This is a genomic window from Bradyrhizobium sp. USDA 3397 (assembly GCF_054060965.1).
Map to the genome: position 1 here is coordinate 7477378 of NZ_JBSSDS010000001.1, position 53042 is coordinate 7530419.

61 protein-coding genes and 1 pseudogene (2 of these 62 only partly in view) are annotated in these 53042 nt (G+C 64.6%); 34 read left to right on the forward strand and 28 right to left on the reverse strand.

Going from position 1 to position 53042, the window contains the following annotated elements:
* The 4 genes and pseudogenes from cbbX to ACVWYQ_RS34730 form a co-directional block, all read left to right on the forward strand.
* A protein-coding gene (cbbX, locus tag ACVWYQ_RS34715) for a CbbX protein (protein WP_271542580.1) crosses the window boundary here: on the forward strand, positions 1 to 101 show its 3' end. It extends 832 nt beyond the left edge of the window; only the last 101 of its 933 coding nucleotides appear in the window; the start codon falls outside the window, past its left edge; the stop codon is at positions 99 to 101.
* On the forward strand, positions 98 to 835 hold the full coding sequence (gene rpe, locus ACVWYQ_RS34720) for a ribulose-phosphate 3-epimerase (protein WP_271542578.1): 738 nt from the start codon (positions 98 to 100) through the stop codon (positions 833 to 835). Before cbbX ends, rpe begins: the two co-directional genes overlap by 4 nt.
* A gap of 158 nt (positions 836 to 993) precedes the next feature.
* A pseudogene (locus ACVWYQ_RS34725) lies at positions 994 to 1551 on the forward strand (EAL domain-containing protein); the annotation flags it as partial.
* A gap of 168 nt (positions 1552 to 1719) precedes the next feature.
* The gene (locus ACVWYQ_RS34730) at positions 1720 to 1932 is read left to right on the forward strand and encodes a hypothetical protein (protein WP_271542576.1); all 213 of its coding nucleotides are present in this window, start codon (positions 1720 to 1722) and stop codon (positions 1930 to 1932) included.
* An 18-nt stretch (positions 1933 to 1950) separates the two neighbouring features.
* Here the strand turns inward: ACVWYQ_RS34730 and ACVWYQ_RS34735 are convergent, their stop codons facing one another.
* Positions 1951 to 2787, reverse strand: coding sequence for a universal stress protein (locus ACVWYQ_RS34735; protein ID WP_271542575.1), 837 nt, complete (start codon positions 2785 to 2787; stop codon positions 1951 to 1953).
* A 205-nt stretch (positions 2788 to 2992) separates the two neighbouring features.
* Between ACVWYQ_RS34735 and ACVWYQ_RS34740 the strand changes: the two genes are divergently transcribed.
* Both ACVWYQ_RS34740 and ACVWYQ_RS34745 read left to right on the forward strand, forming a co-directional pair.
* A complete protein-coding gene (locus ACVWYQ_RS34740) occupies positions 2993 to 4540 on the forward strand; it encodes a Do family serine endopeptidase (RefSeq protein ID WP_404652926.1) in 1548 nt (515 codons plus the stop codon).
* Positions 4541 to 4808: 268 nt separating this feature from the next.
* Positions 4809 to 5171: a hypothetical protein gene (locus ACVWYQ_RS34745; protein ID WP_404543056.1), complete on the forward strand. Its 363-nt coding sequence runs from the start codon at positions 4809 to 4811 to the stop codon at positions 5169 to 5171.
* 6 nt (positions 5172 to 5177) lie between these two features.
* Here the strand turns inward: ACVWYQ_RS34745 and ACVWYQ_RS34750 are convergent, their stop codons facing one another.
* Complete coding sequence (locus ACVWYQ_RS34750; RefSeq protein WP_271542570.1) at positions 5178 to 5486, reverse strand: DUF6496 domain-containing protein; 309 nt, start codon at positions 5484 to 5486, stop codon at positions 5178 to 5180.
* A 90-nt stretch (positions 5487 to 5576) separates the two neighbouring features.
* Positions 5577 to 5771: a DUF3072 domain-containing protein gene (locus tag ACVWYQ_RS34755; protein ID WP_057026883.1), complete on the reverse strand. Its 195-nt coding sequence runs from the start codon at positions 5769 to 5771 to the stop codon at positions 5577 to 5579.
* Between the two features lie 115 nt (positions 5772 to 5886).
* On the opposite strand from ACVWYQ_RS34755, the gene ACVWYQ_RS34760 reads away from it, so the two are divergent.
* Positions 5887 to 6108, forward strand: coding sequence for a hypothetical protein (locus tag ACVWYQ_RS34760; protein ID WP_404543054.1), 222 nt, complete (start codon positions 5887 to 5889; stop codon positions 6106 to 6108).
* Positions 6109 to 6205: 97 nt separating this feature from the next.
* Here the strand turns inward: ACVWYQ_RS34760 and ACVWYQ_RS34765 are convergent, their stop codons facing one another.
* Entirely contained in the window at positions 6206 to 6439 is a 234-nt protein-coding gene (locus ACVWYQ_RS34765) for a hypothetical protein (RefSeq protein ID WP_275508731.1), read from the reverse strand.
* Between the two features lie 94 nt (positions 6440 to 6533).
* Complete coding sequence (locus ACVWYQ_RS34770; RefSeq protein WP_404543053.1) at positions 6534 to 6791, reverse strand: hypothetical protein; 258 nt, start codon at positions 6789 to 6791, stop codon at positions 6534 to 6536.
* Between the two features lie 140 nt (positions 6792 to 6931).
* On the opposite strand from ACVWYQ_RS34770, the gene ACVWYQ_RS34775 reads away from it, so the two are divergent.
* Entirely contained in the window at positions 6932 to 7153 is a 222-nt protein-coding gene (locus ACVWYQ_RS34775; RefSeq protein WP_404543052.1) for a hypothetical protein, read from the forward strand.
* Here the strand turns inward: ACVWYQ_RS34775 and ACVWYQ_RS34780 are convergent.
* Both ACVWYQ_RS34780 and ACVWYQ_RS34785 read right to left on the reverse strand, forming a co-directional pair.
* Positions 7150 to 8637 carry an HWE histidine kinase domain-containing protein gene (locus tag ACVWYQ_RS34780; RefSeq protein ID WP_404543050.1) on the reverse strand — a complete coding sequence of 496 codons (1488 nt, stop codon included), beginning with the start codon at positions 8635 to 8637 and terminating at the stop codon, positions 7150 to 7152. The two genes, ACVWYQ_RS34775 and ACVWYQ_RS34780, sit on opposite strands and share 4 nt — an antisense overlap.
* Before the next feature lie 13 nt (positions 8638 to 8650).
* Positions 8651 to 14944, reverse strand: a complete 6294-nt coding sequence (locus ACVWYQ_RS34785) for a HAMP domain-containing protein (RefSeq protein ID WP_456727022.1) — start codon at positions 14942 to 14944, stop codon at positions 8651 to 8653.
* A gap of 284 nt (positions 14945 to 15228) precedes the next feature.
* Between ACVWYQ_RS34785 and ACVWYQ_RS34790 the strand changes: the two genes are divergently transcribed.
* A complete protein-coding gene (locus tag ACVWYQ_RS34790; RefSeq protein WP_271542558.1) occupies positions 15229 to 15522 on the forward strand; it encodes a hypothetical protein in 294 nt (97 codons plus the stop codon).
* Positions 15523 to 15524: 2 nt separating this feature from the next.
* Here the strand turns inward: ACVWYQ_RS34790 and ACVWYQ_RS34795 are convergent, their stop codons facing one another.
* Positions 15525 to 16037 (reverse strand): DUF4142 domain-containing protein, encoded by a 513-nt coding sequence (locus ACVWYQ_RS34795; RefSeq protein ID WP_404543049.1) that lies wholly within the window; start codon positions 16035 to 16037, stop codon positions 15525 to 15527.
* A gap of 95 nt (positions 16038 to 16132) precedes the next feature.
* On the opposite strand from ACVWYQ_RS34795, the gene ACVWYQ_RS34800 reads away from it, so the two are divergent.
* The 3 genes from ACVWYQ_RS34800 to ACVWYQ_RS34810 all read left to right on the forward strand — a co-directional run bounded on the left by ACVWYQ_RS34800 (position 16133) and on the right by ACVWYQ_RS34810 (position 16844).
* Positions 16133 to 16327: a hypothetical protein gene (locus tag ACVWYQ_RS34800; protein ID WP_074447527.1), complete on the forward strand. Its 195-nt coding sequence runs from the start codon at positions 16133 to 16135 to the stop codon at positions 16325 to 16327.
* Between the two features lie 113 nt (positions 16328 to 16440).
* A complete protein-coding gene (locus ACVWYQ_RS34805) occupies positions 16441 to 16569 on the forward strand; it encodes a hypothetical protein (RefSeq protein WP_271542554.1) in 129 nt (42 codons plus the stop codon).
* Between the two features lie 71 nt (positions 16570 to 16640).
* Positions 16641 to 16844 (forward strand): hypothetical protein, encoded by a 204-nt coding sequence (locus ACVWYQ_RS34810; protein WP_036038118.1) that lies wholly within the window; start codon positions 16641 to 16643, stop codon positions 16842 to 16844.
* A gap of 147 nt (positions 16845 to 16991) precedes the next feature.
* Here ACVWYQ_RS34810 and ACVWYQ_RS34815 read toward each other — a convergent pair whose 3' ends face one another.
* Positions 16992 to 17237, reverse strand: a complete 246-nt coding sequence (locus tag ACVWYQ_RS34815; protein ID WP_271542552.1) for a hypothetical protein — start codon at positions 17235 to 17237, stop codon at positions 16992 to 16994.
* Positions 17238 to 17406: 169 nt separating this feature from the next.
* Here ACVWYQ_RS34815 and ACVWYQ_RS34820 point away from each other — a divergent pair, with 169 nt between their 5' ends.
* Positions 17407 to 17574, forward strand: coding sequence for a hypothetical protein (locus tag ACVWYQ_RS34820; protein ID WP_271542546.1), 168 nt, complete (start codon positions 17407 to 17409; stop codon positions 17572 to 17574).
* Positions 17575 to 17671: 97 nt separating this feature from the next.
* On the opposite strand, the gene ACVWYQ_RS34825 is transcribed toward ACVWYQ_RS34820, so the two are convergent.
* The 6 genes from ACVWYQ_RS34825 to ACVWYQ_RS34850 form a co-directional block, all read right to left on the reverse strand.
* Positions 17672 to 18160 carry a DUF3147 family protein gene (locus ACVWYQ_RS34825; RefSeq protein ID WP_157286965.1) on the reverse strand — a complete coding sequence of 163 codons (489 nt, stop codon included), beginning with the start codon at positions 18158 to 18160 and terminating at the stop codon, positions 17672 to 17674.
* On the reverse strand, positions 18160 to 18507 hold the full coding sequence (locus tag ACVWYQ_RS34830) for a DUF3147 family protein (protein ID WP_271542545.1): 348 nt from the start codon (positions 18505 to 18507) through the stop codon (positions 18160 to 18162). Before ACVWYQ_RS34830 ends, ACVWYQ_RS34825 begins: the two co-directional genes overlap by 1 nt.
* Positions 18504 to 19091, reverse strand: a complete 588-nt coding sequence (locus ACVWYQ_RS34835; RefSeq protein WP_271542544.1) for a phosphatase PAP2 family protein — start codon at positions 19089 to 19091, stop codon at positions 18504 to 18506. Before ACVWYQ_RS34835 ends, ACVWYQ_RS34830 begins: the two co-directional genes overlap by 4 nt.
* A 160-nt stretch (positions 19092 to 19251) precedes the next feature.
* Entirely contained in the window at positions 19252 to 19806 is a 555-nt protein-coding gene (locus ACVWYQ_RS34840) for a DUF4142 domain-containing protein (protein ID WP_271542542.1), read from the reverse strand.
* Positions 19807 to 19893: 87 nt separating this feature from the next.
* Positions 19894 to 20121 carry a hypothetical protein gene (locus ACVWYQ_RS34845; RefSeq protein WP_157286961.1) on the reverse strand — a complete coding sequence of 76 codons (228 nt, stop codon included), beginning with the start codon at positions 20119 to 20121 and terminating at the stop codon, positions 19894 to 19896.
* 8 nt (positions 20122 to 20129) lie between these two features.
* The gene (locus tag ACVWYQ_RS34850) at positions 20130 to 21917 is read right to left on the reverse strand and encodes a thiamine pyrophosphate-requiring protein (RefSeq protein WP_404543047.1); all 1788 of its coding nucleotides are present in this window, start codon (positions 21915 to 21917) and stop codon (positions 20130 to 20132) included.
* Positions 21918 to 22063: 146 nt separating this feature from the next.
* Between ACVWYQ_RS34850 and ACVWYQ_RS34855 the strand changes: the two genes are divergently transcribed.
* On the forward strand, positions 22064 to 22438 hold the full coding sequence (locus tag ACVWYQ_RS34855) for a PRC-barrel domain-containing protein (protein ID WP_157287000.1): 375 nt from the start codon (positions 22064 to 22066) through the stop codon (positions 22436 to 22438).
* Positions 22439 to 22462: 24 nt separating this feature from the next.
* Here the strand turns inward: ACVWYQ_RS34855 and ACVWYQ_RS34860 are convergent, their stop codons facing one another.
* A complete protein-coding gene (locus ACVWYQ_RS34860; RefSeq protein ID WP_271542538.1) occupies positions 22463 to 22927 on the reverse strand; it encodes a winged helix-turn-helix transcriptional regulator in 465 nt (154 codons plus the stop codon).
* Positions 22928 to 23099: 172 nt separating this feature from the next.
* On the opposite strand from ACVWYQ_RS34860, the gene ACVWYQ_RS34865 reads away from it, so the two are divergent.
* The 5 genes from ACVWYQ_RS34865 to ACVWYQ_RS34885 all read left to right on the forward strand — a co-directional run bounded on the left by ACVWYQ_RS34865 (position 23100) and on the right by ACVWYQ_RS34885 (position 28186).
* Positions 23100 to 23837 carry an SDR family oxidoreductase gene (locus tag ACVWYQ_RS34865; protein WP_275496905.1) on the forward strand — a complete coding sequence of 246 codons (738 nt, stop codon included), beginning with the start codon at positions 23100 to 23102 and terminating at the stop codon, positions 23835 to 23837.
* A gap of 62 nt (positions 23838 to 23899) precedes the next feature.
* Positions 23900 to 24901 (forward strand): NAD(P)H-dependent flavin oxidoreductase, encoded by a 1002-nt coding sequence (locus ACVWYQ_RS34870; protein WP_404543046.1) that lies wholly within the window; start codon positions 23900 to 23902, stop codon positions 24899 to 24901.
* Positions 24902 to 25010: 109 nt separating this feature from the next.
* Positions 25011 to 25430 carry a hypothetical protein gene (locus ACVWYQ_RS34875; RefSeq protein ID WP_271542532.1) on the forward strand — a complete coding sequence of 140 codons (420 nt, stop codon included), beginning with the start codon at positions 25011 to 25013 and terminating at the stop codon, positions 25428 to 25430.
* Positions 25431 to 25542: 112 nt separating this feature from the next.
* A complete protein-coding gene (locus ACVWYQ_RS34880; RefSeq protein WP_404543045.1) occupies positions 25543 to 27108 on the forward strand; it encodes an alkaline phosphatase D family protein in 1566 nt (521 codons plus the stop codon).
* A gap of 259 nt (positions 27109 to 27367) precedes the next feature.
* Complete coding sequence (locus tag ACVWYQ_RS34885) at positions 27368 to 28186, forward strand: aldo/keto reductase (protein WP_404543043.1); 819 nt, start codon at positions 27368 to 27370, stop codon at positions 28184 to 28186.
* 60 nt (positions 28187 to 28246) lie between these two features.
* On the opposite strand, the gene ACVWYQ_RS34890 is transcribed toward ACVWYQ_RS34885, so the two are convergent.
* Both ACVWYQ_RS34890 and ACVWYQ_RS34895 read right to left on the reverse strand, forming a co-directional pair.
* Positions 28247 to 28486 carry a hypothetical protein gene (locus ACVWYQ_RS34890; protein WP_157286955.1) on the reverse strand — a complete coding sequence of 80 codons (240 nt, stop codon included), beginning with the start codon at positions 28484 to 28486 and terminating at the stop codon, positions 28247 to 28249.
* 102 nt (positions 28487 to 28588) lie between these two features.
* A complete protein-coding gene (locus ACVWYQ_RS34895; RefSeq protein ID WP_404543042.1) occupies positions 28589 to 29041 on the reverse strand; it encodes a hypothetical protein in 453 nt (150 codons plus the stop codon).
* A 159-nt stretch (positions 29042 to 29200) separates the two neighbouring features.
* On the opposite strand from ACVWYQ_RS34895, the gene ACVWYQ_RS34900 reads away from it, so the two are divergent.
* Positions 29201 to 29473, forward strand: a complete 273-nt coding sequence (locus ACVWYQ_RS34900) for a helix-turn-helix domain-containing protein (RefSeq protein ID WP_404543041.1) — start codon at positions 29201 to 29203, stop codon at positions 29471 to 29473.
* A gap of 20 nt (positions 29474 to 29493) precedes the next feature.
* On the opposite strand, the gene ACVWYQ_RS34905 is transcribed toward ACVWYQ_RS34900, so the two are convergent.
* A complete protein-coding gene (locus ACVWYQ_RS34905) occupies positions 29494 to 30726 on the reverse strand; it encodes an aminotransferase-like domain-containing protein (protein ID WP_404543040.1) in 1233 nt (410 codons plus the stop codon).
* A 52-nt stretch (positions 30727 to 30778) separates the two neighbouring features.
* Positions 30779 to 31306, reverse strand: a complete 528-nt coding sequence (locus ACVWYQ_RS34910) for a DUF3124 domain-containing protein (protein ID WP_198399975.1) — start codon at positions 31304 to 31306, stop codon at positions 30779 to 30781.
* Positions 31307 to 31373: 67 nt separating this feature from the next.
* Between ACVWYQ_RS34910 and ACVWYQ_RS34915 the strand changes: the two genes are divergently transcribed.
* From ACVWYQ_RS34915 to ACVWYQ_RS34930, 4 genes are all read left to right on the forward strand, one after another.
* A complete protein-coding gene (locus ACVWYQ_RS34915) occupies positions 31374 to 33104 on the forward strand; it encodes a cation:proton antiporter (protein WP_157286950.1) in 1731 nt (576 codons plus the stop codon).
* 176 nt (positions 33105 to 33280) lie between these two features.
* The gene (ribB, locus tag ACVWYQ_RS34920; protein ID WP_036004011.1) at positions 33281 to 34357 is read left to right on the forward strand and encodes a 3,4-dihydroxy-2-butanone-4-phosphate synthase; all 1077 of its coding nucleotides are present in this window, start codon (positions 33281 to 33283) and stop codon (positions 34355 to 34357) included.
* A gap of 135 nt (positions 34358 to 34492) precedes the next feature.
* The gene (locus tag ACVWYQ_RS34925; RefSeq protein WP_036004014.1) at positions 34493 to 35707 is read left to right on the forward strand and encodes an acyl-CoA dehydrogenase; all 1215 of its coding nucleotides are present in this window, start codon (positions 34493 to 34495) and stop codon (positions 35705 to 35707) included.
* A 163-nt stretch (positions 35708 to 35870) separates the two neighbouring features.
* The gene (locus tag ACVWYQ_RS34930; RefSeq protein WP_404543037.1) at positions 35871 to 36788 is read left to right on the forward strand and encodes an MBL fold metallo-hydrolase; all 918 of its coding nucleotides are present in this window, start codon (positions 35871 to 35873) and stop codon (positions 36786 to 36788) included.
* 70 nt (positions 36789 to 36858) lie between these two features.
* On the opposite strand, the gene ACVWYQ_RS34935 is transcribed toward ACVWYQ_RS34930, so the two are convergent.
* Positions 36859 to 37713, reverse strand: coding sequence for a DUF1499 domain-containing protein (locus ACVWYQ_RS34935; protein ID WP_404543036.1), 855 nt, complete (start codon positions 37711 to 37713; stop codon positions 36859 to 36861).
* Between the two features lie 284 nt (positions 37714 to 37997).
* Entirely contained in the window at positions 37998 to 39626 is a 1629-nt protein-coding gene (locus ACVWYQ_RS34940; RefSeq protein ID WP_271542512.1) for a fatty-acid--CoA ligase, read from the reverse strand.
* Positions 39627 to 39691: 65 nt separating this feature from the next.
* Between ACVWYQ_RS34940 and ACVWYQ_RS34945 the strand changes: the two genes are divergently transcribed.
* Complete coding sequence (locus tag ACVWYQ_RS34945) at positions 39692 to 40789, forward strand: extensin family protein (protein ID WP_271542510.1); 1098 nt, start codon at positions 39692 to 39694, stop codon at positions 40787 to 40789.
* A 36-nt stretch (positions 40790 to 40825) separates the two neighbouring features.
* Here ACVWYQ_RS34945 and ACVWYQ_RS34950 read toward each other — a convergent pair whose 3' ends face one another.
* The gene (locus ACVWYQ_RS34950) at positions 40826 to 41506 is read right to left on the reverse strand and encodes a L,D-transpeptidase (RefSeq protein WP_157284789.1); all 681 of its coding nucleotides are present in this window, start codon (positions 41504 to 41506) and stop codon (positions 40826 to 40828) included.
* Positions 41507 to 41845: 339 nt separating this feature from the next.
* On the opposite strand from ACVWYQ_RS34950, the gene ACVWYQ_RS34955 reads away from it, so the two are divergent.
* Both ACVWYQ_RS34955 and ACVWYQ_RS34960 read left to right on the forward strand, forming a co-directional pair.
* Positions 41846 to 42823, forward strand: a complete 978-nt coding sequence (locus ACVWYQ_RS34955; protein WP_109144626.1) for a magnesium transporter CorA family protein — start codon at positions 41846 to 41848, stop codon at positions 42821 to 42823.
* Between the two features lie 204 nt (positions 42824 to 43027).
* Positions 43028 to 43246 (forward strand): hypothetical protein, encoded by a 219-nt coding sequence (locus tag ACVWYQ_RS34960; protein WP_271542507.1) that lies wholly within the window; start codon positions 43028 to 43030, stop codon positions 43244 to 43246.
* Positions 43247 to 43423: 177 nt separating this feature from the next.
* Here the strand turns inward: ACVWYQ_RS34960 and ACVWYQ_RS34965 are convergent, their stop codons facing one another.
* Entirely contained in the window at positions 43424 to 44176 is a 753-nt protein-coding gene (locus tag ACVWYQ_RS34965) for an SDR family NAD(P)-dependent oxidoreductase (RefSeq protein WP_271542505.1), read from the reverse strand.
* A 26-nt stretch (positions 44177 to 44202) separates the two neighbouring features.
* Complete coding sequence (gene pdxH / locus ACVWYQ_RS34970) at positions 44203 to 44844, reverse strand: pyridoxamine 5'-phosphate oxidase (protein ID WP_271542503.1); 642 nt, start codon at positions 44842 to 44844, stop codon at positions 44203 to 44205.
* Positions 44845 to 44957: 113 nt separating this feature from the next.
* Between pdxH and ACVWYQ_RS34975 the strand changes: the two genes are divergently transcribed.
* Both ACVWYQ_RS34975 and ACVWYQ_RS34980 read left to right on the forward strand, forming a co-directional pair.
* Positions 44958 to 45365 (forward strand): RT0821/Lpp0805 family surface protein, encoded by a 408-nt coding sequence (locus ACVWYQ_RS34975; protein ID WP_036004044.1) that lies wholly within the window; start codon positions 44958 to 44960, stop codon positions 45363 to 45365.
* Between the two features lie 166 nt (positions 45366 to 45531).
* A complete protein-coding gene (locus ACVWYQ_RS34980) occupies positions 45532 to 46488 on the forward strand; it encodes a J domain-containing protein (RefSeq protein ID WP_271542501.1) in 957 nt (318 codons plus the stop codon).
* 317 nt (positions 46489 to 46805) lie between these two features.
* Here ACVWYQ_RS34980 and ACVWYQ_RS34985 read toward each other — a convergent pair whose 3' ends face one another.
* Positions 46806 to 47576, reverse strand: a complete 771-nt coding sequence (locus ACVWYQ_RS34985) for an anti-sigma factor family protein (RefSeq protein WP_157284796.1) — start codon at positions 47574 to 47576, stop codon at positions 46806 to 46808.
* Positions 47577 to 47682: 106 nt separating this feature from the next.
* Positions 47683 to 48171, reverse strand: coding sequence for an RNA polymerase sigma factor (locus tag ACVWYQ_RS34990; RefSeq protein WP_157284797.1), 489 nt, complete (start codon positions 48169 to 48171; stop codon positions 47683 to 47685).
* Positions 48172 to 48341: 170 nt separating this feature from the next.
* On the opposite strand from ACVWYQ_RS34990, the gene fabI reads away from it, so the two are divergent.
* From fabI to ACVWYQ_RS35015, 5 genes are all read left to right on the forward strand, one after another.
* Positions 48342 to 49157, forward strand: coding sequence for an enoyl-ACP reductase FabI (fabI, locus tag ACVWYQ_RS34995; RefSeq protein WP_018648668.1), 816 nt, complete (start codon positions 48342 to 48344; stop codon positions 49155 to 49157).
* A 12-nt stretch (positions 49158 to 49169) separates the two neighbouring features.
* Positions 49170 to 49769, forward strand: a complete 600-nt coding sequence (locus tag ACVWYQ_RS35000; RefSeq protein WP_271542494.1) for a histidine phosphatase family protein — start codon at positions 49170 to 49172, stop codon at positions 49767 to 49769.
* Between the two features lie 205 nt (positions 49770 to 49974).
* Entirely contained in the window at positions 49975 to 51063 is a 1089-nt protein-coding gene (gene aroC / locus ACVWYQ_RS35005; RefSeq protein ID WP_271542492.1) for a chorismate synthase, read from the forward strand.
* Between the two features lie 62 nt (positions 51064 to 51125).
* Positions 51126 to 52316 carry an adenylate/guanylate cyclase domain-containing protein gene (locus ACVWYQ_RS35010; RefSeq protein WP_404543032.1) on the forward strand — a complete coding sequence of 397 codons (1191 nt, stop codon included), beginning with the start codon at positions 51126 to 51128 and terminating at the stop codon, positions 52314 to 52316.
* A gap of 40 nt (positions 52317 to 52356) precedes the next feature.
* Positions 52357 to 52755: a hypothetical protein gene (locus tag ACVWYQ_RS35015; RefSeq protein WP_271542488.1), complete on the forward strand. Its 399-nt coding sequence runs from the start codon at positions 52357 to 52359 to the stop codon at positions 52753 to 52755.
* 53 nt (positions 52756 to 52808) lie between these two features.
* On the opposite strand, the gene clpS is transcribed toward ACVWYQ_RS35015, so the two are convergent.
* Positions 52809 to 53042, reverse strand: the 3' portion of a protein-coding gene (gene clpS, locus ACVWYQ_RS35020; protein WP_036004073.1) for an ATP-dependent Clp protease adapter ClpS. Its footprint extends 72 nt past the window's final position; only the last 234 of its 306 coding nucleotides appear in the window; its start codon lies off the right edge, out of view; its stop codon occupies positions 52809 to 52811.

A 53042-nucleotide genomic window follows, 5' to 3' on the forward strand; every position in this document is an offset into this window, starting at 1 on the left:
GCATGCTCGATGTCGCCGACCTCGAAACCATCGATGCCATGGACGTGCTCGCGAGCCGGGTGTTCAGCGGCGGTGCGGATGCGCGGAGTGCAGTGCCATGACGAAGGAGATCATGATCGCTCCCTCGATCCTCGCCGCGGATTTCGCGCGCCTCGGCGAAGAGGTCGCCGCGATCGACGCCGCTGGGGCCGACTGGATCCATTGCGACGTCATGGACGGACATTTCGTGCCGAACATCAGCTTCGGTGCCGACGTCATCAAGGCGATACGGCCGATGACGAGGAAAGTCTTCGATGTGCATCTGATGATTGCGCCGGCCGATTCCTACCTCGAGACCTTTGCCAAGGCCGGGGCTGATGTGATCACGGTGCATGCGGAAGCCGGCCCGCATCTCGACCGCTCGCTCCAGGCGATCCGAGCGCTCGGCCGCAAGGCTGGCGTCAGCCTTTGTCCGTCGACGCCGGAAGCGGTGATCGAGTATTTGCTCGATCGTATCGATCTCGTGCTGGTGATGACGGTCAATCCGGGTTTTGGCGGCCAATCCTTCATCACATCGCAGATCGACAAGATCAGGCGGATCAGGACCATGATCGGCGAGCGGCCGATCCGGCTGGAGGTCGACGGCGGTATCACGCGCGATAATGCCGCGGCCGTGGCTGCAGCGGGCGCCGACACGCTGGTCGCCGGCTCCGCCGTGTTTCGCGGCAAGGGCGCTGGCGAATATGCCGCTAATATCGCGGCTATTCGAATCGCCGCGGAGATCGGCCGGGCTCCGAGGCTGCAAGATAGTTCCTCGCCCACGAAGCGGGCAGAAGAAAGTGCGCTCATCCGGTAGATTACGGATCAGTTGCGGACCGCTGCTGGGGTCCCAGTGCGCCAAGAGAAGAATCGATGAACGACCGCGCAATGCTAAGCCTCTCAATTTGCGGTTTGGGAACGCTATGAGAGCGCGGATGCAGAACGACGGTAATTGTGGGCATGAAGCCTGCACGCCGCGAGGCGTGCCGCGAGGCGGCATCCTGGCCGCGGCCGTTGCAGGTCGCGGTCAATCTGTCGCCGGTCCAGTTCCAGGTGGGCGATCTCGAGCGCTCGATCCACCAGATTCTGTTGGAGACGGGGCTGACGCCGACGCGGCTCGAGGTCGAGATCACGGAGGGCGTGCTGATCGGCGATTTCACCCGCGCGCTCAACCTGCTGCGGCGGCTGAAGGCGCTCGGCATCCGCATCGCCATGGACGATTTCGGCACCGGCTATTCCTCGCTGTCCTATCTGCAGTCGTTCCCGTTCGACAAGATCAAGATCGACCGCAGTTTCATCTCCAACCTGGAGGCGACGCCGAAATCGGCCGAGATTGTCCGCGCCGTCCTGAGCCTGGCGCACGCGCTGAAGATCCCGGTCATTGCCGAGGGAGTGGAGACGGAAGCCCAGCGTGCTTTCCTGGCGCGCGAGGCCTGCGAGGAGATGCAAGGCTATCTCGTCGGCCGGCCTGATCTGATCGAACGCTATCTCGACTTGGTCGGCGTCGCCGTGGAGCGCCGCCTCTCCGCCTAGCGTTGGGCACACAGTTCCAAACGGACGTTTGGAACTAAAATCCTTACCGGCACTTCTCGAAAATCAACTTGGTTCAGGCGCGTTGTGTGCGCAGCAAATGTTTTGCATAAACGCCATCGGCCTGACGCAAATCAGGGCAATAAGCCCGTGAACGCGAGGGAGGGTCTCATGGAGAACGTACGTCGCTACCGGGCGCTGGCGTCCCTCTGCCGTCAGCAGGCGGCCTACCGGCCGCTCCAGAACTGGGAACTCCTCGGCCAGGCCGAACATTTCGAACATCTCGCCGAAATCGAGCTCAAGGCGCATTTCGACGCGTGCAATGTGCATCGCGAGAAGGACGCCGCCGCGTCGGCGCCGTGGGAGGCTCCCGTCGCGGCGTGACGGCGCCAAGGCGGCTCATCAATGCGACATCAGCGTCGAGACCGTCATGGCTTCCAGCATGGCGCGGGTGACACCCCCGAGAACGCGTTCCTGCAACCGCGAATGGCCGTAGCCGCCCATCACCAGGAGATCGAGACTCTCGTCGGCCGCCAGCGACAGAATGATCGGCTGAATGTCGGCGCGCGTGGCGGTCAGGCTGACCGTGCGGGTGGACAATCCGCGCCGGCCGAGATGTCTGGCCAAGCCGCTCGCTGAAGCTTCGCCGGAGACGTCGTCGGTCTCGTTGACGGTGATGATCACGATCTCTTCGGCGCGCGCCAGGAACGGAGCTGCGTCGCGCATGGCGCGGGCGGCAACGCGACTGCCGTCCCAGCAGATGCCGATCCGCTTCGCCTTGAAGGCTCCCCGGAAGGTGTAGGGCAGGAACAGCACCGGGCCGCCCGCCCGGAACAGGATCTCGCTCGGCACGTCGTTGTCGAACGAGCCCTGCGCCGGATCGGGCTGGAGCACCACGTTGAGATCGTGCAGCCGTGCCATCTCGCCGAGCGAGCCGGCGGCATCCGCGGGGATCGCGCCGAGTGCGTGGCAGGTATAGGAGATGCCGGCGTTCGCCGCCTCGCTCTTGAATACCGCGAGCGCCGCCTCGGCCCGCTCCACGGCGCGCTCGCGCTCCAGCTCGAACACGGCCGCCACCGCCGCGCCGCCTTCCATGACGTAAGCTGTACTGGTGGCGACATAGCCGACCGCGACCGCGTCGAGATGCGCGTTGAGCTTCGCCGCGAGCGAGACCGAGCCCTCGATCGCGGGACGCATGGGACGTTCGGTGGGAATGTGGACGAGAATGTCTTTGTACATGGCGCGCCTCCGCTGAGCATCATCCGATGGTCGCAGTTTCTCCCTGCGCGAAGGCGACGCGTTGAGCTGTATCAAACGTCCGGATTGCCTGCTGCGCCCGCTCATCCATTCTTTGCCGAGATTTAATCGGACGGACGGGACGTCGTAAGGTGGCAGCGACCATGTTGAGGGCAAGGCGACACCTGCTCAACATGGACATTTCGACATGAACGATCGCGTCAATTCCGACATCAACACTTCTCGCAAGATCTTGCGGCCGCGGCGGCTCGCGCTGCTCGGCACCGTGGCCGCGCTGGGCGTGGCCGCCCTGGCCGTTGCGCCAGGCGCCACGCCGTACGGCATCAACTCCTTGATTGCGCCGGCTCAGGCGGCCGAAGCTGCCGCGACGCCGCCCGGCTTCGGCGATCTCGTCAGCAGGGTCAAACCCGCTGTGATCTCGGTGCGGGTCAAAATCGATCAGGACAACGACAAGAGCGCGATGCTGCAGCAGAACCGGATGGATTCGGACGAGGACACGCCGTTCGACCAGTTCTCGCGACAGTTCGGTTTCCGCTTTCCGGGCGGCGCGAACGGCATGCCACGCCAGCGCCACCAGATGATCACGGGCGAAGGCTCCGGCTTTTTCATCTCCGCCGACGGCTATGCCGTGACCAACAATCACGTCGTCGATCGCGCCGAGTCCGTGCAGGTGACGATGGACGACGGCACGACCTACACCGCGAAAGTGGTCGGCACCGATCCGAAGACCGATCTCGCGCTGATCAAGGTCGACGGCAAGAAGGACTTTCCGTTCGTCAAGTTCTCCGACCAGAAGCCGCGCATCGGCGACTGGGTGGTCGCGGTCGGCAATCCCTTCGGTCTTGGCGGCACCGTGACCGCCGGCATCGTCTCGGCCAGCGGCCGCGACATCGGCAACGGTCCCTATGACGACTTCATCCAGATCGACGCGCCGATCAACAAGGGTAATTCCGGCGGCCCGGCCTTCGACATGAACGGCAACGTGATCGGCGTGAACACTGCGATCTTCTCGCCCTCGGGCGGCTCGGTCGGCATCGGCTTCGATATCCCGGCTTCGACCGCCAAGCTCGTCGTCGCGCAATTGAAGGACAAGGGCGCGGTCACCCGGGGCTGGCTCGGCGTGCAGGTGCAGCCGGTGACGTCGGATATTGCCGACAGCCTCGGGCTCAAGGAGGCGCGCGGCGCGATCGTCGACAATCCGCAGGATGGCAGCCCGGCGGCGAAGGCCGGCATCCAGGCGGGCGATGTCATCACCGCCGTCAACGGCACCACGATCAAGGACTCCCGCGACCTCGCCCGCACCATCGCCGGCTTGGCGCCGGGCACGTCCGTGAAGCTCGATGTCTTCCGCAAGGGCGACAGCAAGACGATGACCCTGGTGCTCGGCGAACTGCCGAATGAGCGCCAGGCTAAAGGCAATGGCAATGCCGACGAGGGCAGGGGACAGTCGGGTGCCGGCACGCCGCGCCTCGGCCTCAGCCTGGCGCCCGCAGGTGACGTCCAGGGCGCAGGCCAGAACGGCGTCGTCGTCACCGAGGTTGATCCGCAAGGCCCGGCCGCGCAACGGGGCATCCGGACCGGCGACGTCATCCTCAATGTCGGCGGCAAGGCTGTCAGCAATGTCGGCGAGGTCCGCTCCGAGCTGGCGCAGGCCAAATCGTCGGGCAAGCGCAGCGTGCTGCTTCAGGTCAGAAGCGCGGAGGCCACCCGCTTCGTTGCGGTGCCACTCGCATAGCGCGAACTCGACCCTCACAAATCCAGGAAGGCGGCCTTCGGGCCGCCTTTTGCACACACGTCACGTCCGCACCAGGCCGGTCACATTCTCGTTAACGGCAGGGATGATGACCTGGTGCGTCCGAAAAAGCCGTGTTCGCTGATCACACTCGCAAGACGCCTCAGTGCTCTGCGGCAACGCCGCCGCCGACCGGGTTGCAAGCGTGGAACTTCGAGCCTCCCGGCGCTTTGTGGAACTCGCCGGTGGTTCACAAGTGATCGGTGCCATCATGGATCGACTGAAGCTCTCGCTCAGGAGTGCGCTGCTCGTGGTGCCATTGGTGCTCTCGGGTGAAAACGCGCTCGGGCGCGACGACGGCCGCTACGCGAATTCTCCTCTGAAGCCATGGTTCGACAGTTTGCGCAGCCATCTCGGTCCGTGCTGCTCGGATGCCGACGGTTTCGCCCTCGCCGATCTCGACTGGGAGTCGCACAACGGGCGCTACCGTGTCCGCATCGACGGGCAGTGGATCGACGTGCCGGACGAGGCCGTCATCACCGAGCCGAACCGCGCCGGCCGCACCATGGTGTGGCCGGTCAAGACTGCGTTCGGGATTTCGATCCGCTGCTTTATGCCGGGGAGCATGATCTGAGACCGGTCAGCGCGACCGCTTGGATGATTTGCGCTTCGATGATTTCTTGTTGGATGATTTCTTGGACGACGTCCTCGACGATTTCTTGGACGTCGTCTTGGCGCTCTTGCGCTTTGAAGCCTTCTTCGGGACCTTCTTGCCCTTCTTGCGTGCCTTCGACAGTCCGATCGCGATGGCCTGCTTGCGGTTCTTGACGCGGCCGCCGCGCCCGCCACGGCCGCTCTTCGCGGTGCCCTTCTTGTAACGCCGCATCTCGGTGGCGACATCGCTGCCCGAGCTGCGTGAGTAGCGGCGCTTTTTTGCCTTGCGTGCCATGCATATTCTCCCTCGGCGGGGAGAACCATTCTGCACAGCCATGGTTCCGGGAGCGTGGAACGGCGCAGGCCTAAAGCGCGATGCGATGCTCTAGAAGGAGTTTGCCAGCTCGATCTCCGCTTCCAGCACCTGGATGCGCCGGGCGGCCTCGCTGAAGGACAGATCCCGCGCATATTGGCCGGGCTGGTAGGCCTCTTCGCTGAGCCGCTTCAGCTTGAGGCCCTGCGCCCGCGTCATCTGCTCGCCCAGGAAAAATCTGGCGTCGTATTTACCTTGAACCTGCATCTGGCGTCTCCGTCCTGAAATCGTGACTTGACTATATGTTCTTATTTTGTTCTAACAAGGCATGGACAACAGAATTAATGAAATTCGACGTAAAATCAGAGCCTTGAGGTTTGAGATGGCCGACGTCGAGGCGTCGGTGCGCGACCTCGTCGAGCGCGATCACGACTGCACGGAAAAGGCCCTGGCGCAGATGGACCTGCGCCGGAAGATCAATCTCTTGATCGCCGAATGGAAGGCGGCCGGCGGCAGCGACGTACTGCCGAACGTCCGCGACCGAGTGCGACTTCGTGCCGTGAAGACAGGCGGCAATTCCGCGCGCGCAGTCGAGCGCCGCTGAGATCCTTGGCGCCGGATACTGAAGGCCGAGTGCCGAGCCCAAAGATAGAAGACAAAGGGCTCCGCAATGCGGAGCCCTTCATGATTCCAGGGCGCGCCTATTTGGTGGTGGTCATGCCGCCCTTGTTGGTCATGGTGCCGCCCTGATCGGAGCCGGGACCGGCGCCGCCTTGGCCGGATGGATCAGCGCCCTTGGAGGACTTGGTGTTGGCGCCGGTGGTCTGTGCCGACGATTCATGCTTGGCCTTATGCGATTTGGCCTGGGCGGCAAACGGCGCGGCGGCAAGGCCCGTTGCCAATATTGCGGCGAGAGCGAGCTTGGTCGTCTTCATGCGGGGGAACTCCCTGAGTTAAATTGACGCAGGCAGCAAACCGCGCGTCGCGGCAGGAGTCCCGGCGAAGTATCTTCCGTGCGTCACGCACGCTTCAAGTTTGCTTGTCCTCGACCAGGATGAACACGGTGCCGGTGAGCGTCGCGCCGATCGCGAAGGTCGTCACCAAGGTGAGGGCGAAGACCATCGCGGCCTGGCTTCCGCCATTGTTCAGCAGGTTGGCGACGGCTGGATTGGACAGGACGAGCGTGAGGCTGAAAATGAGGCCAAGCGCTGCGCCCATCATTGCATGTGTCATCAGCTTGATAAGGCCGCTGGCAGAGATCAGCTCAGACGACTTTTTGGTGCGCAAGGGACGGCATCCCGAACTGCCACGCCAACGCGCATGTGATCGCCGGGTTCCGCTCCGCTGAAGGAATTGTTACCGCCCGTTTCATCCGGCGTTCATGCCGGGCTTGCCAAGATGGGCGCCAGCAAAACGGGAACATCGATATGGGTAAGGTGGTCTTTCTTTACCGCTCGCTAGCCTATCGCAACGCAGCCGCGGACATCCTGCGCAAGGCGCGCAAGCTCCCGATTGGCGCGGAGCGGAGCGCAGCTCGCCGCTACGCGAGGGCGCTGCGCGATCTCGCCCGAACGGAAGCCTGGCTCGAAGGGCGCGTCGCGCGCGAACCGCGCACGGCGGAGCGCATGAGCAGCGCAGCGTCAGGTTAACCGGATGCGCGTTGCAATTCGGCGGCGCCGGCGGTGTCGAACTTGCTTGGTGCAGCCGCCGCGGTCTTGCGTGTCAACGGCACCTCAAGACGGCACAGCAGGCCCTCGGCGCGCCAATCGAACTGCGCCTGTCCGCCAAGCTGGGACTCGATGCTCGCAAGCAGGCTTCGCGTGCCGAAGCCGCGCGATTTCGGGGTCTTGACCAGGGGACCGCCAGATTCCTCCCAGCTCAGCGTGAGCAGCTCCTCGTCGACCTGCCAATCGATCGCGAGCCGCCCCGATCGGGTGGATAGCGCGCCGTACTTGGCCGAGTTGGTGAAGAGCTCGTGCAGCGCGAGCGCGAGCGTCTGGGCCGTCGCCGGCAGCAACTGAACTTCGGGCCCTGCCAATTTGATCTGGTCACCCAGCGAATAGGGCGCAAGCTCCTCGTCGATCAGCCTGGAGAGCTCGGCGCCCTGCCAGCTCGACAGCGACAGGATGGTGTGCACGCGCGCCAGCGCATTGATGCGCCCCTCGACGGCGTTGACATAGGCCTTGACCTCGTCGGCCCGGGTGAGGCGCACGATCGATTGCGCCAGCGCCAGCGCGTTCTTCGCGCGATGATCGACTTCCCGCGCCAGCAGGTTCTGCCGCTCCTCGGCGCGCTTGCGCTCGGTGATGTCGACGGTCACGCCGCTGACGCGCACCACGCGCCCGCTCTCGTCCGTGGTTGCGGCCGCCGTGCCGACGCACCAGCGCACCTCGCCGTCGGGCCGCAGGATGCGGAACTCCGTCTCGTACGCGCGCGTACCCTTGTTGAACTCGGCGATCGCCTTGCGCAACTGATCGACGTCATCGGGATGCAGCAGGCCCTGAACGCTGGCCGGAGTGACCTCGAAATCCTCGGGGCTGACGCCGAAGATGCGGTATTGCCCCTCGTCCCACATCCAATCGCCGCTGATCCAGTCCCAGTCCCATGACCCCATCTTGCCGGCCGCGATCGCCATGCTGCGCCGCTGCTCGCTCTCGCGCAGCTTCGCCGTGGACGCCTCCAGTTCCGCGGTGCGGGCGCGGACGCGATCCTCGAGCTCGTGGTTCAGCCGTTCGAGCTCGCGCGTCTTGCGGTAGAGCTCGGCAAACACCTTGATCTTGGCGCGAAGCACCTCCGGCACGACCGGCACTGGCACGTAATCGACCGCGCCCATCTCGTAGCCGCGCAGCCGGTCGATGTCGCTGACCTGGATGGCCGAAATGAAGATCATGGCGGTCTTCTGAAAGCGCGGATGCTCGCGGATCATCGCGGCGAGCTCGAAGCCGTCGAGCTCGGGCATGCAGACGTCGACCAGGATCACCGCGATCTCGGTCTTGAGCAGCACCTCCAGCGCCTCGCGGCCCGAGGAGGCGATCACGAGGTTCTCGCCGAGATCCTTCAGGATCACCTCATAGGCGAGCAGCTTGGCCGGCTGATCGTCGACGAGCAGGATGTTGACCTTTTCCTGGTCCATGCGCGGGTCCAACTCAGCGATGCAGCCACATGCGGATCGCAAGCAGCAATTGGTCGGTGTTGACCGGCTTGGCGAGGTAGTCAGACGCGCCGGCTTCGAGGCACTTCTCGCGGTCGCCCTTCATCGCCTTGGCGGTCAACGCGATGATCGGCAGACGGGCGAAGGCCGGGTTCTCGCGGATCACGCCGATGGTCTGATAGCCATCCATCTGCGGCATCATGATGTCCATCAGCACGATCGCGATCTCCGGATTGGATTCGACCAGCGTCACCGCCTCACTGCCGGTCGTGGCCGTCAGCACCCTCATGCCGCGTCGTTCCAGCACGCTTGAGAGCGCGAAGATATTGCGGGCATCGTCGTCGACGAGCAGGGCGGTCTTGCCGATCAGGTCCTCGTCGGAACTGTTCAGCTTCTCCAGCATGCGCTGCTTCTCGATCGGCAGCTCCGTGATCACGCGGTGCAGGAACAACGCGGTCTCGTCGAGCAGGCGCTCGGGCGATTCCACGCCCTTGACCACGATGCTGCGTGCCATGGTGTGAAGCTCGGCATCCTCCTCGGCGGAAAGCTCGCGGCCGGTGAACACCACGACGGGGATGTTCGACAGCGCCTCGTCGTTGCGGATCTGATCGAGCACCTCGAAGCCGCTCATGTCGGGCAGCCTAAGGTCGAGCACCACGCAATCGCAGGGTTGCTCGCGCAACGTCGTGAGCGCGCCGGCCCCGGTATCCGTGGCCAGGATCTCGATGTCGTCGTGGTGCAGCAGCTCGCGGATCGAGAGCCGCTCGGCCTCGTTGTCCTCGACGATCAAGAGCCGCTTGCGCCGCGGCCGCGCATATTCCTTGATTTGCGTCAGCGCGGCCGAGACGCCCTCGGTCGTCGTCGGCTTGTTGACGAAGGAGAAGGCGCCGCGCGCCAGCGCATGCTGGCGGTCCTCGTCGAGCGTGATGATCTGGACCGGGATGTGGCGGGTGAGCGGATTGTGCTTGAGCTGGCTCAACACGGTCCAGCCCAGCATGTCGGGCAGGAACACGTCGAGGGAGACGGCCGTCGGCTGGTATTGCTTGGCGAGCTCGAGGGCCTCGGCGCCGCGCGCGGCGACCAGGACCTTGAAGCCCTTGTCGCGGGCCAGATCGACCAGCACGCGGGCATAATGCGGGTCGTCCTCGACGATCAGGAGAATGGTGTCGCCGGGCTCGAGGTTGAGGCGGTCGTCGGGCAGCTGCTCGATAACGCGCTGCTGGTCGGGCGCAGCAGGCTGCAGCGCCGGCGGCTGGCCGTATTGCTGTGACGCCGGCGCCCGCGGCGCGAGGGTCGGGCCGGAATATTTCAAGGGCAGATAGAGCGTGAAGGTCGAGCCCTTGCCCGGCGCGCTGCGCAGGTGGATCTCGCCGCCGAGCAGGCTGGCAAGCTCGCGGCTGATCGCAAGGCCGAGGCCGGTGCCGCCATATTTGCGGCTGGTGCCGGCATCGGCCTGCTGGAACGCCTCGAAGATCAGCTTCTGCTTCTCCAGGGGAATGCCGATGCCGGTGTCGGACACTTCGAAGGCGATCACGGCCGGCGCCGAGTTCAGCACCGGATGATCCGTCCCCCAGCCGCCGATTGCGCCGGCGACCTTCAGGCGCACTTCGCCGTCGGCGGTGAACTTGAAGGCGTTGGAGAGCAGATTCTTCAGAACCTGTTGCAGCCGCTTGGAGTCGGTCACGATGCTGCGCGGCAGGTTCGGATCGACGTCGATCTTGAACGACAGGTTGCGGTTGTCCGCCTCGTGCCGGAACGGCCGGCCGACGGTCTCGAGCAGGTTCGCGGTCAGGATTTCCTCGGCGTCGACCGTCACGGTGCCGGACTCGATCTTGGAGAGATCGAGAATGTCGCTGATGAGGTTGAGCAGGTCGGTGCCGGCACCATGGATGGTGCGGGCGAACTCGACCTGCTTGGCCGAGAGGTTGCCATCGGGGTTGTCGCTGAGCTGCTGTCCGAGGATCAGGATCGAGTTCAGCGGCGTACGCAGCTCGTGGCTCATATTGGCGAGGAACTCGGACTTGTACTTCGACGTCAGCGCGAGCTCGGTCGCCTTCTCCTCGAGCGCGCGGCGGGCCTGCTCGATCTCCTGGTTCTTGCGCTCGACCTCGACGTTGCGTTCGGCGAGCTGCTGCGCCTTCTGCTCGAGCTGGTCATTGGTCTGCTGCAATTCGCGTTGCTGGGTCTGCAGCTCGCCGGCGAGCTGCTGCGACTGCTTGAGCAGGCCTTCGGTCTGCATCGTGGCCTCGATCGAATTGAGCACGATGCCGATGGAGTCGGTGAGCTGCTCCAGGAACGTCATCTGCGACGTCGTGAAGGAGATGAGCGAGGCGAGCTCGATCACGGCCTTGACTTGGCCCTCGAACAGCACCGGCAGCACGACGAGGTTTTTCGGCGCGACGCGGAACAGCGCCGAGTTGATCGGCACCACGTCCGACGGAATGTCGGAGACGACGCGCGGCCGCTTGTCGAAGGCGCATTGGCCGATCAGGCCTTCGCCGAACTGCAGCACCGGCTGATAGGGGTAGACGCCGTCGCTGGCGTAGGAGGCGAGCAGCAGGAGCTGCGGATCGTTCTCGTTTTCGACCTGGTAGATCACGCCGGTATGGGCGTTCACCAGCGGCGACAATTCGGTGAGCAGCAGGCGGCCGACGGTGGTGAGGTCGCGCTGGCCCTGGAGCATGTTGGTGAACTTGGCGAGGTTGGTCTTCAGCCAGTCCTGCTCGGTGTTCAGCTCCGTCGTGAGACGGAGGTTGGTGATCATCGTGTTGATGTTGTCCTTCAGCTCCGCCACTTCGCCGCGGGCGTCGACCTGGATCGACCGCGTCAGGTCGCCCTTGGTCACCGCAGTTGCGACTTCCGCGATCGCGCGCACCTGCGAGGTCAGGTTGGCCGCGAGCAGGTTGACGTTGCCGGTGAGATCCTTCCAGGTGCCGGCAGCGCCGGGCACGTTGGCCTGACCGCCGAGCCGGCCTTCGACGCCGACCTCGCGCGCCACCGAGGTCACCTGGTCGGCGAAGGTCGCGAGCGTCTCGGTCATGTTGTTGATGGTGTCGGCGAGCGCCGCGACTTCGCCCTTCGATTTCACCGTGAGGTTCTGCTTCAGATCGCCGTTGGCGACCGCGGTCACCACCTTGACGATGCCGCGCACCTGCTCGGTCAGGTTCGCCGCCATGAAGTTGACGGTGTCGGTGAGGTCCTTCCACGTGCCGGCGACGCCGGGCACTTGGGCCTGGCCGCCCAGCTTTCCTTCCGTGCCCACCTCGCGTGCGACGCGCGTCACTTCGCCGGCGAATGCGTTGAGCTGGTCCACCATGGTGTTGATGGTGTTCTTCAGCTCCAGGATTTCGCCCTTCACATCCACAGTGATCTTGCGCGAGAGGTCGCCGCGCGCGACCGCCGTGGTGACTTCGGCGATGTTGCGGACCTGGGTGGTGAGGTTCGCAGCCAAGAGGTTGACGTTGTCCGTGAGATCCTTCCAGGTGCCGCCGACGCCGGGCACCACGGCCTGACCGCCGAGCCGTCCCTCGGTGCCGACCTCGCGCGCCACGCGCGTGACTTCGGCGGCGAAGGAGCGGAGCTGCTCGACCATGGTGTTCAGCGTGTCCTTCAGGAGAAGGATCTCGCCGCGTACGTCCACCGTGATCTTCTTCGACAGGTCGCCGCCGGCGATGGCGGTTGCGACCTCGGCGATGTTGCGGACCTGCGCTGTCAGGTTGGAGGCCATGAAGTTGACGTTGTCGGTGAGGTCCTTCCAGGTGCCGGCGACGCCGGGCACCTCGGCCTGGCCGCCGAGCTTGCCTTCGGTGCCGACCTCGCGCGCCACGCGCGTGACTTCGCCGGCAAAGCCGTTGAGCTGGTCCACCATGGTGTTGATGGTGTTCTTCAGCTCGAGGATTTCGCCCTTCACGTCGACGGTGATCTTGCGCGAGAGGTCGCCGCGCGCCACCGCGGTCGTCACCTCGGCGATGTTGCGGACCTGGGCGGTGAGGTTACCCGCCATCGAGTTGACGGAGTCCGTCAAGTCCTTCCAGGTGCCGGCGACGCCGGGCACGTTGGCCTGACCGCCGAGGCGGCCTTCGGTGCCGACCTCGCGCGCCACGCGCGTCACCTCGCCCGCGAAGCGGTTGAGCTGGTCGACCATCGTGTTCAGCGTGTCCTTGAGCTGAAGGATCTCGCCGCGCACGTCCACGGTGATCTTGCGCGACAGGTCGCCGCCGGCGATGGCGGTGGCAACTTCCGCGATGTTGCGGACCTGGGCGGTGAGGTTGCCCGCCATCGAGTTCACGGAGTCGGTCAGGTCCTTCCAGGTGCCGGCGACGCCGGGCACGTCGGCCTGGCCGCCGAGCTTGCCGTCGGTGCCGACCTCGCGCGCCACGCGCGTGACTTCGCCGGCGAAGGCGTTGAGCTGGTCGACCATGGTGTTGAGCGTTTCCTTCAGCTGAAGGATCTCGCCCGAGACGTTCACCGTGATCTTCTTGGACAAGTCGCCCTTCGCCACCGCGGTTGCGACCTCGGCGATGTTGCGGACCTGGCCGGTGAGGTTCGAGGCCATCGAGTTGACGCTGTCGGTGAGGTCCTTCCACGTGCCGCCGACGCCGCGCACCACCGCCTGACCGCCAAGCTTGCCTTCGGTGCCGACCTCGCGCGCCACGCGCGTGACTTCGCCGGCGAAGGCGTTGAGCTGGTCCACCATCGTGTTGATGGTGTCCTTCAACTCGAGGATCTCGCCGCGCACGTCCACGGTGATCTTCTTCGAGAGGTCGCCGCCGGCGACTGCGGTGGTCACCTCGGCGATGTTGCGGACCTGCGCGGTCAGGTTCGAGGCCATCGAGTTGACGCTCTCGGTGAGGTCCTTCCAGGTGCCGGCGACGCCGAGCACGTTGGCCTGGCCGCCGAGCCGGCCCTCGGTGCCGACCTCGCGGGCGACGCGCGTGACTTCGCCGGCGAAGGCGTTGAGCTGGTCGACCATGGTGTTGAGCGTCTCCTTCAGCTGAAGGATCTCGCCCGAGACGTTCACCGTGATCTTCTTCGACAAGTCGCCGCTCGCGATGGCGGTCGCGACGTCGGCGATGTTGCGGACCTGCGCGGTCAGGTTGGAGGCCATGAAGTTGACGTTGTCGGTGAGGTCCTTCCAGGTGCCGGCGACGCCGGGCACCTGGGCCTGGCCGCCGAGCTTGCCCTCGGTGCCGACCTCGCGCGCCACGCGCGTGACTTCCGAGGCGAACGAGTTGAGCTGGTCCACCATGGTGTTGATGGTGTCCTTCAGCTCCAGGATCTCGCCGCGCACGTCCACCGTGATCTTGCGCGAGAGGTCGCCGCGCGCCACGGCAGTGGTGACGTTGGCGATGTTGCGGACCTGTGCGGTCAGGTTGCCGCACATCGCGTTGACGGAGTCGGTCAGGTCCTTCCAGGTGCCGGCGACGCCGGGCACGATGGCCTGGCCGCCCAGCTTGCCGTCGGTGCCGACCTCGCGCGCCACGCGAGTCACTTCGGAGGCGAAGGAGCGCAGCTGGTCCACCATCGTATTGATGGCTTCCTTGAGCTGGAGGATCTCGCCGCGGACGTCGACCGTGATCTTCTTGGAGAGGTCGCCGTTGGCGACCGCGATCGTCACCTCGGCGATGTTGCGAACCTGGTTGGTCAGGTTGTTCGCCATCGAGTTGACGCTCTCGGTGAGGTCCTTCCAGACGCCGGTCACCTCCGGCACCTGGGCCTGGCCGCCGAGCTTGCCTTCGGTGCCGACCTCGCGCGCCACGCGCGTCACCTCCGAGGTGAACACGCCGAGCTGCTTGATCATGGTGTTGACGATCGTCGCCGACTGCAAGAACTCGCCGCGGAGCGGACGGCCGTCGACGTCGAGCTTGACGGTCTGCAGCAGGTCGCCTTGGGCGACAGCGGCAACCGCGCGTGTCACCTCGCGGGTTGGCCACAACAGGTCGTCGATCAGCGTGTTGACGGAGCCTTCCATGTCGGCCCAGGAGCCGGAGGCGAGGCCGAATTTCACACGCTGGCGGGTCTTGCCTTCGCGTCCCACCACCTGGCCCACCAGCTCGAGCTGCTGTGCCATGCGCTGGTTGGCGGCGATAATTTCGTTAAAAGTGTCGGCGATCTTGCCGTCGATACCGAGATAGTCGCCGCTCATGCGCACCGAAAAGTCACCGCTGCGCATCGCCTGGAGGGCGAGCAGCAGTTCCGCTCGGGAATCTGACTCGGACGTACCGTTGATTTTTGGCTTTGGGACGCGACGACCGGAGCGTGATGCAGTTCCGGAATCGAGGTCGCTCATACTGTTTCCCCCGCAGGCGTCGGCCGAATCTGAGGCAAGACGCGTTCGACGAAATAAGAGCGTCAGCCAAATTCGAAATCAAGCGCCAACGTACGGCGCAAGGAAATGGAACCCGCTTTGCTCAGCCCAACCGAGTTAACGACGGACCGGCCGGTTTGTTCCACACCTCCTCGAAAGGAAAAAGGCCGCAGGGGCGGGTCGTCAACGCGTCCGTCGTCCGCAGCCCTGCTTCGGAACGGAGCGCCGAGCCTGACGGTTAGCCGGGGCAGACAGGGAGAACGGACATGAAGGCAGCAATTGTCGCCATCGCCATCACGGCGCTTGCCGCGGGGTCGGCTCTGGCGCAGGGCGGTGCGCCAAGCGGGCGCGGCTCCGTGACGGGCGACCCCGCCGCAAGCTCCGCCAACCCGCAGGCGGACACGCCGACCACCGGAGCGGCCACCCGCTCGAATCCAAGCGGAAGCGGCACGTCCTCGTCCGGCGGCAAGGACGACAACGGCGATGCGGGTCGCGATAAGATGCCGGAGAGCGACCGCACCGTGCGGCCGCAGAGCCAGCAACACCGGAACGACAAGTAGAGTTATTTGTCCGCCATGGTGCGCTCGGCGTCCCTGACCTGCGCGCGAAGCAGCGGAAGCTGTTCGCGCGCGAACGCTGCGAGCGCCGCATTGTCGGGCGCCGTCAGATAGCGCTCGAGCAGGCCGATGATCGATTCATACTCGGGAATTTGTGCGGCATAGAAACTTCTGACGTAGGCCGGACCATCCGACATTTCGGGCTCGACGAGGCTCGCGCTCAAGGATGTTGCCCTGCCGACATGCAGTTCCGCGCCGATGGCCTCCTGGACCTCTTTTAGTCGCTTGTCGCGCTTAGCCGCTTCCTCGGCGCGCAGGGCGGCGAGGTTCTTGACCTCGGCGTTGCCCTTGAGGTCGGTGTTCTCGAGCAGCCCCTGTTGAAACCGGCTGAAATTGTAGGCACCGCTGATCACCTCGATCGCGGAGGGCGCCCGTGCGCCGGGCTTTCGTTCGCCAAGGCTGTCGGCAAGCGCCGAGGTGCTGATCAATGCCAGAATGATTGCGGCGACAACTCGCATTGATCTTCAATGACGAACCGCGTGCGAAAGTTCCCCTACCATTACGATCCGGTAAGCGGGTTGCGGCGCAAGAGTTCCGTCCCCACGTCCTTTATATGAAACAGTCTGACGTCTTCAGAGACAACGCCGACAATTGTCTTCAGCTTGCCGAGCGCGCTGACGGACAGCCCGCCCATAAGCGCTATTCGCGCATGGCCGACGCCTGGACGGCACTCGCCAACGAGCAGGATTGGCTCGACGGCGAAATTTCGCCCGTTCCCGTCCATGCAGCTCCAAAGCGGAACGGGTGAGCTCGTCTTTAAAAATCTGCATGTGAGACCGCTCACGGAAGGCGCACAACTGATTTGGGATCATCCGGGAAGGTCGATCGCGGAGGTTTCCAATTGCAGAAGGAGGTTTGACGATGGCTCCACGTCTGGCTCTTCTCTCCCTCATTCTCGCCTTTGGCGTCTCCGTCGCGTTCGCGACGGTGACGACGGTGCGACAGGTGCATCTCGAGAGCGCATCTGCCGTCCATGCCGTGCGCAGCTGATTGCGGCAGCGGAACATTCGACGCCGCAATGCGTAAGCGCTCCGACACATCAGCAGAAGCGAGAGCGCATCATGGCCCATTCCGACCAAGGCATCGTCAAGGACAAGCGTGGGGAGGAGCAGCCCCGCGACAAGGAACGTGCGCAATCCGTGCACAAGGCGGATCCGAAAGGCTCGCCGTCGCGTGAAGCGACGCGCGATCCCAAGCTGAACGACAACATCAAGACGCCGGGTTCCGGCGCCATGCCGGACGGCTCGAGCGACGCCACGGGCTAAGCGCTCACCAGGAACGAATTCGCGCAGGAAGAGTCGCCGGGTTGCTTCCGGTAGTCATGCCCCCGGTGCGCCGGAAGCAATCTCCAAGGACGGCCCTGGCACCCACCGTGCCGGGGTCGTTTGCTTTTGAGGGGGGCTTTCCGTGCGTCATCCGCCGCCGCTCTCCGGATCCCCCTGAGTATGTCCTTCAGGCCCGCGGCCGAATACGCCGAAGCTGCTTGACTTCACGCCGGCAGCGGCATCGACGCCCACAGCGGCCAGTCCGAACTTCAGGAGTTCGCGGACTGCTGCCGCCCGCGTCGGCATGCGGTGCTTGAACCGGAAATCGTCAATGGCGGCCAACTCTTCCGGCGAGAGCATGACCTGGAGGCGCTCGGCGCGAAGGTCGTTCATGGCGATCACGCAAATTGAGTAGGTTGAGTAGCTTACTCAACGAACCAGCTTGATGAGAGTTCCGCGAAAGCCGACGAAGTCCGCAAGTGAGTAGGAAATCAAATGAAATCAATAATTTATTGTAACGCATGCCGCCGTAGGGCATTGTTCCCGGAAGGGAGGAGAAACCATGACGGACGAAGTCAGGTTACCTCGCAAGCTTTCCGAAGAACCCGCAGCGCCCGAGCCGGTGCGGCCAAGCCAGCAGAAGATCATCGATGAGGTCGAGCGCTGGGCCAACAGCCCGGGCCTCCAGCCGCCGCAATCGCGGCCTTCGACGGGAGCGAAAGCGAGCTAGGGCATGATCCGGAAAAGTGCGAAGCGGTTTTCCGCAAAGATCATGCGTAAACAACAATCTAAAGCGCGATGACGATTCATCCAAATCTCATCGCACTTTAAGGCTTTGCGAAGCGAGAGCCCGTTGCCGACGGCGAATGGCCTGATCGACGCGATTTGTGGGAGACACTGCGAAGCTTGCGTCTGAGCCACCAGGCCGACACGGACACGATGGCCCAGACCGTCAGCGCGGCTAAAAAAGCGAGCGCGACGCTTGCCCCGACAATTAAATGGAAGATAGCGGCGAACGCGGCGAGGCCGATGCTGCCGAGCGCGGCGCCGACAGCATCGAGGGCCGCGGCCTTCTGTCCGCGACGCCGCCCGCTCAGGCCGGCCTTCTCCTTGGCGTGACGCTCGTGACTTTCGATCAGCGTCGCGCTGGCGCAGAAGATGGCCGGAAGAGCAAGAAAGAGCCCGCCGACGGACAGGCCGAACTTCGAACCGATAACGCCCGCGAGCACCGTCGCACCGCCGCCGAGCACGAAGCGAATGGCGTACTCGTACCACCGCGTCTGTTTCAGCGCCGATGTCGATAGCTTCACCAGCATCAGGCGGCACCTCCCAGGCCGGCGAGCAGGCCGAAGGCGACAACGAGCCATGCGGCAAAGGCGAGGATCGTGGCTGGAAGCGCGCCGAAACGGAACCTCATCAGGAGGTGGCAGACGACGACGCTGTAGCAGGCGAGCGCGATGGCGCCATAGATCATCGTCCAGCTCTGGGCCGCAGCATATTGCGGGCCGTGCTGGACCACTGCGATGCCGAGGGTGGCCAGCGCCACCGACGGTGCGGCGCCGAGCAGCCCGGCAAAGCTCTTCGGCCGCAGCATGTCACCGACGATCGTGAAGACGGATACGATCAGGCCGCCGGCGACGAAGCGCACGAGATATTCAGTCATGGCTGTCCCCCCGAGCCCTTGCGCTGCCGCTGCCGTGACTTCGCCATCGTGAACGGCCGGAACAGGCGCTCAATGATGATGCCGAGCGTGAAACCTGCCACGACGTCGCTGGCCCAGTGCGCGAGCAGCGCGACGCGCGTCAGGGACAGCGCTACCGCAAAGGAGCGCGCCAGGCTGCGCGGGGCCGGCGGCAACAGGCCTGCGGCCGAGGCAAGGGCGCCCATATGCACGGCGTGACCTGAGGGAAATGCATCGCGCGCTCGCCCCGAAAAGGGAACGCCGCGCCTATGGCCGCTCACCGTCAGCCGGTCCGGCCTCGTCTGATCGAACACGGATTTCAAGACATGTGGCAACACGGCCGTCACCAGCGACACGATCAGGACGTGATCGGCAACGGGACGCTGCTGCGGATGCCGAAGGCGGGTGTAGAGCCATCCCACTGCCGCGAGCGCAACCAGGACATGCTCGTCGGCGCCCCAGGTCATGGCCTGGGCGGCATGCTCGAGCCCCGAGTTGGTATTGTGCGCGATCTCGTTGGCGATCGCCGTATCGATCCGGGTGGGTTTGACTGTTACAAGGGCCATCGGTCCGTCGGCGACTGTTCCTCCATGACAGTTTTGTAAAGCCCTGGAACAAAGAAGGTTCCTGGCTCAACCGGCAGGCACCGCACAGCGGCAGCGCGATGACGTTCTCATCGCGCGCCAGGAAAGGACGCCGGAGGGCCGGCGTCCTTTCAGCAATGCGTTACTTGCTGGATTGGCCGACGCTCGGCGCCCTGCCGAGGTTCTTGGCCATGTCGAGGTGGTGCTTCAACGCCGGGAGCGTTTTGCCGGCCCAATCCTTGAGCTCGGCATTGTCGCCGCCCTTGGCGTAGCGCTCGAACAGCGACACGGCATCTTCATGCGCGCTGACCTGATAGGAATTGTAGTCCGAGCTGAAATCCTTGCCGCTTGCATTCTTGAGTTTGTCGATCTTGCTCTGATGCGAGCTGTCGAGCGCCGTCGGCAGCTTGGCCTGCACCTTGCCATTGCCGACCAGTCCCTTGAGCTCGTTGCTCGTCTTGGTGTGATCGGTGATCATCTGCTGCGCGAAGGCTTTCTCTTCCGCGTTGCCCTTCTGCTGGGCGAGCTTGCTCGATTCGATCTCGAACATGTCGCTGATCGCGACCTGCGTCACGAAGTCCGCGGTCGCAGGCGCAACGCCGAGCGCCGAATTCACGCCGGTCTTTTCGCCGAGCGACTGGGCGAGGGCGGGGCCTGCGAGAACCATGCAGGCAAGAGCGATGATTGTGCGTTTCATGGTCAAATCCTTCCGAAAAGGTCGCGTGGCCGCTTGCCGGCGACGTGCGGCGACCAACACGCCGCGGGGGCCCGAGGTTCCTAACGGCTAATCCGCGCGATTCCGTCCGGTGCGCGGATTGATGGGATCTGTCGGCTTGCGTCGAAGCCGTTCGGGCAGGAACGGTTCGGCCGCCGTGGCGGTCGCGTCGGCCCGTACATCCGCGTGGTGCTGCGCCTGCTCGTGGGAGGTGCGGTTGTCATTGATCCGGCGCTTGACATCGAGACCGTCGACCGGATCGTTGACGCCGTGCCTGATGTCGCGGAAATCACTCATGGCTCGCCTCATTGCTTTCCTGGCAGGATCGATTCCAGCACCTGCCGCGCTGCTCCCTTGATCATCCCGCTCTCGTTCGGGTCGCCCTTCATCAGGGCGAGCGAGAAGTTCTTCGCCTGCTGCAAGGTGATGTGTGGCGGCAGCGGCGGCACCTCGGGATCGGTTTTCACTTCCAGCACGACGGGCATCTCGCTTGTTAGCGCCTGCTCCCAGGCCGAGCCGAGCAGCTGTGGGCTGTCGACGAAGATGCCGCGCAGGCCGATCAGTTCGGCGAAGCGCGAATAGGAGACGTCGGGAATGCGCTGTGACGCCTCGAACTTGGGATCACCGTTGATGATGCGTTGCTCCCAGGTCACCTGATTGAGGTCCTCGTTGTTGAAGACGCAGACGATGAACCGCGGGTCCTTCCAGTCGCGCCAATACTTCGCCGCGGTGATCAGCTCGGCCATGTTGTTCATCTGCATGGCGCCATCGCCGACGAGTGCAATCACGGGGCTGTCCGGATGGGCGTATTTGGCCGCGAGCGCGTAAGGCACCGCAGCGCCCATCGAGGCGAGCCCGCCGGAGAGCGAGGCCGTCATGCCGCGCCGCATCTTCAGGTCGCGGGCGAACCAGTTGGCGCATGAGCCGGAATCGCTGGTGATGATGGCGCGGTCCGGCAGGCGCGGTGACAATTCCCAGGCGACGAGCTGCGGATTGACGGGCGCGGCGGGCTGATGCGCGCGGCCATCCAATGTCTTCCACCACGTCGCAACGTCGTCCTGGATGCCCTGGCGCCAGGCCCCGTCGCTCTTGGGTTTCAGCCGCGGCAACAATGCCCGCAGCGTCTCGGCCGCATCTCCGACGAGGCCGACTTCCATGGGAAAGCGGATCGACATCATGCTGGCGTCGATGTCGATCTGCACGCCGCGCGCGCTGCCTTCCTTCGGCAGGAATTCTGCGTAAGGAAAGGTCGAGCCCACCATCAGCAGCGTGTCGCATTCCATCATCATGTTGTAGCTGGGCTCGGTGCCGAGCAGGCCGATCGAGCCGGTGACCCATGGCAGGTCGTCGGGCAGCGCGGCCTTGCCGAGCAGCGCCTTGGCGCAGCCGGCCGACAGGCGGTCGGCGACCGCGATGATCTCGTCGGTGGCGTGAAGCGCGCCGGCGCCGACGAGCATTGCGACCTTCTTGCCGGCATTGAGGATATCAGCGGCGCGGTCGAGATCGACGTCGTGTGGGATGATTCTAGGGGCGCTGTATCCGACGCCCGAGTGCAGCGTGCCGTGCGCGCGGGGCGGGTCCTCGTAAGCCTCCTCCTGCAGGTCGTTGGGCAAGATGATGACGGTAGGAGTCCGCCGCGCCAGTGCGATCCGCACCGACCGATCAATCAGGTGTCGCACCTGCGCGGGCGAGGAGGCCTGCATGACGTAGGCGCCCGCGACGTCCTTGAACATGGAGAGGAGGTCGAGTTCCTGCTGATATTGGCCGCCGAGGGCGTTGCGCGACTGCTGGCCGACAATCGCCAGCACCGGCTGGTGATCGAGTAGCGCGTCGTACAGCCCGGTGACGAGATGCGATGCGCCGGGACCGGAGGTCGCAATGCAAACGCCGAGCTGACCTGAGAATTTTGCGTAAGCGGTTGCCATGAAGGCCGCCATTTCCTCGTGCCGCGCCTGCACGAAGCCGATCTTGCCGCCCGCCCGGTTCATCGCACCGAACACGCCGTTGATGCCGTCGCCGGGATAGCCAAAGATGTGGCGCACGCCCCATTGGTACAGGCGCCCAATGATGAAGTCGGAGACGGTCTGGGACATCGCGGGCGGCTCTCTCTGTTGCGGCCTCGGTAGCCTCAGAGAACCGGCTCTTGGTGGTGATGTTCCCAAAGCTTTTGCGGAATACCCGCCGGAACGATCACTCACCCCTTCCGGTTGATTGATAAATGGCTGAGTGGAGAATGACGATGCTGAATCAGGGCGAACTGGACCGTAACGAGATGGGCCGGCTGATCGGAAGCGACAAGGTCGAGGGAACCGCGGTCTACGGTGCCGATCGCAACAAGATCGGTTCAATCGAACGGGTCATGATCGACAAGATCAGCGGCAAGGTCTCATATGCGGTGCTTGGTTTCGGCGGCTTTCTCGGCCTCGGCAATGATCACTATCCGTTGCCCTGGCAGTCGCTGAAGTACGACACCGAGCTCGGCGGTTACGTGACTGCGATCACCGCCAAGGATCTGGAAGGCGCGCCGAAATACGGTGAGAAGACCGACTGGAACTGGAGTGACGACGCCGCCGTGCGCGGCATCAACTCCTATTACGGTGTTCCCTTCGCTTGAGCTTTGAGAGGCGCGGCGCCTCGCTCACCCCGCCGCTTCTCTCCGCCCCGGGCCCGCATGCACATGCACCTGCTTGGCATGCAGCACCTCGCCGCATTCCGAGCACACCATTACGGGATCGAACAGCTTGCCGCAGCTCTTGTGCTCGTGCAGCAGCGGGCGGCCGCGCTCGTCGCCCATATGGGTGTCACCCCAATGCACCATCGCCATGATGATCGGGTAGAGGTCGAGCCCCTTCTGGGTGAGGATGTATTCGTAGCGCTTCGGCGCCTCGGAATAGGGGACGCGGCGCAGGATGCCGAAGCGGACCAGCTTCTTCAGCCGCTCCGAGAGCAGATGGCGTGTGATCTGGAGCGAGGACTGAAACGCCTCGAACCGCCTGACCCGCAAGAAGCACTCGCGCAGGATCAGCAGCGTCCAGCGGTCGCCAATCGCGGCGACGGTGCGCGCAAGCGAGCAGGGCTCTTCCTCCAGCGTGTCCCATTTCATGATGCGGTTCCTCAAGTCGTCAGTCTGAAAAAGGAACTAAGTTGATCGATCAGAGAGATTTTCACTAGAAACTAACATTCAGCTGCTCAGTTTGACAGTTCTATTATTGAACTATAGCCTCCGGCACACAAACGCCGCGCGCTCGCAGCGCGGCCCATGGGAGGAGGCGGTCTTGTCCAAGCGAAACGCGACTGCGGCCGTCATCGGGGCCGGCGATTTTATCGGCGCCGAGATCGCCAAGAAGTTTGCCGCCGAAGGGTTCTCGATTTTCGCCGGCCGCCGCAATGGCGATAAGCTCGCGCCGCTGGTGCAAGAGATCGAAGCCGCCGGTGGTGACATCCACGCCCGCTCGCTCGACGCGCGGAAGGAGGATGAGGTCATCGCCTTCCTCAATGACGCCGACAAGCATGCACCGCTCGAAGTCTGCATCTTCAACGTCGGCGCCAACGTCAATTTCCCGATCCTCGACACCACCGAGCGCGTGTTTCGGAAAGTGTGGGAGATGGCCTGCTATTCCGGCTTCCTCGCCGGGCGCGAGGCCGCGCGGCTGATGCTGCCGCGCGGCGGCGGCAACATCTTCTTCACGGGTGCGACCGCGAGCTTGCGCGGTGGCAGCGGCTATGCCGCCTTCGCCAGCGCCAAGTTCGGCCTGCGCGCGGTCGCGCAGGCGATGGCGCGCGAGCTCGGGCCGAAGAACATCCACGTCGCCCATCTCATCATCGATTCCGGCGTCGACACCGAATGGGTGCGCCAGCGCCGGCTCGAGGCGCTCGGGCCGAATGCGCTCGATAATCCCGACCTCCTGATGCCGCCGTCCTCGGTCGCGAACGCCTATTGGCAGCTTTACCAGCAGCCGAAGAGCGCCTGGACTTTCGAGATGGAGATCCGCCCCTTCGGAGAGAAATGGTGACCGCGGCGAGAAAGTCCGGCTAGACTGAGCTCAACATCAAGCAAATTCCGGGAGGATTTTCAGTGAAGACCGCGATCACCGAACTGTTCGGCATCGAGCACCCGATCATCCAGGGCGGCATGCATTTCGTCGGCTTCGCCGAGCTGGCCGCTGCCGTCTCCAATGCCGGCGGGCTCGGCATCATCACCGGTCTCACGCAGAAGACGCCCGAGCTGCTCGCCAAGGAGATCGCGCGCTGCCGCGACATGACGGACAAGCCGTTCGGCGTCAACCTCACCTTCCTGCCGGCCTTCTCGGCGCCGCCTTATCCGGAATACATCGCGGCCATCGTCGAGGGCGGCATCAGGGCCGTGGAGACCGCGGGCCGCAGCCCGGAAGCCTACATGCCGGCGCTGAAGGCCGCCGGCATCAAGGTCATCCACAAATGCACATCGGTGCGCCACTCGCTGAAGGCCGAGCGCATCGGCTGCGACGCCGTCAGCGTCGACGGCTTCGAGTGCGGCGGCCATCCCGGCGAGGACGACATTCCCAACATGATCCTGCTGCCGCGTGCGGCGGAGGAGTTGAAAATCCCATTCGTCGCCTCCGGCGGCATGGCCGATGGTCGCAGCCTGGTCGCGGCGCTCTCGCTGGGCGCGGCGGGCATGAACATGGGCACGCGCTTCATCGCCACCAAGGAAGCGCCGGTGCACCAGAACGTGAAGGACGCGCTGGTCGCGGCCACCGAGCTCGACACCCGCCTGATCATGCGGGCGTTGCGCAATACCGAGCGCGTCCTGAAGAACGCCAATGTCGACCGCCTGCTCGAGATCGAGCGCGAAAAGGGCGCCAAGCTCACGATCGACGACATCCACGACCAGGTCGCGGGCGTCTATCCCAGGATCATGCTGGACGGCCAGATGGATGCCGGCGCCTGGAGCTGCGGCATGGTCGCGGGCCTGATCCACGACATCCCGTCCTGCAAGGAGCTGATCGATCGCATCATGGCCGAGGCTGAAACCATCATCCGCAGCCGCCTGATGGGGTTCCTGGACGGGACGGACGCTGCGCGAAAGGTCGCCTGACACCGCCAAACTTCTTAACCACGGCGGCATCTGACCGCTGGAATTACGCGCGGCGCCTCCTAGATAGGGGTAAATTGCCCCTTTCATAAATCGATTTCAGGAGGCGTCCGTGGTCCTGAAAAGCGTTCCCTTCGCAATTGCCTTTGCCCTCGTGGTCGCAGGGGCCGGTGTTGCGCGCGCCGACGACTACAAGCCGGGCGAATATCTCGGCCTCGATCTATCCAAGGCGGTGCTGTCGCCGAAACGTCTCGGGCCGGAGACGCACTTCGCGCCGGTCGCGCTCGAAGCGCGCGGTGGGAACGAGGCACAGGCACGCGCTGAGCCCGTCGACGTGCCGAAGAAGGTTGCCGCCGAACGCGTTCGTGTGGCCGAGCCTAAGGGCACGCATGCGGCGAGCAGCCAGCCGCGGGGCGCGGCCCGCGCCAAGCTCGCGCACCGCCGCGGCAACCCGCTCGATGCGCAGGCACTGGACACCCGCATCCAGACCTGGCCATGCCGCTCCGGCGGCATCTGCAACTGGAAGCGGTGATCACAGGCGTCATCCCCGCGTCGCAAAACCGTAGGCGCGGAGTCAAGAATCCGTAAGCCGGGAGTCAAGGAGCGCAGGCACCTTCCGTCGAGATTCGACGAAGGTCTCCTGAATGGCAACGCTCCGCGCCTCGCGCGCATGGACCCGGCGGCAGTTTCTGGTCCGCTCCGCTTCCAGTCTCGCCATCGCCGCGCTCGCGAAGCCTCATTTGAGCCGCGCGGCCGATCGGCCGCAGATCGCAGGCGGCATCCAGTCCGGCGATGTCTCCGGCGGCTCCGCGGTGATCTGGGCGCGCGCCGATCGGCCCGCGCGGATGCAGGTGGAATGCTCTACGGTCGAGAGCTTCAAGACCATCATCGCCTCGGCCTCCGGCGATGCGCTGCCCGCCGCCGATCTCACTGCAAAACTCCTGCTGGCGGATCTGCCGCCCGGGCAGGACATCTTCTACCGCGTCCGCTTCGACGACATCGCCACCGGTCTCCTCGGTGAAAGCCGCATCGGCCATTTCCGCACCGCGCCGGCAGCGCGTCAGTCGATCTCGTTTCTGTGGTCCGGCGACACCGCCGGGCAGGGCTGGGGCATCGACGTCTCCCGCGGCGGCTATCGCAGCTATCGCACCATGCTCGACAACAATCCGGATTTCTTCATTCACTGTGGCGATCACATCTACGCGGACTGCACGATCCCTTCCGAGCAGAAGCTGCCGAACGGCGACACCTGGCGCAACATCGTCACCGAAGAGAAATCGGAGGTGGCGCACACCCTGGCGCAGTTCCGCGGCAACTACAAATACAACCATCTCGACGAGCACTTCCGCGCCTTCCATGCGCAGGTGCCGATGTTCGCGCAGTGGGACGATCACGAGGTGACCAACGACTGGTCGCCGATCGGGACCTATGACGAGTCCGGACACGAGGACGACGGCACCCCGCGCCTGGTCGCGCGCGCCCGCCGAGCCTTCTTCGATTTCATGCCGATCCGCGACATCGGCGCGCGGCACGGCCGCGTCTATCGCAAGATCGCCTACGGCCCGCTGCTCGACGTCTTCATGATCGACATGCGCAGCTACCGCGACGAGAGCTGGAACAAGGGCGATGATCACCGCGGCTGGATCCTGGGCGCCGAGCAGCTCGCCTGGCTCAAGCGCGAGCTCGCCGCTTCGCGCGCGACCTGGAAGGTGATCGCGGCCGATTTGCCGATCGGCCTGATAAGCCTGGATGCCGTTGCGCTCGGCGATGGGCCGCCCGACCGGCGCGAGCACGAGATCGCGGATCTGCTCGCCTCGATCAAGCGCGCCGGCATCCGCAACATCGTCTGGCTCACCGCCGACATGCACTACACCGCCGCGCATTATTACGATCCGAGCAAGGCGCAATTTAGGGATTTCGAGCCGTTCTGGGAGTTCGTCTCCGGCCCGCTGCATGCCGGCAGCTGGGGACCGGGCGAGCTCGACGACACCTTCGGCCCGGTCGCGATGTACCAGCATGGCTGCAGCGCTGCGCAAGGCGAGAATCTCGCGCCCTGCTTCGGCCTGCAATTCTTCGGCAAGGTCGATATCGATGGCCGGACCGGCGTGATGACCGTGACCCTGAAGGACGTCGACAATCGCGACCTCTGGTCGGTCGACATCGTACCGCAGCCGCAGGTGCATCCTTCGCTGGTGGCGCAGCATTGGTGAGGTTGCGGCGCGCCAGTCGTCATGCCCGGGCTTGTCCCGGGCATCCACGTTCTTCGTGCCGCGTGGCAATGCGTGGAGGGCCGGGACAAGCCCGGCCATGACGATGGAGAGGCATTGCTAACCCGATCTTGATTGGCCGCCGTGCTCCTCCCGCGCTAGGGTGGGGGGTCCCGCCACTTCTTCTCCATCACTCGAAAAGTCTGCTCACGCGACATCGCCGCGCGCATCCGGTGGGCTGAATTGCTCAGGAGCCTGTTGCATGGATCATCTGAAAACACAGGGCATCAGCATGCCCAAGCTCGGCCTCGGCACCTTCCGCATGCAGGGCGATGCCTGCCGTGCCGCGGTCGAGAGCGCGCTTTCCATCGGCTATCGCCACATCGACACGGCCGAGATGTACGCCAATGAGGAGGCGATCGGTGCGGCCATCGCCGCCTCCGGCGTGCCGCGCGGCGAGCTGCACGTCACCACGAAAGTCTGGCACGAGAACCTCAGCCGCGATGCGATCCGCCGCGCTTTCGACGCCAGCCTTAGGAAGCTCCGGCTCGACCATGTCGACCTCTATCTCGTGCATTGGCCGTCGAAGGCCGCGAACTGGGGCGCGGTGTTCGAGACGCTGATGACGCTCAAGGCGGAGGGGCGCACGCGCGCGGTCGGCGTTGCCAATTTCACCACCGCGCTGCTCAAGGTCGCGGTCGAGGAGATCAAGGCGCCGATCGCCTGCAACCAGGTCGAATATCACGCCATGCTCGATCAATCGAAGGTGCTGGCCTATCTCCAAGCGAGGTCGATTCCGCTGGTTGCCTATTGTCCGCTGGCGCAAGGGCGTTTCGCGAGCGATCCGGTGCTGGCCGACATCGGCGCCCGGCACAATGCCACCGCTGCGCAGGTCGCGTTGAAATGGCTGCTCGACCAGGACGGCGTCGCCGCGATCCCGAAGGCCTCGCGTCGCGAGAGCCAGCAGGCCAATCTCGACGCGCTGAAGATCACGCTCGACGATGCCGACCGCATAAAAATCGCCGCGCTGGCGAAGGACAGACGTTGCGTCAATCCCGGCTTCGCACCGGCATGGGATTAGCTGCAATGACAAGCAATAGAAATGGCCCCGTGAGGGGCCATTTCCATGTTGCGTTGCGCATTAGTCCCAGTGGTGGTGATGGCGATGGCTGCGCTTGATGACGACAACCTTGTCGCCGCGATGGTGGCGATGCCAGCCATGGCGATGTCCGCGGAATTCGGCGCGGGCGCCGTACGGGCCGTGGTGATGATGATGATAGCCGCCGCTGCGCTTGATCACCACCGTCTCCGCACTTGCGAGTGTCGGCGCCGCGATCACGAGCGCACCGAGAGCCGCAACCACATAACCAAGCTTTTTCATGATGTCCTCCTCCAAACGAATGCACATCTAAACCGCAGATTTGCGCGAACGTTCCGGAGGAGCGGGAAGAGAATTCTGAACGGATGTTCAGACGAAGGCGTGCTAATCGCAGCGCTGCTGCGCGGGCGTCGGCGCACCGCTGGCGACGTATTTGCCGTTCCTGATCGTGTACTCGCCGCGCTCGCTGCGATTGTAGATCGCGCGCAGGATGCCGTCCTTCTGCAACAGCAACCCGAACTCGCGGGCCTGATGCAACGAGGGGAAGTACACCATGACATTGAGCAGGCCCTCGGCATTGACCGTGGCGGACACCACCTCGTTCTCGTCCCTGGCCTCGCCGAAATTGCGCCGGTACATCACCCGGCCGTCTTTCCGGATGTCGTAAGTCAAGCGCGCGCCCTGGTCGCGGTCGGGCCTACCCGAGCAATCGACCGCCCACGAGCCGAGCAGACCCCATTGCTCAACGGTCGTGGCCAGCGTCTCGGCACCGGCCGTGGAAGTGAACGCGACCCACAGCACCGCAGCCGCGATCCAGCGGCTCGAACAACGCATCATGTCCTGAAAAACCCCGCCTCGAACAATTCCAAAGTCTAGCATCCCGCGCGCGACCCCGCCACGGAAGCCGCCGATCGCCCGCGAATTTGATCCGCGTCAATGAGGCAGGGCGTTTGGAAGGTAAGATGGCATTTCCCGAAGGCGAACGTGGATAGAGCAATGCTGAATCAAGTCATGGATTTTGCGGGCGAAGTGCTGCCCGGGAGCTGTGCCGTACCGCCTTATTCCGAGGCCGCATTTCTGAGCGAGTTGGGCGATCGCCTGCGGTGCTCCCGCATGCGCTGCGATCTGTCGCGCCGGGAGCTCGCCCGCCGCTCGGGGATTTCCGAGCGCTACATCGCCCAGATCGAGGCCGGCAAAGGCAACGTCTCCATCGTCCTGTTGCTGCGGCTGGCTTCCGCGATTCACGGCAGTAAGCCACAGGCGGCGTGAGGAGACGTCCGGACCGGGCCTCAGGCTCGCTTCTCCACATTGGCGCTGCGGGCGGGCACGCCGAACTCCTTGCGGCAGACCTCAGCTAGCACGGCGACGCCATCGCGGATCTGCTGATGCGTGGGGCTGGCAAAGCACAGCCGCAGCCGCGAGGCGGAATGGCCCTTGCTGGTCGACCATTCCGGCCCCGGATTGATCGAGACGCCGACGGCGAGCGCGGCCTGATACAGCTTCAGCGTATCGACCTGGTCGGGCAGCTTGACCCAGAGGAAGATGCCGCCCTTGGGCTCCTCGAACTCAGCGGCGGTCCCGAACTGCTCGTTGAGGGCTTCCATCAGCGTGTCGAGCTTGCTGCGCAGCGCCTTGGTCAGGGTCGGCACGTGGGTTGAAAAGTGCGGCTTGCAGTAAGTGGCGAGCACCATCTGCTCCAGCGCACCGGAGCCCGCATCCGTCTTCAGCGCGAGCATCCGTGACATCACCTCCCAGGGCGCCACGACGAAGCCGACGCGCAGCGCCGGCGCGATCGACTTGGAAAACGAGCCGATATGAATCACGCCGCCGCTCTCGCTCATCGCGTAGATCGCGGGCGGCCGCTGCCCCGACCAGATGAGGTCGGCATAGCAATCGTCCTCGAAAATCGGCACGCCATATTCGGTCGCGAGCCGCACCAGCTCGGTGCGGCGGCTCTCGGGCATGATGCTGCCGGTCGGGTTCTGCACCGTCGGAATGGTGTAGATGTATTTCGGCCGGATGCCGCGGCGCTTCAGGTCGGCCAGCGTGGAGGCCAGCAGGTCCATGCGCATGCCGTCCTGGTCGAGCGGAATGCCGACGACGTTGACGCCGAGCCGCGCCAGGCGTGTCAGGGAGCCCTGATAGCTCTCCTGCTCGAAAATCACGGTGTCGCCGCGCGACAGCAGGGTGGCGTTGACGAGGTCGAGCGCCTGGAGCGAGCCGGAGACGATCAGGAGGTCGTCGACCGTGCAGCTGATGCCGGCGTCGCGCTTGAGTTTCGTCACCAGGAATTCGCGCAACGGCAGGTAGCCCTGCGGACCATGCGCCAGACCGTAGGTGGCGAGCGAGCGGCCCTCGCGCCGCAGCACCGTGTCGGCCGCTTCGATCAGCTCGTCGAGCGGCACCTGTTCGGAATCGTTGTTGCCGCCGACGAAGCTGTATTTGGCAAGGCCCGTCCAGCGCGCAGACGGGGCCGGCAGCCCTGCTGGAAACAGGGGCGCGAAATCGAAGCTGGACGTCATGGGAGCGTTCCTCGTTTTGTTCTTGTTGAGCGTCGGCTTTGCACCGGCCGCCTTACTTCTTGCCGGCCGTCCTGGTCGGACGGCCCTGACTGATGAAAGCGTAATGCGCGTTGGCGACGCCGCCAACCATTAAGGCTTCGACCACGGATTCTGCGATCTCGCCCGTGGCGGCCCAGTCGACCAGAAAATTGGCGCCGGTCCCGCCGCGCACGTCGTCGGTCGGAATGAAGATCGAGACGGTGGCGAGCGGCCTCAACGCCACCGGCGTCTTCAGAAAGCTCTCGACCTGCTTGCCTGCGGTGTCGAAATAGGCGATGCGTTTGATGACCAGCGGCTGGGTCTCGGAGGCGTTGTGTACGCTCAGCGTCACCGAGAAGTCGACACGCAGCTTGCCTTGGCTCATCGCGACGCTGGAATAGGCGGGCACGTAGAAACCGCCGGAGACGGCGAGGTCCTCCTTCGGCGGCGTGGTGAGCGAATCGGCAAAGTTTTGTTCGATACTGATCTTGGATTGCGCGGCGGCGGGCACGGCAAAGGCGAAGGGAGCGAGCAGCATGGCTGCGAAGAGCCCATTCCGCATGTGACGAATTGCTCGCTTGCCGCACCGCAACCCGCCACTAGGGTGCGGCAAAACGGACCAATTTGGCATGCATGAGCTCATTCGCGATATCACACTCTCTATTCTGTTCGCCTGGATGCTGGGGCTTCTCGCCCATTTCTCCCGGCAACCGCTGATCCTGGCCTACCTTATCGCCGGCTTCTGCATAGGTCCATTCGGTGCCGGCTGGGTCCATTCGCAGGAATCGATCAGCGTCATCTCCGAGCTCGGCCTGATCTTCATGCTGTTCATGATCGGGCTCGAGATCGACCTGAAGAAGATCGTTCGGGCCGGGCGGGTGATCCTGTTCGCGGCGGGCAGCCAGCTGCTGGGCGGCTGTCTGCTCGGGCTTCTGTTCTTTGTCGGCATCGGCCTGTCGCTCGGCGGTGGGCATTTCGATGCGGTCTATCTCTGCGTCGCCTGCGCGCTGTCGAGCACGGTCATCATCGTCAAGGTGCTCTACGAGAAGCGCGAGCTCGATACGCTGCCGGGCCGCATCACCCTCGGCATCCTCGTGCTCCAAGACATCTTCGCCATCCTGTTCCTGGCGGTGCAGCCGAGTCTGGCCAATCTGCAGGTCAGCGTCATCCTGCTCTCGATCGGCCGCGTCGCGGTGCTGGTCACGGCCGCGCTGCTGGTCAGCCGCTACGTGCTGCCCCGCCTGTTCCACCAGATCGCCCGGCGGCCCGAGCTGATCCTGCTCGGCGCGCTCGCCTGGTGCTTTCTCGTCGCCGAGACCGCGTATCAACTGTCGCTGTCGCGCGAGATGGGTGCGCTGATCGCCGGCGTCTCGCTCTCGACCTTCCCCTATGCGCTCGATGTCACCGCCAAGGTCACCACGCTGCGCGACTTCTTCATCACGCTGTTCTTCGTCGCGCTCGGCATGACCATTCCCGTGCCCGGCCTCTCGGTGATCAGCCTCGCCTTGATGATCGCGGCGTTCACGGTGGTGAGCCGCCTCGTCACTACCTTCATCCCGCTCTACCTGATGAAGCAGGGCCTGCGCGCCAGCCTGTTGCCGGCGCTCAACCTCGCGCAAATCTCCGAATTCTCGCTGGTGGTGATCCAGACCGGCGTCGCGGACCGCCACATCGCTGCCGAGACGGCGAATGCGGCTTCGTTCGCCTTCGTGGTGCTGGCGGTGCTCTCGACCTTCGTGATGACCCGCAGCGACGAGATCACCCGTTGGGCGATCGGCCCCTTGAAGCGGATCGGCCTGCGCGATCTCGACCATGGCAACGGCCATGCCGAGGAGGGCCACGAGGGCGGCCATGGCGAGGCCCGCCGCATCGTCATCCTCGGCTTTTTCCGTGCGGCGAGCGCGCTGCTGGCCGAGATCGAACGGCAGGCACCGGTGCTGCTCGAGCAGATCACCGTGGTCGATTTCAACCCCAATGTGTACCAGACCCTGCTTTCACGTGGTCTGCACGTGATCTATGGCGACATCAGCAGCGCCGACACGCTGCTCCATGCCGGCGTCGGCAAGTCCGAGATGATCATCCTCAGCGTGCCGGATTCGCTGCTGAAGGGCGCCACCAACGAGAAGCTGGTCCGTCACGTCCGCGCGCTCAATCCGACCGCCCTGATCGTCGCCACGGCCGACCTGTTGGCCGACGTCGGCGCGCTCTACGAGGCCGGCGCCAGCTACGTCACCGTGACCCGACTCAGCGATGCACATGAGCTGTTTACCGTGATCGAAGCCGCCCAGGCCGGCCTGCTCGCGGACAAGCGCGCCGAGCTCGATCAGCGCCTCGGCGAGCGCCGCGAGGTGCTGCCCTGACGGCGTAGGGCCGCCTTCCTTGCGGGCAATCTGCGCCTATATCGCTGGTATGCCCGGTGCAAGCCTGAAACCCATCGGCAGGCCCGCCCTCGGGCATATGTGGTTGCGCTGGGGAGACTAGCGCCCCGACCCAAGTCCGGCTAAGCCTCCCGGCCATAACCGATAGAGATTGGGAAATGCCCGATAGCGTTCAGGAAGTCTTGCAGGCCTTTGCCCGGGGTGAGCTCGTGGTCGTCACCGACGACGAGGACCGCGAGGGCGAGGGCGATCTGATCGTCGCCGCCTCGCTCTGCACCGCCGAGAAGATGGCCTTCATCATCCGCCATACCTCCGGCATCGTCTGCGCGCCCGTGACGACCGAGGACGCGCGCCGGCTGCGGCTCGATCCGATGGTCGCCCACAACGATTCCGCGCACACCACCGCGTTCACGGTCTCGATCGACTACAAGCCCGACGGCGGCACCGGCATCTCCGCCGAGGAGCGCGCCTCGTGCTGCCGTGCGCTCGCCAATCCCAATGTCGGCGCCAACGACTTCGCCCGGCCCGGCCACATCTTTCCGCTGATCGCCAAGGACGGCGGCGTGCTGCTGCGCTCCGGCCACACCGAGGCCGCCGTCGACCTCTGCAAGCTGTCCGGCCTGCCGCCGGTCGGCGTCATCAGCGAGCTCATGAACGACGACGGCAGCGTGATGAAGGGCGAGCAGGTCGCGCAGTTCGCGGTCAGGCACAAGCTCAAGCACGTCACCATCGCGGACATGATCGCCTACCGCCAGGCGCGCGAGAAGCTGATCGAGCGGGTCTCGACCTTCGTCACCGACAGCCCGATCGGTCCCTTGCAGGGCTATGCCTACCGTTCACCGTTCGATTCCATCGCTCACGTCGCCTTCGTCTACAACGGGGTCGGCGACGGCAAGAACGTGCTGACGCGCTTCCACAAGCCGAACATCGTCAAGGACACTTTCACCGGCCACAAGCGCATGGCCGCCGTGCTCGAGCATTTCAAGAAGACCGGCCGCGGCGTGCTGGTCTACCTGCGCGACGGCGCGGCCGGCGTGCCCGTTTCGCCGCTGCCGGACGAGACGTCGACGGAGGCCGACCGCAACCGCCAGTGGCGCGAGGTCGGCGTCGGCGCGCAGATCCTGCGCGACCTCGGCGTGACTTCGATCCGGCATCTCACCTCGTCGGTGCACGACTACAAGGGCCTATCGGGCTTCGGCATCGAGATCGTCGCCAACGAGCAGCTCGAAAGCTGACACGCATTGTCTTTCCCGGTCGCGCTGAAAGCGCCACCCCGGAGCGACCGAAGCCAGGATGCAATTGAACTTGTTGCCGCGGCGCTTTACTTTGTCGGGCAATTATCGACGGAACCAGACGCGAAAGGACGTTTCATGAGCGTGCGCCCTCAGGCCAAGGACAAGCCGGCTGCGGCTTCTTTCCAGTGGGACGATCCGTTCCTGCTCGACGAGCAGCTCACCGAAGACGAGCGCATGGTGCGCGACACCGCCCGCGCCTATGCGCAGGACAAGCTGCTGCCGCGCGTCTCCAAGGCCTATCTCGAGGAGAAGACCGATCGCGAGATCTTCAACGAGATGGGCGAGCTCGGCCTGATCGGCATCACGCTGCCGGAAGAATATGGCTGCGCCAATGCGAGCTACGTCGCCTATGGCCTCGTCGCGCGCGAGATCGAGCGGGTCGATTCCGGCTATCGCTCGATGAACTCGGTGCAGTCCTCGCTGGTGATGTACCCGATCTACGCCTATGGCGACGAGAACCAGCGCAAGAAGTACCTGCCCAAGCTCGCCAGCGGCGAGTGGGTCGGCTGCTTCGGCCTGACCGAGCCCGACGCCGGCTCCGATCCGGCCGGCATGAAGACCCGTGCCGAGAAGGTGTCGGACGGCTATCGCCTCACCGGCAGCAAGATGTGGATCTCGAACGCGCCGATCGCCGATGTCTTCGTGGTCTGGGCCAAGTCGGCCGCGCACGACAACCAGATCCGCGGCTTCGTGCTGGAGAAGGGCATGAAGGGCCTGTCCGCGCCGAAGATCGGCGGCAAGCTCTCGCTTCGCGCCTCCATCACCGGTGAGGTCGTGATGGACGGCGTCGTGGTCCCGGAGGACGCCCTGCTGCCCAACGTCTCCGGCCTCAAGGGCCCGTTCGGCTGCCTCAACCGCGCCCGCTACGGCATCTCCTGGGGTGCGCTTGGCGCCGCCGAGGACTGCATGCACCGCGCCCGTCAATACACGCTCGATCGCAAGCAGTTCGGCAAGCCGCTCGCCGCGACCCAGCTGGTGCAGAAGAAGCTCGCCGACATGGAGACCGAGATCGCCCTCGGCCTGCAGGGCTCGCTTCGCGTCGGCCGCCTGATGGACGAGGGCAAGTTCGCGCCCGAGATGATTTCGATCATGAAGCGCAACAATTGCGGTAAGGCCCTCGACATCGCCCGCACCGCCCGCGACATGCACGGCGGCAACGGCATCTCGATCGAGTATCACGTGATGCGCCACGTCCATAATCTCGAGACGGTCAACACCTACGAGGGCACCCACGACGTCCACGCCCTGATCCTGGGCCGCGCGATCACGGGCATTCAGGCGTTCTTCTAGTCACTGTGTTTTTCCGCCGCGGCTAGCTTGCTCAACTGTCATCGCCCGCGCAGGCGGGCGATCCAGTATCCCAGAGACTTCGCTTTTGTCACTGGCGCTGCGGCGTACTGGATACCCCGCCTTCGCGGGGTATGACGGCGAAGAGTGTGGCACAGGAAGTCCCATGTCCGACAACGACGACGTCCCGTTCAACCGCAACTTTCCGCTGAAGCCCGGCATCGTCGAGGAGGTCCGCCCCGGCGTGCGGCGCGTGCTCTGCAACAATCCGAGCCCGTTCACCTTCACGGGCACGGTCAGCTACATCGTCGGCAAGGGCAATGTCGCGATCATCGATCCCGGTCCAGACGATGCGGCGCATGCGGCGGCGCTGCTCGATGCCGTGCGCGGCGAGACCGTGACGCACATCTTCGTCACCCACACCCATCGCGACCATTCGCCGAACACCGCGCGGATCAAGCAGGCGACGGCTGCGCCGGTCTATGCCGAAGGCCCGCATCGCGCCTCGCGGCCGCGATTCGAGAGCGAGAAGCACAATCCGGAATCCGGCGCCGACCGCGATTTTGCGCCCGACGTCAAGCTGGCGCACGGCGACGTCGTGGAAGGCAACGGCTGGCGGCTCGAGACCGTCGCGACGCCCGGCCACACGGCCAACCATCTGGCATTCGCCTGGCCGGAGCGGAAGTTCAACTTCGTCGGCGATCACGTGATGGGCTGGTCGACCTCGATCGTGGCGCCGCCCGACGGCTCGATGATCGACTACATGGACTCGCTTGACCGGCTCGCCGCCCGCGAGGAGGATCTCTATTTCTCTGGCCATGGCCCCGAGATTCCCGAGGGCCAGCGCTTCGTGCGCTTCCTGATCCGCCACCGCAAGGCACGCGAGGCCTCGATCCTGCACCGCCTCGCCAAGGGCGAGACCGACATCCCGACCATGGTCCGCGCGATCTATATCGGTATCGATCCGCGCCTGACGACAGCTGCCGGCTATTCCGTGCTGGCGCATTTGGAAGATCTGGTCGCCCGCGGCGTGGTGGCGACGGATGGCGATCCCGTGATCGGCGGCACCTATCGGATGGCCTAGGGGCGAATAGCGAATGGGGAATAGCGAATGGGCGGCTCCATTCGCTATTCGCTACTCCCCATTCGCCAAGTCACTTCTTCACCGTCTTCGCCGGCGCCTTGGGCGGCGTCACCGGCGTCTTCTTCACCGGCTTGAGTGCATCGGCGTCGGCGGCGGTGTTGAGGTCGTCGATGAATGTCTTGACGCGTGCGGCGTTGCTGCCGAGGTCGCTGTCGAAATTTCGCGACGCAGAGCGGATATCGACGCGGGAATCATCGCCATCCGGCACGACCCTGATCGAAACGTCCTCGCGGAAACCCATGATCGGCGTGCGCGCCACCGCCTCGATGCGACCGATGCGGCGCGGCGGCTGCGGTGCGCGCTCGTCGATCACGATCCATTTGCGCTTGTGGACGAGCTGAAGCGCGATCGCATAGGCGCGGTCGGCCGAGATCTCGAGCTCGACGGGCTCGATCTCGGGATAGAAATGGCGCTGCTGCTCCGCCGAATAGAGGCCGGCATAGACCGCGGTGTTGGTGCCCTCGCCGGTGCGCAGGCGCGCCAGCGCATCGAAGCGCGGCGGATCGATCGGGTCGGTGGTGATGTCGTAGATCGACGGCAGCTTGCGATATTGAAAGGCCAGATAGGCGGGATAGGCGAGGATCGCCCCGTCGATCAGGAAGGCGAGCAGGATGCGCGCCATGCCGCGCGAGCCGTTCTGCCAGATTGCGGCAAAGCCGGCGAGCCCGAACAGGATCGAGAGGCCGGCGATCGCGAGCCCGCCGATGAACGTCGCCAGCGCCGGCTTGGGCTCCAGGAAATCGAAACGGACGACGATGATCGACACCACCACCGCCAGAACCGCGAATACGGCCAGATTGCGCGCCCAGCTCGCGAGGCTGGACACGGGCTCCGACTGGTAGGGAGCGGAAAACCTGCGGGCCATCGGGTGAGCTCTGCCGGGGTTGGCGATGCCGGCCGATCTGGCGCGACAATGCGCCGTTGAGACCACGGCCGAGGGGCAAATTCAAGGGTCGATCACCCTCTTACCCTGCGCTGGAGGGGGAGGGTCGGCTCACATGGAGCGCAGCGAAGTGTGAGACGGGGTGGGGTGACGGTCTCTCCACATCCGACACTGCCCGAGCGGAGAGATCACCCCACCCCGCTCGCGCTGCGCGCGATCGACCCTCCCCCTCCAGGACCCCTCCAGGGGAGGGTGAGCACCACTGCCTACGCCGCCGCGTTCGGGAACCGGTAATCCCTAAACTGGTCGCGCAGCGCCGTCTTCAGGATCTTGCCGGTGGCGGTGTGCGGAATGCCGTCGACGAAAGCGACGTCGTCGGGCATCCACCATTTGGCGATCTTGCCCTCCATGAACTTCAGGATGTCCTCGCGCGTGGCCTGCTGGCCCTGCTTGAGCTGCACGATCAGCAGCGGCCGCTCGTCCCATTTCGGGTGGAAAACGCCGATCACGGCGGCTTCCGCCACGGCGGGGTGGCCGACCGCGAGGTTTTCGAGGTCGATCGAGGAGATCCACTCGCCGCCGGACTTGATCACGTCCTTGGAGCGGTCGGTGATCCGCATATAGCCGTCCTCGTCGATGGTCGAGACGTCGCCGGTGTCGAAGAAGCCGTCCTCGTCGAGGATGTTGCTGTCGACGCGGTAATAGGCCTTGGCGACGGCGGGACCGGAGACCTTGAGGCGGCCGAAGGTCTTGCCGTCCCAGGGCAGTTCCTTGCCGGCATCGTCGGTGATCTTCATCTGCACGGCGAACGGCGCATAACCCTGCATCTGCAGCACGTCGAGCCTGGCATCGCCGGTCGCATTCTGGAACGGCGGCTTCAGCGCCGCGACGGTGCCGATCGGGCTCATCTCGGTCATGCCCCAGGCATGGCGGACGTTCGAGCCCATGTCGAGGAAGGCCTTGATCATCGAGCGCGGCATTGCCGAGCCGCCGCAGATCACCATCTTCAGATCCGGCAGTTTGAGATTGTTGGCGGTCATGTGCTGGAGCAGCATCAGCCACACCGTCGGCACGCCGGCGGTGTGCGTCACCTTCTCGGTCGAGAGCAGTTCGTAGACCGAGGCGCCGTCGAGCTTGGCGCCCGGCATCACCAGCTTGGTGCCCTGCGAGGGCGCGGAGAAGGCGATGCCCCAGCTGTTGGCATGGAACAGCGGAACGACCGGCAGCATTGTCTCGGACGCACTGGTGCCGAGCGCGTCGACGTTGTTGGCCATCAGCGCGTGCAGCACGTTGGAGCGATGCGAATACAGCACACCCTTGGGATCGCCGGTCGTGCCGGAGGTGTAGCACATCGCCGCCGCCGTGTTCTCGTCAAAGTCCTTCCATTTGAATTTGCCGTCGGCCTGCGCAATCCAGTCCTCGTAGGCGACCGCGTTCTTCAGCGTGGTCTCCGGCATGTGAGCCTTGTCGGTGAGCACGATGTAGCGCTCCACGCTGGGCAGCTTGTCCGCGATCTTCTCCAGGATCGGAATGAAGGTGAGATCGGTCATTACGACGCGATCCTGCGCATGATTGATGATCCAGGCGATCTGTTCGGGGAAAAGGCGCGGATTGACGGTATGGCAGATGGCGCCGATCCCCATGATGCCGTACCAGACCTCCAGATGGCGCCAGGTGTTCCAGGCGATCGTTGCGACACGATCGCCGAGCTTGATGCCGTCGCGCTCCAGCATCTGCGAGACCTTGAGCGCGCGCTTGTGGATCTCGGCGTAGTTGGTGCGATGGATCGGTCCCTCGACCGAGCGTGTGACCACCTCCTGCTTGCCATGAATCCTGGCGGCGTGTTCGATGATCCGGTGGCAGAGCAGGGGCCAATCTTGCATCAAACCAAGCATTCCGACGTTCCTCCGAGAAGTCGCTGGGCGCGTTATCGCTCTCAGCGTTGGGCCAAAGAATTGCCATGAGTTTTAGCCTGCCGGACTTTCGTCGCAAATGGTCTTGTCGCGGCTATATGTCCGCCGGGGCGGCAATGGTTACCGCTGCGGCGGGGCTGTTGCTGCTCGCCGAAAGGGCAGAGGCGCGGAAATATCCTGCGCCGCTCGATATCTTCAACCTTGGAGCACCGAAGCCCCGCGCAACCGTTCGCGCCGCCAGGATTCCGCTGCCGAAGCCGCGTCCCGAGGAGGCCCCCAAAGCGTCGGATGAGGGGGCGGCGCAGGCAGACGGCAAGCCGTCCCCCGACAAGCCGTCTCCCGACAAGCCAAGCGCGGACAAGCCCGCCGAGGCCGCGCCGCCGCCCGAGAAGCAGGCCTCGGCCTGCCGGCTGGCGCTGACCGAGGAGATCGCGATCGCGCCGTCCATTCCGGATATCCGCGGTCCGGGTGCCTGCGGCGGCGAGGATCTGGTGCGGCTGGAGGCCATCGTGCTGCCGGACAAGCGCAAGGTGACGGTCAAGCCGGCGGCCATCCTCCGCTGCACCATGGCGTCCGCGCTCGCCGATTGGGTGCGCAAGGACATGGCGCCGCTGGCGACCAGCCTCGGCTCCGCCGTCAGCGAGCTCGACAATTTCGACAGCTTCGAGTGCCGCGGCCGCAACCGCGTGGCCGGCGCGATGCTGTCCGAGCACGGCAAGGCCAATGCCATCGACATCCGCGCCGTCAAGCTTGCCAATGGGCAGTCGATCGGCCTGACCGACCGCACCACCTCGCGCGAGGTGCGCGAGCGCGTGCTGCACTCGGTCTGCACTCGCTTTTCCACCGTGCTCGGCCCGGGTTCGGACTGGTACCACGAGGACCACATCCATCTCGATCTCGTGCAACGGCGCAACGATTACCGGATTTGCCAGTGGAACGTCTGGGATCCGCTGCCTCAGGTCGCACCGCTGCTGCCGGCGGAACGTCCCGAGGAGGCACCGCCGCGCGAGGTCGCGGCCAAGCCCGAGGCAAAGGAGGGCGCCGACGACGGTGGGGCGGAGACGCCTCCTGCGCCTGCCAACAAGCCGGCGGCGGATGGCAACAAAGCCAGATCACACCAGCCGGCAACAAAAAAGCGCCGGTGAAACCGGCGCCTTTGAAAAGCCTCGGGCATGGCCTGCTTAGTAGGGTGAGCTGGAACCGCCCTGGAGCGCGAGGCGCGGCTTGTAGGGCGAATCGCCGTGCTTGGGCTCGAGCACCACGACGAGGGTGCCGAGCTTGACGCGATCATAGAGATCGATCGCGTCCTCGTTGGTCAGGCGGATGCAGCCTGACGAGATCGAGGCGCCGATATATTCCGGCTGGTTGGTGCCGTGGATGCGGAACAGCGTGTCCTTGCCCCCAGAATGAAGGTACAGGGCGCGGGAGCCCATCGGATTGTCCGGTCCGGGTGCGACATAGGTCGGCACGCCCAAGCGCGAGATTTCGCCGGGGGTGGGGTGCCAGGCCGGCCACTCGGTCTTGCTGGCCACCTTGGCGATGCCCGACCAGGCCATAGCTTCTTCGCCGACGGTGATGCCGTAGCGGATCGCTTTGCCGCCCTCCAGCACGTAATAGAGGTAATGGTTGTCGGAATCGACCACGATCGAGCCCGGCGCTTCCTTGCGGTGGAATTCGACAATGGCGCGGCGGAACGGTTCTGCGACCGCGGTATTCTCGTATTTCACCTTGGCAAGGAGCTCTTTATCCTTAGGCTTGAACGCCTTGGTGTCCGTCGCCTCGTAGCGCGTGGTGGCCTGCATGCAGCCCGACAGCAGCAGGCCAGCGGCCAAAATCCCAAAAATAATTCTCAGCGACGACATGGTTTGGTTCCAATCAAAACAATACCGTGCGGAAGGGACCTGAGCGTAGCGCTCAAGTTCCTCGACTCCGTTAAGCCCATTATGGTTGAAATCTGCCACAATTCCAGCGCTGAAGCCGTTTTCCAGGGCTGTAAGACCGCAGCTGTGGCTTTTCTGCCGCAAATTTGGGGATGTCGTGCGGGTTTTTTTGGTAAGACGCGCCAGACTGTTCCTCCGGCGCCACAGTTAAGCCTTGGGGCCGCCGCGGATCTAAACGCTCCGTTAATGTTCTTGTCATCGTGAACCTGTCAGAATCGCGCTAAGGGCTGTCGTTCTGTCGCAGGATCTCTGGAGCTTTTGATGTTTTCGGTGTTCGTTCCCTCCGAGACCTCCCTCAAGAAGGCGGTTGTCGAGGATCTCACAGCGCTGCCGGAGAACGCAGTCTGGATCGACCTCGTCAACCCCTCGGCTGCCGAGGACAAGGCGGTCGAGCGGCTGGCGGGCATCGCCATCCCGACCCGGGAAGACATGCAGGAGATCGAGATCTCCAGTCGCCTCTATATGGAGAACGGCGCGCGCTACATGACCGCGACGCTGATGTGCCACTCCGATACCGACATGCCCCGGACCACGGCGGTGACCTTCATCCTCGGCGACCACCGCCTGGTGACGGTCCGCTACGACCTGCCCAAGCCCTTTGCGCTGGTCGAGGCCAAGCTCGCCCGCTCCTGCACGCCCTCGATCACCGGCGAGATGGTGCTGATGGAGCTCCTGGACGCCGTGATCGACCGCTGCGCCGACATTCTGGAGCGCTGCGGCGCCGAGATCGACCAGGTCTCCCACGAGATCTTCGAGCCGGAGAGCGAGCGCCACGGCCACGCCAAGCGATATTCCCAGATCCTGATCTCGATCGGCCGCAAGGGCGATTTGACCTCGAAGGTTCGCGAGAGCCTGGTGTCGATCGGCCGCGTCGTGACGTTCCTGTCCGCCGTGGTCGAGGGCGTGAAGTGGTCGAAGGACATGCGCGAGCAGCTCAAGACCATGCAGCGCGACGTCGCCTCGCTGACCGATCACGCCTCCTATCTCTCCAGCAAGATCACCTTCGTGCTCGACGCCATGCTCGGCGTCGTCAATCTCGAGCAGAACAACATCATCAAGCTGTTTTCGGTCATGGCCGTTGTCCTGATGCCGCCGACTCTGATCGCCTCGATCTACGGCATGAACTTCAAGGTGATGCCGGAACTCGAATGGGTGCACGGCTATCCGATGGCGCTGGTGATGATGCTGATCGCCGCCATCGTCCCGTACTGGATCTTCAAGTGGAAGAAGTGGCTGTAGGATCGTGCGCGAGCAAAGATACCTACCGAGACCTTACGCCGCTCGCATAGACACGATGAATCGTGTCGCAGAATCGATCGGGATTGCGGCGACGCGGTGACGCGTGTGTCATGCCGCAATTCCTCCGGTAAAATTTGAGCGGTGGGCTGAACGTTTGCGCGAAACTTGTCTGCGATAAGCAGGGCGTAGCCGCGAGGAACAGCCATGGTTGAGAAACACATAACGTCGCCCCGCAACGTCATCGATCTGGCGAACTACCGTCAGGCGATGACGAGCGGCAAGGCGCCGTCGATGTCGGCACGCATGTGCCGGCACTGTGGTGCTCCGCTGCTCGATGGTGAGAACGACGACGACTGCTCGACTGCATTCAGCACGGCCGCTCCGCGGCCGCGCAAGCGGTCACGTCGGATTCGACTCGATTGAGGAACGGAAGGTAAGGGCGATCCAGGCCTTGCGGCGGCGTTGTCTGGATCGCCTTGCTTCCCTGAGCGGCCATTTCCACTTCCGTCATTGCGAGGAGCGAAGCGACGAAGCAATCCGGACTGTCTCTGCGGAGGCAGTCTGGATTGCTTCGCTTTCGCTCGCAATGACAGTGCCCGTCTACACGTGCTGGCCGCCGTTGATGTGGATCTCGGCGCCGTTGACGTAGGAGCTGGTGTCCGTGCACAGCACGTAGATGATCTTTGCCACTTCGTCGGGCGTGCCGAGGCGGTGCATCGGGATCTGCTGCTCCACGATTTTGTCGGTGCCCGGCGACAGGATCGAGGTGTCGATCTCGCCCGGCGCGATCGCGTTGACGCGCACGCCGACGCGGCCGAAGTCCGAGGCCATTTCGCGTGTCAGCGAAGCCAATGCGGCCTTCGAGGTGGCATAGGCGGCGCCGGCGAAGGGGTGCACGCGCGAGCCCGCGATCGAGGTGACGTTCACCACCGAGCCCTTTGCCGCCTTCAATTCCTCGATCAGCCCGCGCGCCATCATGATCGGCGCGAAGAAGTTGACGTGGAAGACGTGCGTCCAGGTCTCGAGGTCGGTGTCGACCGAGCCGAGCCGGGAGCCGCCCGGGCCCTTTGGCGAGATCGCGGCGTTGTTGACCAGGGCATGCAGCATGCCGCCCTCGAGCCGGTTGCGGATCTCCGAGATCGCGCGCGCGGTGTCCTGGGGATCGCCGAGGTCGACCTGGATGTGGTCCTCCGGCCCGGCGTCCCAGGGGCAGTCCTCGGGGAAAGGGTGCCGCGAGCAGGTGATGACGCGCCAGCCGGCCGAGGAGAAACGGATCACGGTGGCGTGGCCGATGCCGCGGCTGGCTCCGGTCAGGAGCAGCGTACGGCGCGGCGCATTGGACGAATGCGGCATGGACATCTTTCAGGTCGGCCCAAAGCTTACGGATACATTCGCGTCTTGGACCACGGTTGGCCCGCGGCGTCACGGCGAAATTCGATGCGGTCGTGCAGGCGGAACGGGCGGTCGTGCCAGAACTCGATCCGCAACGGCGTGATGCGCCAGCCACTCCAGCCCGGCGGCCGCGGCACTTCGCCGATGACGTATTTGGCCGCGACCTTGGCGATGGCCTGCTCGAACGCGAAGCGGCTCTCCAGCTCTTGCGATTGCTTGCTCGCCCAGGCGCCGATCTGGGCCTGCTTCGGTCGGGTCGCGAAATAAGCGTCGGCCTCGGCGTCGGTCACCGGCGTCACGTTGCCGCGGATGCGGACCTGACGGCGCAGCGACTTCCAGTGAAAAAGTAACGCTGCCTTAGGATTTGCGGCGAGTTCGCGGCCCTTCTGGCTGGCGATATGGCTGTAGAAGACGAAACCCTCGGTATCGAAGCCCTTCATCAGCACCATGCGCACATCAGGCAGCCCGTCGGGATCGACCGTTGCGAGCGCCATGGCGTTCGGATCGTTCGGCTCGCTCTTGACCGCTTCGTTCAGCCAGGCCTCGAACAACGCAAATGGCTCGTCGGCGGCGGTGAAATCACCGGATGTTAAGGGTGTCTGGTGTTTCATCGAGGTCGTGTCGGTCATGTCCGGAGTCCGAGTTGCGTCCCGCGGCCCAAAACGCGTTGTTGTCCGCTACCGCCCTATATAGGGCATGGGGACGCGTTGGCCTATCGGCGATCCGGCCGTCCGGCTTCGTCATGACGATGATTCTGATCGGGCTTGGTGCCGGCGGCTGCAGCTTTTCCCGCAACGACGGCAGCGCCTATGCCAAGGCCGAGGACAGCGACCTCACCGGCTCGATCGCGCGGCCGGCGAAGGACGCTCCCCCGACCGAGACCGATCTCGCCTTCACCCGCAATGCCGCCTCCGACGTCCTCAGCAAGGGCGACAAGGATTCCAGCCAGCATTGGGAGAATCCGGAGACCGGGGCGCGCGGCTCGGTGACGCCCATCGCCCAGTCCTACGCCGCCGAGGACGGGCGCAAATGCCGCGACTTCCTGGCGAGCTACGTCAACGGCAATACCGAAAGCTGGCTCCAGGGCGCCGGCTGCCAAAGCGGCCGTGGCCGTTGGGAGATTCATACGCTAAAGCCGTGGCGGAGCTGAGCATGATCCGGAAACGTGGGAACCGGTTTTCCGATCAGACCATGCTCCAAAGATAGAGCTTCAGCTCGCGTTCCTAGTTGCAAAAATGCCACTCTCTTCCCACATCACCCGCAGGTGGGGCGGGGAGCCCTTTGAACAATTCGATTTCTTGAAGGAGACGTGACGAATGCGCGACCCCTATGAGGTCTTGGGGGTGCCGCGGAGCGCCAGCGCTGCCGCGATCAAGAGCGCCTATCGCAAGCTGGCCAAGAAGCACCATCCTGACAGCAACAAGGGTGATCCGAAGGCTGCCGAACGCTTCGCCGAGATCAACTCGGCCAACGAGATCCTCGGCGACGAGGACAAGCGCAAGCAGTTTGACCGCGGCGAGATCGACGCCGAGGGCAAGCCGCGCTTCCAGGGTTTTCCGGGCGGCGGCGGTCCTCGCGGCCGCGCGGGCCCTGGCGGATTCGAAAGCTATACGTTCCGAAGCGGCGGTGCGGGCGGCCCGGGCGGCGGCGCGTTCGAGGACATCCTCAACAGCATGTTCGGCGGCGGGATGCGCGGCGCGCGGCCCGGAGCCGGCGCCCAGTTCGAGTTCGACACTGGCGGCATCGGGCTCGATCTCGACGTCAACGTCGCCATGAGCGTCTCGCTGGAAGAGGCGGTCAAGGGCGGCGAGAAGCGTGTCCGGCTGCCGACGGGCAAGGAGCTCAACGTCAAGATTCCGGCCGGGGTCACCGAGGGCCAGCAGATCAGGCTGCGGGGGCAGGGAGAAAGTGCGCAGGGCCATCCGCCCGGCGATCTCCTGATCACCATCAACATTGCACCGCACCCGTTCTTCAAGGTCGAAGGCGCAGACCTCAGGATCGACCTGCCGGTCACGCTCTACGAGGCGGTGCTCGGCGGCAAGGTCCGCGTGCCGACCCTCGGCAATGCCGTGGAGCTCTCGGTCCCCAAGAACACCTCCAGCGGTCGGACCTTCCGCCTCAAGGGCAAGGGCCTTCCGAAAGCCGGCGGAATCGGGGATCTCTTCGTCATCATCAGGATTATGCTACCGGACGGGAACGACGCCGAGCTTGAAGCATTGATGGAGAAGTGGCGGGACCAACACCCCTACAATCCACGTAGCGGTGTCGGTTAGGGCGAGAGCGAACTGAAGGGGTTCTCCTAAAGGACCACGGCATCGTCCTGGAGATGATGCCCATCATACGCCTGAGGCGTGGTAGCGCTTCATGGTTTCGACGTGTCGGCTGTCCGGCGGGGCAGCCGATAAAAAGGTGCGGCCTCGAGAGGGGGACCAGCGCGGTACCAAAAACCCCAATCGAGGCCGCCCGCGTCGATCGGCGGATCGAACGCCACTCATAATCGCGTGAACACCCGGTGCGATAATGAGACGCGTCGATGTCCTGATTCCAAATTTTCGATGACGGAATCTAGGCACAGCGCTTGTGCGGTTGTCTAGGTGCCATTTTTCTCTGCTTGGTCGTAGACGGCCTGCGCCACCTTGGTCAGCCGCTCGCGATCGCTGCTGCCGCTGACGACGTAGCCGACGCCGCGCTCGGACCAGAACAACGCGCCGTCCTTGTCCGTCTTGGCGTAGCGCATTTGCGTCGCACCATTCTCGGTCTTGGCGCTGTAGATCGTGTACCGCTCGCCCGAAGCGCCCTCGTACATCAGGAACGACGCCGGGCCGTTCGGTCCCGGCAGAAGCCGGCCGCCGACCAGCTTCAGCCCGCTCGCCTCCAGGTTCGGCGCGAACACGGTCCAGCCGCAGCGCCGGGTCAGCCAGGCCTGCAAGTGATCGCGCTCGTTGCCGCCGACCTCAACGGGGTGGCGGACCTCGACGACATAGAGGCGGTGGGCATCGAGTGCGTCCGCCGTAAAGCTCCGGAAGGTCGAGGGTGCGTTGGCGGCGCCATGCGCCACCCAGCCGGCGGTGCCGCCGGCGACGAAGGCGACCAGCACGGCCGCGGCGGCGCCATAAAACCATTGCCGCGGGCGGCGCTCCAGCCTCTCGAGCTCGAGCCGTGCGGGCACCCGTTCATGGGCAATCGAATCGTAACGCGCGTGCAGCATCTCGGCCATGGTCCGCCAGGACTGCACCCGCTCGGCGTCCTCGGGGTGGGCGGCAAGAAAGGCCTCGACGTCGGCGCGTCGCTCGGCCGGCAGCTCGCCGTCGACATAGGCGTGCAGTTCGTCCTCGGTCACTGGGATGTTGCGGTCGTTCATATCGGTCGTCTCTGGCTCTGCGGCCCAAAATGTCTTCTGCGAGTTAGCTTCGCGCAGCTCACTATCCGGCTGCGGGCGGAGATCGTTCGATGCATCGACCCGGCCATCATTTCACCCGCCTGAGCGCCGTACGCTCGCCCTCCAGCGAGGCTTTGACGTGGGCTCTTGCGCGCGCCAGGCGCGACATCACGGTGCCGATCGGCACGCCCTGGATGTCGGCAACCTCGCGGTAGCTCATGCCTTCCAGCATCACCAGCAGCAGCACCGAACGTTGCTCCTCGACGAGGGTGGTCAGCGCCTTCTCGATGTCGCGTCCTTCGGCCTCGGTCCCGCTTGCATCGGGGTTGTTATCCGTCAGCGGCATGAATTGCGGCCGCCTTGCCAGCGAGCGCCGTCGGTTTTTGTTGAGGTTGGTCAGGATCGTATAGAGCCAGCTCCTGACGTCGCCTCCGAGAAACAGCCGCTCCGAACGCAGCGCGCGTACCAACGTATCCTGGACCAGATCGTCGGCCGCATCGGCATCGCGTGTGAGCGCGCGGGCGTAGCGGCGCAACGCCGGGATCATGGCTTCCACACTCTGGCGAAACGCACTCATTGCGGTCCTGACATCCCTGGCGTTAGGCGCGCGCCTATAGCGATCATAACACCCAAGCGGAACGGCTATTCCGGCACTCGAAACAGCGTTAATGCGGATTAGGGCTGTACCGCGGGGGAGGGCTGGTGTACCTCCAGACCTCAACGAGAGTTCGACGGGACGTGCAAAAAATGGCGCAGAATTCGGGTCTGATGCAAGGAAAGCGCGGGGTCATCCTCGGCGTCGCCAACAACCGCTCGATCGCCTGGGGCATCGCCAAGGCATGCCACGCCGCGGGCGCCGAGCTCGCCTTCACCTATCAGGGCGATGCGCTGAAGAAGCGCGTCGAGCCGCTCGCCGCCGAGATCGGCGGCCTCGTGCTCGGCCATTGCGACGTCACCGATGCCGCGACCATCGATGCCGTCTTCGCTGTGCTGAAGGAGAAATGGGGCAAGATCGACTTCCTGGTGCATGCGATCGCCTATGGCGAGCAGCTCGACGGCCGCTACGTCGACACCACGCAGGAGAATTTTTCGAAGTCGATGCTGATCTCCTGCTATTCGTTCACGGCGGTGGCGCAGCGCGCCGAGAAGCTGATGACGGATGGCGGCTCGCTGATCACGCTCTCCTATTACGGCGCCGAGAAGTGGATGCCGCACTACAACGTCATGGGCGTGGCCAAGGCGGCGCTGGAAGCCAGCGTGCGCTATCTCGCTGCCGATCTCGGCGAGAAGAACATTCGCGTCAACGCGATCTCGGCAGGTCCCATCAAGACGCTGGCGGCGTCCGGCATCGGCGACTTCCGCTATATCCTGAAGTGGAACGAGACCAACGCGCCGATGCGGCGCAACGTCTCCACCGAAGACGTCGGCGGCAGCGCGCTGTATTTCCTCTCCGACCTCTCGCGCGGCGTCACCGGCGAGGTGCACCACGTCGATTCCGGCTATCACGTGCTCGGCATGAAGCGGCCGGATGCGCCTGATATCTCGCTTGGCGGGAAGGACTAGCCTCTAACTGAAATGCCCAAGCCTACGATCTACTATCTTCGCCACGGCGAGACCGAGTGGAATGCGCTCGGCAGGCTTCAGGGCACCAGGGACATTCCGCTGAACGCGCGCGGCCTCAGCCAGGCCGTGCAGGCTGGCGGCATTCTCGCCGACCTGTTCAAGCGCGACGGGCACGACAAGGCCGCGCTGGCTTACGTGTCGAGCCCGCTCGGCCGTGCGCGCCAGACCATGGAGCTCGCGCGCGGCAAGCTCGAATTGCCGCCTGCCGATTACGCGCTCGATGATCGTCTGCGCGAGATCGGCTACGGCACCTGGGAGGGGCTGACGCTAGCCGAGAGCGAGGCGAGGGATCCGGACATCTATGCCAGGCGTCTCGCCGACAAATGGACCGTCGGGCCTGCGGGTGGGGAGACCTACGCCGACGTGCAGGTCCGCGTGCGCGCCTGGTACGACCAACTCCTGACCGACACCGTCGCGGTGGCCCATGGCGGGACCTGCCGGGCCCTGATGGTGTCCCTGGGGCTGGAGACACCGGCAAGCGCCGCCGATCTCTATATCGAGCAGGGCGCCGTCTACGTGTTCCGCGACGGGCGGTTGGAGAAGTGTAGTTAGGGGCCGCCCCATCCCTACCGTCATGCCCGGGCTTGTCCCGGGCATCCACGGACTTTTTCGGTTTTGGTGTGCGCAAGAACGTGGATGGCCGGGACAAGCCCGGCCATGACGCTGTGGCAGGCATTTGACCGCCCCTTCAGATCGCGTTAGGTCACGGTGACATTCATCATAAACGTTGCAAGTCAACGTTACGCGGCAGTTCGGGATGTCCTTCAATACCTTCGGCCACATGTTCCGCGTCACCACCTTCGGCGAGAGCCATGGGGTGGCGATCGGCTGCGTGGTCGACGGCTGCCCGCCGATGATCCCGCTCACCGAGGCCGACATCCAGCGGGATCTCGACCGCCGCCGTCCCGGCCAGTCGCGCTTCACCACCCAGCGCCAGGAGCCGGACCAGGTGAAGATCCTGTCTGGCGTGATGGCCCATCCCGAGACTGGCGTTCAGGTGACGACGGGCACGCCGATCGGCCTTCTGATCGAGAACACCGACCAGCGCTCGAAGGACTATTCCGAGATCAAGGACAAGTTTCGTCCCGGTCACGCCGACTTCACCTATGAGGCGAAATACGGCCTGCGCGACTATCGCGGCGGCGGGCGCTCCTCGGCGCGCGAGACCGCGATGCGCGTTGCGGCCGGCGCCATCGCCCGGAAAGTGCTGCCCGACGTCAAGGTGCGGGGCGCCCTGGTGCAGATCGGCCCGCACAAGATCGACCGCGACAAGTGGGACTGGGACGAGGTCGCCAACAATCCGTTCTTCTGCCCGGACAAGGACAAGGCCGCGTTCTTCGAGACCTATCTCGACGGCATCCGCAAGAGCGGCTCCTCGATCGGTGCCGTGATCGAGGTCGTCGCCGAAGGCGTGCCGGCAGGTCTTGGTGCGCCGATCTACGCCAAGCTCGATTCCGATCTGGCGGGCGCGATGATGACCATCAACGCCGTGAAGGGCGTCGAGATCGGCGCCGGTTTTGGTGCGGCAGAACTGACTGGTGAGGAGAACGCCGACGAGATGCGTTCCGGCAATGACGGCACGCGCTTCCTCTCCAACCACGCCGGCGGCGTGCTGGGCGGCATCTCCACCGGACAGCCCGTGGTGGTGCGTTTCGCGGTGAAGCCGACCTCGTCGATCCTGCAGCCGCGTCTCACCGTCGATCGGCAAGGTACCGAGACCGAGATATTCACCAAGGGCCGCCACGACCCCTGCGTCGGCATCCGCGCCGTCCCCGTCGGCGAGGCCATGATGGCCTGCGTGCTGGCCGATCACTTCCTGCGCGATCGCGGGCAGGTGGGACGCTGAACTTGCGGTACTAGTCCACCGCGCAGCTTGACGGCTCCACAACTTCGTCCGCAAATGCGGCCATGAACAGCTCCGAGCTTCAGCGCATCTCCAACTGGCTGATTGACGGCACTTGGGCGGCTCAGGAGCCGGCCGTAGGGATTGCCGATTTCTGCGAACGTCTGGTCGCGGCCGGCCTGCCGCTGTGGCGGTTCGGCATCTTCATCCGTACGCTGCATCCCGAAGTTTTCGGCCGCAACTTCATCTGGCAGCAGGGCCAGGGAGTCGAAGTCGGCAGCGTCGATTTCGAGATCCTGGACACGCCCGAATTCGCCCGCAGCCCGCTGCGCGTCGTGTTCGAGCAGGGGATCGAGGTCAGGGGCCGCGCAAGCGATCCCGACAGCAAGCGATTTCCGTTCCTTGAGGACATGCGCGCCGAAGGCGCGACCGACTATGTCGCGGTGCCGGTGCCTTTTCTCGACGGCTCCATTCACGCGACGAGCTGGATTACGAAGCAGTCCGGCGGCTTCAGCGACGACGACATCGCGACGATTCGCTCCCTCGTGACGCCGCTCGCGCGCATCAGCGAGATCATCAGCCAGCGGCGCACCGCCGAGATGCTGCTCGACACCTATGTCGGCAACCGCGCCGGCGCGCGCGTTCTCGGCGGCCAGATCCGCCGCGGCCACCACGACACCATGCAGGCCGCGATCTGGTTGTCGGACCTGCGCGGCTTCACCGCGCTGTCGGACCGGCTGCCGCCCGAGACGGTTGTCCAGATCCTCAATCATTATTTCGACTGCCAGGTCACGGCGATCCGAAACCATGGCGGCGAGGTGCTGAAGTTCATGGGCGACGGCCTGCTCGCCGTGTTCCCGATCGACGAATATGTCGGCGATGCCGCCCATGTCTGCGCGCACGTGCTGGAGGCGGCGCGCGAATCCCGCGCCAGCGTCGAGGCGCTCGCCTTTCCGGTCGGCGACGTCGTCGAGCGCTTCCGCTTTGGCGTCGCGCTGCATGTCGGCAACATCCTTTACGGCAATATCGGCGGCGGCAACCGCCTCGACTTCACCTGCATCGGCCCGGCGGTCAATCTCGCCGCAAGGCTGGAGAAGATCACGGGGCGCCTGGGGCGGACCGTCGTCGCCTCGGAAGGTTTTGCCAATGTCTGCCGCCATGATTGGCACCAGCTCGGCGAGTTTCCGATCGCGGGATTCTCCAAGGCGCAGCGTGTGTACGGGCTGGCGGAGGAGACGTCGGTGGTGATGGCGTGAAAGTCGATCCGTGCTCTCGCATGTGAGACCATGGGCATCCTTGGCGCTCTCCCTGTGCCTGACTGGCTGCGGGTTCGTTCAAGACGAAGCGGTTGATGGGCCTTATCGTCTCGTCGCCCTCGACGTCGATGAAGATATGATGCTTTGCCGATCCATCGGCACCGATGCAGATTGTGTAGGCGATGGTCTGCCGGGGCCTACGGTGTTTCAGGCCGGCGCGAATGCCCGGTACATCGTGTTCGCTCGCCACCCGCGCAAGCGGGGAGAGCAACCGAACCGTTCGGTCACGGAGTTCTACTATATCGCACGAGAGGCGAATGAGCGGGACGTTTTGGTGCAGGTATCCGTGAGTGGCCCTTTCAATGAAGCTGAATGGCAGGAGGAGAAGCGAAGGCTGCAGCTTCCGGAGTTCAGCAAGGTCTTTGCCAAATTGAAGTAGCACGCGGCCAGATCATCTTGGCGCGCCTTGACCGCACTTCTAGGCTGTATGCCTCACTCCTCCGGCTCTGTCGTGAACAGCAGCGGATAGCCCTTGGCACGGCCGGCGTCGGTGGCGCGCGTTGCCTTGGTTTCGGCGACGTCCTTGGTGAATACGGCCACCACGCAGGCGCCCAGCTTGTGCGCGGTGATCATCACCTTATAGGCCTGATCCTCGGTCATGCGGAATTCGGCTTTCAGCACCATGGTGACGAATTCACGCGGCGTGTAGTCGTCGTTGATCAGGAT

Bases quoted from the DNA above. Each gene is read 5' to 3' on its own strand.
- ACVWYQ_RS34800 (WP_074447527.1), top strand. From the start codon at position 16,133: ATGAAACAGTCTGACGTCTTCAGAGACAACGCCGACAATTGTCTTCAG.
- ACVWYQ_RS34745 (WP_404543056.1), top strand. From the start codon at position 4,809: ATGGATCGACTGAAGCTCTCGCTCAGGAGTGCGCTGCTCGTGGTGCCA.
- ACVWYQ_RS34950 (WP_157284789.1), bottom strand. From the start codon at position 41,506: ATGTCGTCGCTGAGAATTATTTTTGGGATTTTGGCCGCTGGCCTGCTG.
- ACVWYQ_RS34765 (WP_275508731.1), bottom strand. From the start codon at position 6,439: ATGAAGACGACCAAGCTCGCTCTCGCCGCAATATTGGCAACGGGCCTT.
- ACVWYQ_RS34985 (WP_157284796.1), bottom strand. From the start codon at position 47,576: ATGAACGACCGCAACATCCCAGTGACCGAGGACGAACTGCACGCCTAT.
- ACVWYQ_RS34975 (WP_036004044.1), top strand. From the start codon at position 44,958: ATGACGATGATTCTGATCGGGCTTGGTGCCGGCGGCTGCAGCTTTTCC.
- ACVWYQ_RS34955 (WP_109144626.1), top strand. From the start codon at position 41,846: ATGTTTTCGGTGTTCGTTCCCTCCGAGACCTCCCTCAAGAAGGCGGTT.
- fabI (WP_018648668.1), top strand. From the start codon at position 48,342: ATGGCGCAGAATTCGGGTCTGATGCAAGGAAAGCGCGGGGTCATCCTC.
- ACVWYQ_RS34880 (WP_404543045.1), top strand. From the start codon at position 25,543: ATGGCAACGCTCCGCGCCTCGCGCGCATGGACCCGGCGGCAGTTTCTG.
- ACVWYQ_RS34855 (WP_157287000.1), top strand. From the start codon at position 22,064: ATGCTGAATCAGGGCGAACTGGACCGTAACGAGATGGGCCGGCTGATC.
- ACVWYQ_RS34820 (WP_271542546.1), top strand. From the start codon at position 17,407: ATGACGGACGAAGTCAGGTTACCTCGCAAGCTTTCCGAAGAACCCGCA.
- ACVWYQ_RS34890 (WP_157286955.1), bottom strand. From the start codon at position 28,486: ATGAAAAAGCTTGGTTATGTGGTTGCGGCTCTCGGTGCGCTCGTGATC.
- ACVWYQ_RS34835 (WP_271542544.1), bottom strand. From the start codon at position 19,091: ATGGCCCTTGTAACAGTCAAACCCACCCGGATCGATACGGCGATCGCC.
- aroC (WP_271542492.1), top strand. From the start codon at position 49,975: ATGTCCTTCAATACCTTCGGCCACATGTTCCGCGTCACCACCTTCGGC.
- ribB (WP_036004011.1), top strand. From the start codon at position 33,281: ATGCCCGATAGCGTTCAGGAAGTCTTGCAGGCCTTTGCCCGGGGTGAG.
- ACVWYQ_RS34940 (WP_271542512.1), bottom strand. From the start codon at position 39,626: ATGCTTGGTTTGATGCAAGATTGGCCCCTGCTCTGCCACCGGATCATC.
- ACVWYQ_RS34945 (WP_271542510.1), top strand. From the start codon at position 39,692: ATGAGTTTTAGCCTGCCGGACTTTCGTCGCAAATGGTCTTGTCGCGGC.
- ACVWYQ_RS34735 (WP_271542575.1), bottom strand. From the start codon at position 2,787: ATGTACAAAGACATTCTCGTCCACATTCCCACCGAACGTCCCATGCGT.
- ACVWYQ_RS34910 (WP_198399975.1), bottom strand. From the start codon at position 31,306: ATGCGGAATGGGCTCTTCGCAGCCATGCTGCTCGCTCCCTTCGCCTTT.
- ACVWYQ_RS34895 (WP_404543042.1), bottom strand. From the start codon at position 29,041: ATGATGCGTTGTTCGAGCCGCTGGATCGCGGCTGCGGTGCTGTGGGTC.
- ACVWYQ_RS35010 (WP_404543032.1), top strand. From the start codon at position 51,126: ATGAACAGCTCCGAGCTTCAGCGCATCTCCAACTGGCTGATTGACGGC.
- ACVWYQ_RS34775 (WP_404543052.1), top strand. From the start codon at position 6,932: ATGGGTAAGGTGGTCTTTCTTTACCGCTCGCTAGCCTATCGCAACGCA.
- ACVWYQ_RS34900 (WP_404543041.1), top strand. From the start codon at position 29,201: ATGCTGAATCAAGTCATGGATTTTGCGGGCGAAGTGCTGCCCGGGAGC.
- ACVWYQ_RS34860 (WP_271542538.1), bottom strand. From the start codon at position 22,927: ATGAAATGGGACACGCTGGAGGAAGAGCCCTGCTCGCTTGCGCGCACC.
- ACVWYQ_RS34740 (WP_404652926.1), top strand. From the start codon at position 2,993: ATGAACGATCGCGTCAATTCCGACATCAACACTTCTCGCAAGATCTTG.
- ACVWYQ_RS34915 (WP_157286950.1), top strand. From the start codon at position 31,374: ATGCATGAGCTCATTCGCGATATCACACTCTCTATTCTGTTCGCCTGG.
- ACVWYQ_RS35000 (WP_271542494.1), top strand. From the start codon at position 49,170: ATGCCCAAGCCTACGATCTACTATCTTCGCCACGGCGAGACCGAGTGG.
- ACVWYQ_RS34840 (WP_271542542.1), bottom strand. From the start codon at position 19,806: ATGAAACGCACAATCATCGCTCTTGCCTGCATGGTTCTCGCAGGCCCC.
- ACVWYQ_RS34965 (WP_271542505.1), bottom strand. From the start codon at position 44,176: ATGCCGCATTCGTCCAATGCGCCGCGCCGTACGCTGCTCCTGACCGGA.
- ACVWYQ_RS34790 (WP_271542558.1), top strand. From the start codon at position 15,229: ATGAAGGCAGCAATTGTCGCCATCGCCATCACGGCGCTTGCCGCGGGG.
- ACVWYQ_RS34885 (WP_404543043.1), top strand. From the start codon at position 27,368: ATGGATCATCTGAAAACACAGGGCATCAGCATGCCCAAGCTCGGCCTC.
- ACVWYQ_RS34825 (WP_157286965.1), bottom strand. From the start codon at position 18,160: ATGCTGGTGAAGCTATCGACATCGGCGCTGAAACAGACGCGGTGGTAC.
- ACVWYQ_RS34795 (WP_404543049.1), bottom strand. From the start codon at position 16,037: ATGCGAGTTGTCGCCGCAATCATTCTGGCATTGATCAGCACCTCGGCG.
- ACVWYQ_RS34935 (WP_404543036.1), bottom strand. From the start codon at position 37,713: ATGGCCCGCAGGTTTTCCGCTCCCTACCAGTCGGAGCCCGTGTCCAGC.
- ACVWYQ_RS34980 (WP_271542501.1), top strand. From the start codon at position 45,532: ATGCGCGACCCCTATGAGGTCTTGGGGGTGCCGCGGAGCGCCAGCGCT.
- pdxH (WP_271542503.1), bottom strand. From the start codon at position 44,844: ATGACCGACACGACCTCGATGAAACACCAGACACCCTTAACATCCGGT.
- ACVWYQ_RS34905 (WP_404543040.1), bottom strand. From the start codon at position 30,726: ATGACGTCCAGCTTCGATTTCGCGCCCCTGTTTCCAGCAGGGCTGCCG.
- ACVWYQ_RS34830 (WP_271542545.1), bottom strand. From the start codon at position 18,507: ATGACTGAATATCTCGTGCGCTTCGTCGCCGGCGGCCTGATCGTATCC.
- ACVWYQ_RS34780 (WP_404543050.1), bottom strand. From the start codon at position 8,637: ATGGACCAGGAAAAGGTCAACATCCTGCTCGTCGACGATCAGCCGGCC.
- ACVWYQ_RS34760 (WP_404543054.1), top strand. From the start codon at position 5,887: ATGGCCGACGTCGAGGCGTCGGTGCGCGACCTCGTCGAGCGCGATCAC.
- ACVWYQ_RS34845 (WP_157286961.1), bottom strand. From the start codon at position 20,121: ATGAGTGATTTCCGCGACATCAGGCACGGCGTCAACGATCCGGTCGAC.
- ACVWYQ_RS34785 (WP_456727022.1), bottom strand. From the start codon at position 14,944: ATGAGCGACCTCGATTCCGGAACTGCATCACGCTCCGGTCGTCGCGTC.
- ACVWYQ_RS34990 (WP_157284797.1), bottom strand. From the start codon at position 48,171: ATGAGTGCGTTTCGCCAGAGTGTGGAAGCCATGATCCCGGCGTTGCGC.
- ACVWYQ_RS34925 (WP_036004014.1), top strand. From the start codon at position 34,493: ATGAGCGTGCGCCCTCAGGCCAAGGACAAGCCGGCTGCGGCTTCTTTC.
- ACVWYQ_RS34850 (WP_404543047.1), bottom strand. From the start codon at position 21,917: ATGTCCCAGACCGTCTCCGACTTCATCATTGGGCGCCTGTACCAATGG.
- rpe (WP_271542578.1), top strand. From the start codon at position 98: ATGACGAAGGAGATCATGATCGCTCCCTCGATCCTCGCCGCGGATTTC.
- ACVWYQ_RS34730 (WP_271542576.1), top strand. From the start codon at position 1,720: ATGGAGAACGTACGTCGCTACCGGGCGCTGGCGTCCCTCTGCCGTCAG.
- ACVWYQ_RS34815 (WP_271542552.1), bottom strand. From the start codon at position 17,237: ATGAACGACCTTCGCGCCGAGCGCCTCCAGGTCATGCTCTCGCCGGAA.
- ACVWYQ_RS34805 (WP_271542554.1), top strand. From the start codon at position 16,441: ATGGCTCCACGTCTGGCTCTTCTCTCCCTCATTCTCGCCTTTGGCGTC.
- ACVWYQ_RS34960 (WP_271542507.1), top strand. From the start codon at position 43,028: ATGGTTGAGAAACACATAACGTCGCCCCGCAACGTCATCGATCTGGCG.
- ACVWYQ_RS34810 (WP_036038118.1), top strand. From the start codon at position 16,641: ATGGCCCATTCCGACCAAGGCATCGTCAAGGACAAGCGTGGGGAGGAG.
- ACVWYQ_RS34750 (WP_271542570.1), bottom strand. From the start codon at position 5,486: ATGGCACGCAAGGCAAAAAAGCGCCGCTACTCACGCAGCTCGGGCAGC.
- ACVWYQ_RS34930 (WP_404543037.1), top strand. From the start codon at position 35,871: ATGTCCGACAACGACGACGTCCCGTTCAACCGCAACTTTCCGCTGAAG.
- ACVWYQ_RS34755 (WP_057026883.1), bottom strand. From the start codon at position 5,771: ATGCAGGTTCAAGGTAAATACGACGCCAGATTTTTCCTGGGCGAGCAG.